We start from the raw sequence: 57,671 nt of genomic DNA, 5'->3' as shown, positions 1-57,671 counted from the left end.
CGTCGTGTGCGGTGCGCTCGCCCTGTGCCGAACCTATCAGTTCTCGTACGCGGTGCGCTGGTACGACGAGGCGTATCAGATCGCCGTCGCCGCATTGGTGGCGTTCGTGCCGCTATGGTTCCTCTTTCAATACGTCGCCGGACTTTCCGCGCTGACGGCGGTCGGCGTGATCGTCCTCGCCGCGATCTTCTTGTCGGTCGTTCACGCGACGCTGCACCTCGCGCGTCACGGTTCCGAGGACGTCGCCGAAGCGCAAGCGGCCTACGTCTCGCCGGAAGCGCAATGGCGAGTCGGGCACGGGCCGTATAAGGCGTGGAAGCGCGGTTTCGACGTCACGCTCGCGGCGGCCGGTCTCGTCGTTGCCTCGCCCCTGATGCTGTTGATCGCGGTCTGCATCGGGATCGAGTCGGGGTTCCCGATCCTATTCCGGCAGGAGCGCGTCGGCCGCAACGGCGCTACCTTCGTCATGTACAAGTTCCGAACGATGTGGCAAGACGCAGGTCAGCAGTGGGCGCGGCCGGGCGACCGCCGCATTACGAACATTGGTGCGATTTTGCGCAGAACGAGTCTCGACGAACTTCCGCAGCTCTTTAACGTCTTGGTCGGCGATATGTCGCTGGTCGGCCCGCGTCCGGAGATGCCCGCATTCGCCCGAGATTTCCGGCGAACCGTTCCACACTACGATAGCCGCCACATCGTCACGCCGGGATTGACCGGCTGGGCACAGGTTTACGCCAAGCGCAATCTCCAGCCCGACGACATGCCCAAGATCCTTCCGTACGATCTCTTCTATATCGAGCACGCATCGCCGGCGTTAGACGCGATCGTCATTATCAAGACCGCCGCGGAGTTTTTGTTGCATCGTGCAGTTTAGGGCAAGAGACCTCGTTCACGACGGTCTTTTCACGTTCGTCATCCAATCGCTGACCATTGTCGGGTCGCTCGCCGTGGGCGTTCTGACGGCGCGCGTTCTCGGGCCGGCGGGAAAGGGCGTTTATGCGATGCCGGTCGTGCAAGCCGGCCTCGTAGCCTCGTTGTTTTCCGGCCTCTCTTCGGCCGCGTCGTACTACCTTCTCAACGAGAAGGCCGGACGCCGAATCGTGGCACCTTTGACCGTCCTCACGCTATGTTTCGTCGCGATCAGCGCCGTGGCGGTCGCAATCATCGCGTGGCTCGGTAATGCCCTCTGGGCGGCACCGGCGGCGATCGCGTCGCTGCCGGCCGCGGCAGCCATCTTTGCCGTGCGCGGATACGTAACCGGAATCAAAAAGGTCCGGTACGTCAGCACGATCTCGGTGTCGACGGTACTAGCGACGCTCGCATTCACCGTCGCCGGCTTTCTGGCCATCTCGCACAGTCCCGCGATCGCGATCGTCGCTTGGGTGGCTTCGACGACGATCGTCGGGGCCGTCGCGTGGATCGCTATGCTCGTTCACTCCAGAACGTTGGAAAACGGGTCGCCGATTCGCCTTTCCGACTTCACGCGATTTTCGGTTAAGGGGGGTGCGACGGCTTTGGTGTCGCTCTTGAACTATCGCGCCGACCTCTACATCGTTGCGATCATGCTGCCGGTAGCCGACCTCGGACTGTACAGCGTCGCCACGTCGGCCCCGCAAGCGTTGCTCTTTCCCGCTCAAGTTGCGTCAATCGTAGCGTCACCGCACATCGGCGGCCTCGATAAACGCGCGGCCGCGAACTTGACGGCGCGCTGCGTGCGCCATAGCTTACTCGTTTCCGTCGTCATATGCATGGTAGTTTTTGCCATCGCTCCAATCGTCATTAAGCTATTCTACGGCGCACCGTTTCTGCCGCTCGTACCGTCCTTGCGCGTGATGCTCATCGGCGTCATAGCCTTGGCGGCCGCCGGACCGATTTCGAGCTACTATACGCTCAAACTCGCCAAGCCCGAGATTCCACTCGTCGTGGCCGGCATTTCGGCGGTTATATGCATCGCCGGAACCGTTATTTTGATACCGCATTTCGGAATCGTGGGAGCGGCGAGCGCGTCGAGCGGCGCGTACGTGATCACGCAGATCTTGAGTCTCTGGTATTTTCGGCGAGCGACCGGAATTGGGCTTCGATCGATGCTCGTTCCGACGGCCGTCGACCTTCGATCGTACGTAGAGATCGCTTTCGGTCTTTTCCGAGACTGCACGCGTTTGTTGCGACGCACCGCAGGGGTTAATGGGTAAGGATCGGTTGTGATGCACGTAAACGTCGCGCGCCGAAGCTTAGGACCGATTGCCGGCGGCCTTGCCGTTGCACTCGGCGGAGCGGTCGCCGCGCTCGCAGTGAGCGCATTGGCCGGAACGAAAACCGGGTTCGTTTTGGCTCTAATGGCGATCGGCGGACCGATCATCTTTTATTTGATCGTCGTCGCCCCGCTCATATTCCCGTTCGGAGTTTACGTAGGCCTCGTCCCGTTCGATAATCTGCTAAGCATCAACGCTTTTGGTACGCTCACGAAGGTTCTGGGCGGAGCGGCCGGCGCGGCGCTCATCTTCTATTTGCTGCGCACGAAGAAAGCGGTTCGACCGTCGCCCACGTTGCTGATTTGGGGCGCACTGTACGTGTGGGCGGCCATCACCGCCTTTTGGGCGTACGATCAGACCCTCGTGTTCACCGGGCTGCTCACGTCGACGCTTCTCGTCCTCCTGTACTTAGCTATCAGCATCTTTCCCGCCGATCAAAATGCTTTACGCTGCGTAACGCTGGCCATCATCATCGGCAGCGTGGCGGCTGCGATCTATGGAGCGTATCTCTTCCACAACGGCGTCAACATCTATTACGGCAGCCGACTGCGCATCACGAGCGACACCGGCGCGATCGACCCGAATCACTTTGCCGCGGCGATGCTTCTTCCGATCGCACTGTGCTTGTCGTCACTGCTGCATACGCGCAAGGGCCTCGTCGCCATCGCCAGCATCGCAGCTCTCGCACTCCTCTTCGTCGGCGTCGCACTGAGCGGGTCGCGGGGAGCGGTCGTGGCCATCTTATGCATGCTCGTCTACTTCCTCATACGCGATCGCGCGAAAGTGCGGCTGATTGCCATGGGGGTAGCGACCACCATCATGGCGGCACTATTCAGCGCTAACACCGACCTGTGGAATCGCTTCAGCACCGCGGTGTCGACGGGCGGAAACGGCCGTACGTCGATCTGGCGAGTGGGATTGCAGGCACTAAAATCCCATTGGCTCTTCGGTGCCGGCTATGGCAACTTCCCCAATGCGTACGATCACGCGTTTCTGCAGACGTCGCACCAACTGTGGGGAGCCGCGAACTGGCATCGGGCTTCGCACGATCTCCTCATCGGAACGTCCGTCGAGCTCGGCGTTATCGGTCTGGCTCTTCTGCTCGCGGGCTGGGCCGCGCAGTTCTTCATCTTGCGCGACATCACGCCGAGTGAGCCCGAGTATCCGTTGCGCGTCGCCGGGGAAGCGGCCGTCGTCGGAATCTTCATCGCCGCGCTCTTCTTGGACGTTATGTCGTTCAAATACGTCTGGCTCGCGTTCATGTTTATCGCCATCTTGCGTAACGTCCACCGTAATCGAATCCGAGGTTTGTCCCATGCGTGACGCCTTCTTGCCTTACTGCCGGCCCGACGTCGGCGACGCCGAGATCGAGGCGGTTGCGAGTTCGATGCGCAACGGCTGGCTTACGACCGGGCCCCAGACGGCGGCGTTCGAGCGGGCTTTTGCGCAGGCGAGCGGCGTCCCTTACGCCGTCGCGCTCAATAGTTGCACGGCGGGGATTCACGTCGTTCTCGCGGCGCTCGGCGTCGGTCCGGGCGACGAGGTCGTCATGCCCTCGCTCACCTTCGCTGCGGGGGCGCAATGCACACTGGAGCTTGGCGCTATTCCGGTCTTTTGCGACGTCGAAGCCGATACGTTTTCGGCAAGCGTTCGCACGATCGCGGCCGTCGTCACGCGGCGCACGAAGGTTATCGTCGCGATGCCCTACGGCGGACGGCCACAGAACGTATCGGAGATCGTCGCTTACGCGCGCGAGCGCGGAATCGCGATCATCGAAGACGCAGCGCACGCCGCCGGCATGCTCGATCGCGGCAAGTGGTCCGGCGTATTGAGCGACGCGGCGATTTATAGTTTTTATGCGACCAAGAACCTCGCTACCGGCGAAGGCGGCATGCTCGTCACCCACGACGAGGCGTTGGCCGATCGCGTGCGCCGGCTATCCCTGCACGGCATGAGCCGGGATGCGTGGAAGCGCTACACCGACCGCGGGTCTTGGCGCTACGACATCCTCGAGCCCGGCTACAAGTACAACATCAGCGACCTCGCTTCGAGCATCGGACTCGTCCAACTCGAGCGCCTGCCGGAAATGCAGGCGCGCCGCGACGCGATCGCTCGCCGCTATATGGAACGACTGTCCGGTCTTGCCGGCCTAGGATTCCAACGCGCGTGTGACGACCGTTCCGACCGCCACAGCTGGTGCATGTTCGCCGTTACCCTCGACCCGGAAGCGGGTATCGAGCGCGATACGTTCATCGACGCGATGCGGGAGCAAAATATCGGAACGAGCGTGCATTACATTCCGACGCACCTCTTCACGGCCTACCGCGACCTGCCGCGACGCGAACTGCCCAATACTGAAGTATTGGGAGCCCGCCTCGTTTCGTTGCCCTTGTATCCTACGATGACCGATCGCGACGTGGACGACGTCGTAGACGCCGTACACGCCGTTTACAGCCGAGAACTTAAACCAGTCCCATCTTGATCGCGTGCACCGCTGCCTGAGCGCGCGCGTAGATGTTCAGTTTCGAGAAGATCCGGCTGATGTGATTCTTAACCGTCTTCTCCGACAGGTTCAATCTCGCGCTGATTTCTTTGTTGGAGAGCCCCTCGGCGATCAAACGAATCACTTCGGTTTCCCGAACCGACAGTTCGTCGAGATCCGGACGGCCGTTGGACATGCTGCGTCGACGCAGCAATCCGCCGGCAACGCGCGGATCGACGTAGGTTTCGCCTGCCGCAACCATTTTCACGGCTCGCATGAGTTCGGCGGGCGTGATGTCCTTGATGATGTACCCTTCCGCTCCAGCGGCAAGGCAGCGCTGCATGATCTCGGGCTGCGGGCGCATCGAAAGCACGCATACGCGCGCCTGCGGTACGGATTCGCGACACAGTGTCAGCGCCTCGGTTAGCTCGACGGCGCTGCCGTCGAGATCGAGCAGAATGAGGTCCGGACGCGCTTTGGTCAGCGCGGGGGCTGAGACGCAGTCGGAGTCGCCCACGATTTGGACGTCCGGTTCCAGTGAAAAAACTTGACAAAGTGCTTTCCCAAAAAGCACCTGGCCTTCGATAACGTACAGCCGGATTACGTTGGTGACGGGTGCTATCACGAACGGCCCTTTCCTGGGGTGGGTTTGAGTGTCAGGTGTTACGAGGTGTGCGGGACGACCTAGTAACCACTCAATCCCCAAAAAATTGGGACTTTATAGCATCCGGCGGCAAAAAGACCGGTAGGCAACCGACGATAGTCCTATTCCAAAATTAGGACTATCTCGACCCGCCTAGGCCCTGTCCTAACGCTTACTCGCCTACCGCTCGAGCGTTAACAAATCGGCGTTGCGTTACTTTTTCGCGGGTCATAAATTTACACTGCGCGACCTCCGATTAATCCTTACATGAGATTGTGTAAGAAGAGTCTTAACTTTTCGTACTGCTGCGCTTGCCTACTGGGCATTTCACTACTCGCTGCGTGTAGTGGACACCAGAACGGCTCTGCGTTCGTTCCGTCTGGGAGCATAACGGCAAGCGCTCCAATGCGACACGTCGCCAAGCAGAATGCGACCGCCGGTTCGACGCTCGACGGACAGATCGTGGCGCTCATTACGGGCGGCTTCACGATTCAAATCGTGTCGGGCTGCGGAACGGATACGTCGAAACTGCACATCTATACGAACGCATCCACGACGATGAGCGGGCCGGCGCCGGCCGTCAAGCGTTACGCGGAAATAACGCCGGCGAGCGGAACCTGCAGGACGTCGCTAACGGCTGCCGCCGTCACAATCTCGATGACGATCCCGACCAACTCGACACCCGTTCCCTCTACACCCGCTCCTTCACCGACGTCGTCGCCGACGATAGCGCCGCCCACGCCGGCGCCAAGCGGATCGCCGATTCCATTACAGACGAGCAAGGTTACGCACGTCAGCACGATCGCTAGCCTTTTCACCGGCGGTTTCCTACTCAATCCCACGGGCAGCGCCGGCTACATGCACGTCTACACGAGTTCGTCGACGTCCTATACGACCGGCGCCCCGTCGGTCGGCCTGTACGTGCAAGCAACCGGAACCGGACCGAACACCGGCTTTACGGGCAGCTACGTGACGCTCTATACGAGCGCTCCCTCAAGCGTCACGGTTTCCGGCGCGGTCGTTGCCGCTACGCCCTATGGGTTCACACTTAATGCCGGCTCGAGCTATCCGGCGGTTCCGATCGTCATGAACGGTTTGACCGTGGTTGCGGGGGCCCAACTCACGGCCGGTTCGGTGGTTAAGGTCACCGGAATGGGCGACGCCGGCGCAGCGGTGGTCGCGCAGCAAGTCGTCGTGAGCGCGCCGGTAACGGCTGCAACGCCAACACCCGCGCCCATCGCGCAGAAGCACGTCTTGACCGGAGACTACCTCGGAGCACCCTATGGCACCACGGCGGTAGCGTGGTCGGCAGCGGCACCGTATCTCAACTGGGCTCAGGTGAACTCCCAGAACGCTACGGCCATTTCGGCCGCAGGCATCAAGACGCAGGCGTATTCCGATCCGAATACGACGTCGAATGCGGGCGACAATCTCTTCACGTCCGACGAATCGACCTTCGCCCACGACTGCAGCGGCAACCGAATCTCGTATCCCTACGACAATGTGACGATGTATCAAATGAACGTCGGTTCTGCGTCAATGCAGACGCTTTTTGCGAACTCGGTCGCGCACACGCAAGCGTTGGGACACTTTGACGCAGTGTTTGAAGATAACGCGGGACCCCTCGTGGGGCAGAACGTCCTTCCCTGTAACTACAGCGATGCCCAATGGCTGCAGTACGGGCTAGCGCTCAATCAAGTATCGCCGGCTCCCGTCATCTTCAACGGTCTCTCGAACCTCAACGGCCACGACGTTTCGCTGTCGTTGGGATTGCTTTCGTCGAGCAACACCATGGGCGGCAACTTCGAGCACTGCTACTCCGATACCGCGACGCCGAAGATGGGCGGCTGGCTCTGGCAAGCGACGGAGAACACCGAGATCGACGTCGCCGCTCGGAATAAGCTCTTTGAGTGCATGCTCCGTAACGCAACCGCCGCGTCGTCCTCGACCGACGCCAGAACCTACGCGCTGGCATCGTTTCTGCTGACGTACAATCCGGCCACGAGCATCCTGTGGGAAGAGTTCGCGACGCCGTCCGGCTTGCACGTGGAACCCGAGTCGCAGCTGGTCTTACTAGAACCGAAGGTGGCCGCGCCGGCCAGCGTCGCATCGCTGCAGCAAACGGGCGGCACTTACGGGCGCGAATACGGTCAGTGTTTCTATGCGGGTAAGTTCGTAGGCCCGTGTGCGGTGGTCGTGAATCCCGACGTCGCCTCGAGCCACCCGTTCCCGTACCCGCAATACACCCATACGCTGGTGCTCAGCGGCGGCGGCATCCTCGACGGAGGGACCGTGTCGATGACGGGGGGGCCGCCGCCGGTGTCGTTGCCGGCAAGCGAGGCGGCGATCGTCTTCCCGTAGCGCGGCGCGTTTCTTCTCGGGCCATGCGGGTAACAGCCATGCATGGCCCACCTCGCTTTTATCCTTGCGATCGTTGCGAGCATCTCGCAACGCCACGTCATGACCGGCGATTACTTTGGAGCCCCGTACGGCTCGACGTCGGTGTCGCCCGCGCAAGCAGCGCCGCACCTCACGTGGGCGCAAGTTTCGGTGCGCATCGCCAACGCCGTCGCTGCCGCCGGCATAAAAACACAGTCCTATATCGATCCCTCGTTGACGGTTGCGAATCGCGGCGATCAACTCTACACGCCGGACGAGTCGACGTTTGCGCACGATTGCCTCAACAACCGAATAGCGATTCCCTATGACGCGGTAACGGAATACGTCATGGCCTTGGACCAGCCCAGCATGCAGGCCGTCTTCGAACGCTGGCTGAGGCGAATAACGAGCGTCGCGCACTTCGACGCCGTTTTCGAGGACGACGACGATCTGCCGTCGGAGTATCTCCATTTTCGCTCGCTGCCGTGCCGGTACGACGATGCAGCCTGGATTGCGTCGCTCGAGGCCCTCAATCAGCACTCTCCCGTTCCCCTCATTATCAGTGGGCTCGACGCTGCATACCGGCCGAAAGCATCGCCCATAATCCGATTGGCTTCCAGCGACAAGACACTCGGCTTCAACTTCGAGCATTGCTACTCAAACGATGCGGCTCACCCCAAAACCACCGGGACCATTTGGCAGGCGACCGAGAATAGCGAGCTGCAAGTCACCGCCACGGGAAAGCTCTTTACGTGCATGGCTCGAGACCAAACCACGGCCGAGTCCGCGATCGATGCACGAACCTACCTTTATGCATCGTTTCTGCTGAGCTACGATCCCGCGACGAGCATCATTTGGGAGGAGTTCCAAACACCATCGCATTTTCGCGTCGAGCCTGAATCGCAGCTGGTCGCGCTTGCGCCCGTCGTGCGCGCTCCTTCCGATATTTCCGGCCTGCAAACGCCGGGCGGGACGTACGCGCGGCAATACGCGCGCTGTTACATTGCCGGAACCTACGTTGGAGCGTGCGTTGCGGTGGTGAATCCGACCGATGCGGCGCGGCCGTTCCCATTTCGCGACTACCGTCACACGCTGGTCTTGGCCGGAGGCGGTGTCCTCGACGGCGGCACGATCGCGGCGAACGGGCCGCCGCCCCCAAACGCTCTCGGGCCACGCGCCGCAGTTATCGCCTTTCGATAGCCGTCTGCGAGGTCACGACTGGTATCGGCCGCCAGGGTCCTCGCCGAGATAGTCCGGAGTGCGCGCGAGTCGTCTCGACGAGCCAAGCAGCGCTGTCCAGCCACACGCGCGCCCGCGCACGCACGTCGCGCAGCGCCGCTTCCCAGCGGTTCGCGGTCGCCGCAAACGCGTCCCGACCGGTCATCGCGGCATAGACGCGCAGCTGAGCGATATGTAACTGATGGTACGACATATGCGCGAGGTGACGCGTGTTGGCGTCGCGCACGGCCAGCTGGTAGTACGACCAGCCCGACGCGTCGTAGAGCGGTAGCCATTGAAGCAGCGTTTCGATCGAGCGTTCGTGAAGCGCGTGCAGCTCGGCGTCACCGGCTCCGAGGCGTAGAATGTCCCACAAGCCGAACGCCGCGAACAGATGCCCGTTGAGAATATGACAGGGCTGCGCGCTCGCGACCTCCTCGAAAAAAACGCTTCCCTCGCGAAGGAAGGCGGCGCCGCCGCCGGCGACGTCGAGTTTCAAGGGCTTGAGCGCGTTGATCGCGGCATCGCGATACGCGCTATCGCCCGTTGCGGTGTAGCCGCGAACGAGTGCCGACGCGGCGACGCCCTGGGCCATAGCCGAGAGATATCCGGGCGGCGCGAGGTACTCGGGAGCGGCGGAGGCGTACGTGTACGCACCGTCTTCGCGTTGAACGTCGCGAAGGTACCGAATCTGCGAAACGAACGCTTGCTCGCTGCCGGGAACGCTTCTCAACGAACGCTCGTGCGAATACAATGCGTACTGCGCGACCGTGACGGGGTTTCGTCCCTGAGCGGTGGTCACGACGCCGTCGGCGCCAAAGGAAACCTCCGGCCACGGACGATCGAGTTCCAATCCGCTTGGATAATAGATGTAGTACGGCTGCCCGGGATCGGCCGAAGGCATGCGATAGCGGCGCTTCATCGCCCAGTCCGTGGGAAAGAAACTGCGCAGCAAGCGCACCGGTCGCGGACGCACCGACAGGGGTGTCTTCATTCTCATCATCTTACCGCCGGCAGGCGAGCGGCCCGCATGGCCCAGCTTTCCTGAAGGCGTGGGCCTAGTGCCCTACCGCAACGGTGGCATGCGGGAGTTCCCCAGGTGTGCGTCCGGCGGTTACCGTGTGGATATGCTTCGGACTGTCTTCGTCGGTTACGAAAACCGCCTCAACCGGCTTGTAGCCCACTGGCTGGCTCAACGCACAGACCTTCAGGGATGCGTCTGGATCCCGACGACCACCCAGTGGAAAGGATCCAAACGCGGGCGGCGCGATTTCTTTGCCAAGCGAGTGCGCCGGCGCGGCTTGTTGCGCGCAGTCGACGAAGCGGCCTTCCACTTGCTTTATCATGCAACTGCAGGGCGGTCGCATAACAGCCGGGACGCCAACGCGCTCATCGACGAGTATTGGCGCCAGGTCGGGTTTCACAGTTGGGGGCCCTTCTTGAGCACCGCCAGCGTCAACGATCCGCGCGTGCTGCACTATCTCGACTTGCTCAAGCCCGACGTCATCTTTTCCCACTGCATCCACGAGTACTTCGGTAAGTCGCTCCGCGAGAAAGCAAGCCAGGGAGTTTTCTTGTGGCACGTCGGCGTCATGCCCGAATATAAAGGCTTGTATCCGCCGTTCTGGACGCTGTACAACGGCGATTACGGGAACTTCGGCTACACGCTCTTCCGTTTAAATGATCGAATCGACGAGGGCGAGATTTTTGCCCAGGGCCGCATCGCCAACGTCGACGTTAGACGCGACAACCATCACCTCATCGAACACAAGGCCATCCTCGCGAGCTTACCCGACGTGCAGCGCCTCATCAAAGAACTCGAAGCAGGCACGGCTCGACCGATCGATCGGCAGGGTGCAAAGACCGGCTACTATTCTTATCCCGGACTTACCGATTACGTAAAGCAACGCTTAACGGTCCGCCGCAACGGCGCTTCCCCGCCTCCTCAATTGGCAAGCGAACGCTCGTAAATTCGCCAAAATCTAGGCGCTTTTCGTAACTGAGCGAGCGCCGAAATGCGCGCACTCCAAGCAGCTTTAGTGCCCTCACGGCGGGGCCGAAGACTGTAAAATGCGCTTAACAAAATGCACGCTGACGGCCGTGCTTGCCGTCGGCCTCGCCTCATGTAGCGGAGGCGGTTCTCCGCTCAACCCTGCGACGCCGCAGTACCCTAACGCCCAGCAGCCGATTCTCAATCAAACTGCTACGCCAGCGCGCGGTACCATGCACCCCAACACCAGCTCCACGTACCTGACGCTCACCGGCGACATCACCGGATTGTTCACGGGAGGCTTCGTACTCGACACCGGATCGTCGCAGTGTTACAAACTCCACATCTACACCCATTCGAACACGACGATCAGCGGCGGAAAGCTTGCCGCCGGCGAAAACGCCAAAGTCTACGGTCAAGGTTCTTGCACCGCCCTATCGGCAACCACGATCACTATCGGTAGCGGCAGCAGTACCACGACCGTTCAAAAACATATTTTGACGGCAGACTACCTCGGTAGGCCGTACGGCACGACGTCGGTCTCGTGGACTTCGGCCGCTCCATACCTCACGTGGGCGCAGGCGGGTCCCACCTACGCAAACGCGATCCATGACGCCGGCATAAAGACCGAGTATTACGCCGATCCTAACGTCACGACAAGCGGCGCTCCAATGTTCACCGGCACCGAAGCGGCATTCGCACATAACTGCAGCGGATCGCGGCTCACCTATTCGTACGACGGGCATCAGATGTACATTATGAACATCGGCTCCTCGACGATGCAGTCGCTCTTCAGCACGTACACGGCCGGCGTTGCCGGGACGGCACACTACGACGCCGTCTTCGAAGACAATGCCGGACCTCTTGGGGGTCTGACGGGAGACCCGTGCGGCTACAACGACTCCACCTGGCTGACGTATGGACGTTCGCTCAATCAAGTGTCCCGCGTACCGGTGATCTTTAACGGCCTCTCGGCATTCCACAACGAAGGCATGTCGCTTTCCGTGGGATTACTCAGCTCTGCAAACACCATTGGAGGCAATCTCGAGCACTGCTACAGCGACAACGCCACACCGAAGATGCACACTTGGGTTTGGCAAGCAACGGAGAGCACCGAGCTCTACATAAGCAACTACGGCAAGATCTTCGAATGCATGCTTCGCAACAGCAATACCGCGAGCTCCTCGTACGACGCTCGGATCTACGCGCTCGCATCGTTCTTGCTCACGTATAACCCGGCGCACAGCGTTCTTTGGGAGGAGTTCGCCACGCCGTCGGGCCTGCGCGTGATGCCCGAAACCGAGCTCGTTCCGATGAATCCGACGATCTCACCGTCGAGCCTTTCGAGTCTCAAACTATCGTCCGGCACGTACGCTCGGCAATATGCGAAATGCTACCTGCGAGGATCGTACGTCGGCGCGTGCGCCGTCGTCGTCAACTCGGATACCGTTGCGCACTCGTTCCCGTACACGACGTATCATCACACGCTTACGCTTAGTGGAAACGGCGTACTCGACGGAGGGTCGGTCTACACCACCGGCGGGCCGCCGCCAACGACGCTCCCTGCCATGGAAGCACGGATCGTCTTCCCCTAAACGTCTGGAGCGACTCCAGGCAGTCACCTCGCTCGTCGCCGCCGGCGCTTTGCCGGCGGCGACTGCTTTTAGCCGGGCGCTCGCTAGCGCTTCGTACCGGTCTATACGGCCGTTCGGACCTGTCGCTGCGTCTCGGCGTTCCCTACAATGTACCGGCATGCGCGTGCTCGTCATCACCAAGGATTTTCCGGCCCCAGGGCAGCCGGTCGCGGGAATCTTCGTGCTCGCACAGATGCAGGCGTTGCAGCGCTTGGGGCACGAGATTCTCGTGACTCGGGTGGTGCCGCACGCGCCCGCATGGAGCGGCAAGTGGCGAGCGTATCGGGCGATTCCCGGCCGCTACGAAATCGAGGGCATTCCCGTCGAGACGATTCGCGCGTTTTTTCCGCCGCGAATGGTTGCTATGGAATACCTGCCCCTGCAAGTCCACTCGGCGTTGAGCGCGATCGTGAGCCGCTTCCGGCCGGACATCGTTCACGCGCACGCGCTCATCCCGTCCGGCCAAATCGCGATACGGCAAGGACTGCCGACCGTGCTCACGGCGCACGGCAGCGATGCCTACGACTGGCCGTGGCGGCGCGCAGGCTTGCGCCGGGCCGCGGCCGAGGGCGTCGCTGGAGCGGCCGTCGTGGTCGCTGTGAGCGAGTTCATTCGCGGCCACGTTCGCGCGCTTTTCGAGCGCGACGTCGACGTCATTTACAACGGCGCCGATGAAGCGTTGTTCGGATCTCTCGATCGGGGACGCGCGCGCGGCGAGCTCGGCCTCGATACCAACCGGCGGGTTATCGCTTTCGCGGGCCGCCCCGCGGCAAGCAAGGGCGCGTTCGATTTAATCGACGTTACGGCCCGATTGCACGATCACAATCCCGTTGTCTTGTTGGCGGGTCTGGACGCGTCGGATCGTGACGTCGCCTCGGCGATCGCATCGCGCGGCGTCGACGCGCGTCTGTGTGGAATGCTCGATCGCGCCGGAATCGCGCGGATGCACGCCGCCGCCGACGTGTTCTGCCTTCCCAGTTACCGCGAAGGGCTTCCATTGGCCGTCTGCGAGGCAATGCTGGCCGGAAAACCCGTCGTCGCGACCACGGTCGGAGGTATTCCCGAAATCGTTACGAGCGGCGTCCATGGCTATCTGCTGGCTCCCGGTGACCGCGATGGTCTGGAGCGGCACTTGCGGACGCTGCTTGCGGATCCGGCTCTCGTGGCGCGCATGGGTGCGCGCGCGCGCGACTTCGCGCTCGAACACCTCACATGGCAGGCGAACGCGCGCTCTTACGACGCGCTCTATAAAAGGGCGCTGCGAGAGGCCGTGTGACCGAAAAGCATCCTCTGCTCCGGCGACATTAGCGCTCGCCAGAATCCCAATCCGTAGGAAAGGTGCATGCACGGCAGCACCGCGCAAACGTTCGCGCCGGAAACAAGTCCCAGTTTGGGAACTGCCCCGGCAACGCCGACCAGCACGTAGCTGGCGTAGATCAGCGGCAGCACCGGCGCCAGAAAACGAATCGGCGTCGCGAGCAGTAAGACCGACAGCGCGAGGCCGGCGACGAGCGCGGGAGGCGCGAGAACCCGCAATGGAATGTCCTTGGGATGGAGCAGCTGCGTGAAGCGGCGCCAGTACCCGTAACAGAACATCTGGCGCGAAAGTCCGCGCAGCGAGCCGCGAACGGCATACCTCACCGCGATGGCGGGCGAAACGACGATTTTGGCTCCCGCCTCGCGCATCCGATAGCTGAACTCGGCGTCTTCGTCGAACGCGACGCGCTCGTCGAATCCGCCGAGCTTCTCCCACATATCGCGCCGGAAAAACATGCTGAACACCGAGTCGACTTCTTCCTCTTCCTGCGTGAAGCGGAAGCGCGCGTTGCCGATGCCGAGCGGCGAACTCATGCACCAGGCGATCGCCTTGCCCAGCGACCCCTCACCGTGCGCCATTTGTACGGGACCAACGGCGTCGGCACCGGTCCGTTCTATGGCTTCCAGACAACGCTGAAAATGGTGCCGGCCGTACACCGTGTGAGCGCTGATGAGCACGACGTATTCGCCTTGGGCGGCGCGACAGCCGATATTCCACGCGTACACTTGAAAGCGCCTCGGATTTTCGACCAGCTTGATTTTCGTCCCGAACTCCGGAAAGCTGCGCACCACGTCGACCGTGCGATCCCGGCTGTGCCCATCTACGACGACGATCTCGTAGTCGTCCACGCCGCGCTGCTGCAACAAGCCCGTCAGGCACTCGCCGATCGAGCGCTCTTCGTTGTATGTAGGAACTATTGCGGTCACTTTCACGCGATCATCCCCTTGTACAGTCCGAGCAGGTTGCGGGCTTCGTTGGCCCATTCATACCGTCCGAAGACCGCGTCGCGCCCGCGGGCGCCCATTTCGGCAGACTGTCCGGGATCCTCAAAGAGCCGCGTCATCGCAGCGGCTATCTCGCGGACGTTCGCGGGATCGACGAGAATGCCGCATCGGTGCTCCGTTACGATGTCGCGATACGCTTCCAGCGTACGCGACGCGATTACCGGCAACCCGGCCGCCATGTACTCGAAAAACTTCGTCGGCATCGCCTGATCGTGATTGGGGGCCGGCTGAAAGAGCAGCAATCCCATTCGTGCGCCGGCCAGAAGGGATGGAATCGTTGTGCGCGCTACGGTTCCCAAGTAGTCGACCCGGTTCCAACCCGCGATCGCCATCATCCGCGCGCGAAGTTCTTGGCTTTCAAATGGCCCGGCGAGAATGAGCCGCGCCCCGGTCGGAATGCAAGGATCGGCCATTGCGGCCACGGACTGCTCCACGCCACGCAGGACGGAGATGCTGCCGAGATAGAGCGCGCTCATGGGCCGAGCCGCAAACGGCGCCCGCTGCTCGTCGTTTACGAGATCCTCGAGGCGCGGATAGTTGCGCACGATGACGACGTTGGAGTGACGAAAGCCCGTCGCGATCGAAGGGGTCGCCGGAACGATCGCACTAAAGCAGCGCTCGGCCGCTTTGAGAATGAGCGCGGCGACGGCGCTGGCGATCGGCCGCAGCGGCGGAGGCACCCACGGCTTGGTCTCGATGTCGCGCGGTACGTCCTCGTGCACGTCAAAGACAACGCAAGCGCCTTGAAGGCGCAACGCTAGTCCGACGCCGATCAGCTCGGGATCGTGAAAATGATAGACGTCGGCGCGCTCCTGACGCGCGGCGCGATATACTGCGTAAATCGTGCGCGTGAACCGCCGCAGCCGATTGTTCGGACGGTCGATCTCGACGTGGCGGACGCCGGCGGGGAGCCGCTCCGGCTGCCCGGGTGCGACGAGTACGACTTCGTAGCCCTCGCTTGCTAGCGTCGCGCATTCTTTCTGCGCGATGCGCGTGTCATTGGGATCGTGCACCGAGGTCATATGCACGACCTTCGGGCGTCGCGAACCAACCATCCACCTTATCGTGACAGAGAATCGGGTCGCGCAGCGACCTCGGAAAGTCCCAACTAGCGCAGGCGAAACGGCCCCTGCGGCGACTAAGCAACCGGCTTAAACTGACGTTATGCCCGTCAGCAAGGATGTCCGGCTCGGCACCGGCGTGAAGATCCCGCATCCGGATCTGGTCAATCTCTACGGCTGCGCGGTCGGTGACGAAACCAAGGTCGGCGCATTCGTCGAGATTCAGAAAAATGCCGAGATCGGCGCGCGCTGCAAGATCTCTTCGCACTCGTTCGTCTGCGAAGGCGTGACCATCGAGGACGAGGTGTTTATCGGCCACGGCGTCGTTTTCACCAACGATCTCTATCCGCGTGCAACCGTTGGGGGCAAGCTGCAAACCGAAGCCGACTGGAAGTGCTTGGCCACCCGCGTGTGTCGCGGCGCTTCGATCGGAAGCGGTGCGACCATTTTGCCGAACGTCACCATCGGAGCGGGTGCGATTGTCGGCGCGGGATCCGTCGTCACGCGAGACGTTCCGGCCGGTGAGACGGTGGTGGGCGTCCCCGCGCGACCGATTCGCGTTCTCGCGAAATAGCGTGAAACGTCTTCTCCTTATCGCGTATCACTTTCCACCGGAGCCGGCGGCCGGCGCATTGCGTCCCAGTTATCTCGCCAAATACTTGCCCCGGTTCGGATGGGACGTGACGGTGCTGACCCACGCGTTACCGGACCGCCCCGCGTCGCCTGACGTCCTCGAGGCGCGAGTACTCGGGGAGCGCTTCGAACGCTCGGTGCGCGGGGCGCTCGACGGCACCGATGCGCAACCGGGCGCCGATCGCGTTTCGCCGCTGCGTCGACTTTTGCGATGGGTGAAAACGACGCTCTATTTTCCCGACCGGACGGCTGGATGGATGCCCGATGCGATCGTGCAAGGTTTACGGACGACGCGCTCGCGGCAGTACGATGCCGTGCTGAGCACCGCCATGCCGGCTAGCGTGCACGTCGTCGGTGCGACCGTTGCGGCGCTGCGCGGACTTCCGTGGATTGCCGATTACCGCGATCCTTGGACCGGAAATCAATATGCGGGATGGGGACCGCTGCAGCGCCGTCTACAGCGCGCGCTCGAACGGTTGCTGCTTCGCCGGGCAAACCGGATAACGACGATCTCGCCGCCGATCGCGGCCCTGCTCGGCTCGATTCACGGGCGCCACGTTAACGTCATACCGAACGGCGCCGATCCCGACGACTGGAGCGACCTCGAAGATTGCGTTCCCGAGCGCTTCAGCCTTTGCTACGCGGGATCGATGTACGACGGTCATCGAACGCCGCAACTCCTGTTCGAGGCGCTTGCGGCATTGCGCGCCGCCGGCGATCCGGCGGGCGATGCAACCGTTGATTGTTACGGCCCCAATAGCGACCACGTCCGCTCGCTCGCGCGGGATTACGGAATCGAATCGATCGTTGCCCAGCACGGTACCGTGCCCCGGCACGAAGCGCTTGCAGCGCAGCGCCGCGCATCGGATCTCCTCGTCTTGCTCAACATGGACGAATCGACGTCGCACGAGCTAGGGAGCAAAATCTTCGAGTATGCCGGGGCGGAGCGCCCCGTTATTGCTTTCGGTCCGAAGACCAGCGTCATGCGTGAATACTTGGCCCAGCGCGCGATGGGATGGTTTGCGAGCGACCTCGCGGAGGCTACTGCGGCGTTGCGCGAAGCGCAACGGCATTTTGCGTCCGGTCACCGGAAGCTGCAACTCGCGCCCGGCGCCGTGTTTACGGCGATGGATCTCGCCGAAGCGTTTGCGGAAACGCTCGACGCCGCAACTATGTCGCCCGCTTCATCGCGCGGTGGTCCGCAGTCTGCGCGGGCGTACCAGCGATCAACGCGTTAGCGATCGCTTCCGCGCTGCGGCCGTCGCCGTAGTGGGCCTTTTGTTTGGCCGGCATCAATCGACGAGCGCTGCGCGCGATCTTTGCGGGATCGCTGCCGGCAAGCACGTTCCAACCGTCTTCGAGCGTTTCGAGCCACTCCGTTTCTTCGCGCAGCGTGACGCACGGCGTGCGCAGCACGTAGGCTTCCTTCTGCATGCCGCCGGAATCCGTGAACACGACGCAGGCGCGAGAAAGAAGCGCGATGGTCTCGCCGTACGATAACGGCGCGCTCACAATGATGTTGTCGTTCTGACCGACGCCGCACGCGGCGGCAATGCCGCGCGTGCGCGGATGGACGGGGAAGACGATCGGCATGTCGACCGCGTGCAAACCATCGATGAGGCGGGCGAACGTTTGCGCGTCATCCGTATTCGACGCCCGGTGAATCGTCGCGACGCCGTACGCATAGGGGCTCACGCCGAAGCGCTCCAGAACGGGCGGATCTTTCGGCAACGTCTGAGCGACACGCGCGACCAGGTCAACCATGAGATCGCCGACCTCGACGACGCCGTCGACGATGCCCTCTGATGCGAGCTGTGCCCGCGCGCGCGCGTTGGGAACGAAGAGCCAGCTCGACACGTGATCGGCGACGACGCGATTGATCTCTTCGGGCATCGAACGGTTGAACGAGCGCAATCCCGCCTCGACGTGCGCGACCGGGATACCGAGTTTGGCTCCAACCAGCGCCGCGGCGAGCGTGCTGTTCGTATCGCCGTAGACGATGATGACGTCGGGACGCTCGGCGATTGCAACCGGTTCGATCCTACGCATCATCTCGCCCGTCTGCACGCCGTGACCGGCCGAGCCGACGCCGAGCTCGTACTTCGGCTTGGGGATGTTCAACTCGGTAAAGAACACGTCCGACATCTCGGCATCGTAGTGCTGACCGGTGTGAACGAGGACTTCATCGATACGGCGGGCGGCCAGTTCGGCGCTCAACACCGCCGCCTTCACGAACTGTGGACGCGCTCCGACGACGCTGACGACTTTCATGCCGGCACGCCCTGGCGCTTGACGCTCTTCTCCACCGCCGAAACGACGCGATCGACTTCCGTATCCCGCAGTTCGGGGAACATCGGCAGCGACAGCACCTCGCGCGCCGCCTCTTCCGCGTGCGGAAAGGCGCCTGCGCCCAGTCGCAAGCTTGCGTGAACTGCCTGTAAGTGCAACGGTACCGGATAGTATACCATCGTTTGCACGCCGCGTTCGCGCAAGTCGCGGGCAACGCGATCGCGTTGACCGTCGAGGATCCGAATCGTGAACTGATGGTAGACGTGGCGCACCGTTTGCTGCGGCCGGCTCAGCGGCAGTCCTATTGCGGGCAAGCGGCCCAGCTCCACGGTATACCAAGCCGCAACCGTGCGCCGGCGTTCGATCCATCCTTCCAGACACAGCAGCTTAACGCGAAGGATCGCGGCCTGAAGCTCGTCGAGGCGACTGTTGACCCCGAGCTCGTCGTGGTAGTATTTCACCGCGGCTCCGTGCGCGCGCAAGCGGCGCACGCGTTCGGCGAGCTGCTCGTCGGACGTGGTGACCATGCCGCCGTCGCCGCACGCCCCTAAGTTTTTTGACGGAAAAAAGCTAAATGCACCAATGGTGCCGAGGGCTCCGGTACGAACGCCGCCGGAAGTCGCGCCGATCGATTGCGCGCAATCTTCGATCACGGCCAGGTGATGCTTGGCGGCAATCGCGTTGATCTCGTCCATCGGCGCCGGCAAACCGTACAAGTGCACGGGGATGATGGCCTTCGTGCGCGGCGTGACCGCCGCCGCGATCGCGCGGGGATCGATGTTGAGCGTCGCGGGATCGATATCCACGAAGACCGGCGTCGCCCCGACCATACCGATCGCCTCGGTCGTCGCGATGAAGGTGAACGGCGTCGTAATGACTTCGTCGCCCGGACCGATGTCGAGTGCACGCAGCGCGAGATGCAGTGCGTCGGTCCCCGAGTTCAGTCCGACGGCGTGGGGCACGCCGATGTATCGCGCGATTTCCTCTTCGAGCGCCTTGACGTTGGGGCCGTTAATGAACGTGCCGGCATCCAGGACCGCGCCGATCGCGCGCTCCAGCTCCGGTCGCAGCTGACGATGCTGGCGGGTGAGGTCCAGAATCGGTATCATCGGCCGGTCCTCCGCAGGCGCCCGTGTTCCTCGACGTACATACGGCCGCATTGTTCGCAGCGCGCCGCGTCGTAGGCGACGGTCAGGCGAACGCCGCATTCGCACGCGTAACCGCGAATGCGAGCCGGGTTGCCGTAGACCAGCGCGTACGGCGGGACGTCGGTCGTTACGACCGAACCGGCGCCTACGAACGCGAACTCACCGATCGTGTGGCCGCAGACCACCGTACAGTTCGCGCCTAAGCTCGCCCCGCGACGAACCCGGGTCGGCGCAAAATCTTCGGGCCGGTTGCGCGGCGTGCCGCAGCGAGGCGTCGTGACGTTCGTGAACACCATGCTCGGTCCGCAGAACACGTCATCTTCGAGCTCCACGCCTTCGTAAACCGAGACGTTATTCTGAATCTTGACGCGATTACCGATGCGCGCCCGCGGGCCGATGACGACGTTTTGCCCGATCGTACACTCACGTCCGATCGAGCTTCCCGTCATGACGTGTGAAAAGTGCCAGATCTTGGTGCCGTCGCCGATTTCCACTGGTTCGTCGACGTAGGAACTTTCGTGTACGAAATAGGTTTTTTCGGCTACGCCGTCCATCGCGCTATCGTCTCCGTCGTTGCGGCAGGTGTCTCTGCATATTCGTGAATCATGGCGACCGTTCGAACGACCGCCAGCGCTTCGTCGCCGTGGCTGGGCGGCAGGCGCCCTCCGCGCACGGTACGGCAGAACGCTTCGAGCTCGATTTGCAGCGGCTCGCCGGCGGGAATCTCGATTTCGCGAGCCGGCTCGCGGTAGAGCTCCGCTTCGCCGCGAGCGTTCAAACGGTCGCCGCACGGCGTAAGCACGAGCTTCGATCCGTCGCTGCTTTCGCTGAACGCCAGCACGCCGGTCGAACCGAACACGTCTAAGCGCCACCCTTTGTCCGGATCGATCCACGCGACTTCGATGTGGGCGCTGCGCCCCGTCGAAAAGCGAAAGTCCGCGTAGGTGACGTCGGCAATGTGCGGGCGGATAAAGGCGCTCGCGTCGCAGCTGATCGCCGACGGTTCCTCGCCGAACACCTCGAGCATCACGGCGACGTCGTGCGGTGCGAAGCTCCACCACACGTCTTCGTACGAACGCAGCCTTCCCCAACTCAGACGCCGCGAACGCAAGTGCCGCACTTGGCCGATGCGCCCGTCGCCGATGAGCTTGAGCATCGTCCGAACGGCCGGATGGTACAGCAGAACGTGCCCGACGACCAGTTTGCACCCGGCATCCCGCGCCGCGTCGACCACGCGTTGGGCGTCGGCGACGCCGAGCGCGAGCGGCTTCTCGACGAAGACGTCGAGCCCCGCCTCGATGGCGCGCAGCGCAAGCTTCGCGTGCATCTGCGCCGGTGCGGCGATCGCGACGGCGTCGATCTTCGCCAGCGAGAGCATCGAGTCGAAATCGCAGAAGACTTTGACGCCGGAATACTTCGCCCGTATTTCTTCGAGCGGATGAAGGTCGCCGTCGCAAACGGCCGCGAGCACGCCCATCTTGGCGCAGCAACGCACGATGTTCATGCCCCATTTGCCGGCCCCAACGACGCCGACGCGCGGGCGCTTCCCGTTGGCATTCACAGCAGCACCAGGCTCTTCTGCACCTTGCCGTTGAGCTTCTGACGCACGTCTTTGGTCGCGTTACGCGTGTCGATGACGAGCTCGGCCTGCTCGAGAACGCGGCCGTAGTCGACCGTCGAATGGTCGGTGAGTATCACCACGCAGTCGGTGCGTTCCAGCACGTCCTTCGAGAGCGGGATCGAGTGCCACGCCTTACCTCGCTCGTCGGTAAAGCTTGGAACGTGCGGATCGTGGTAATCGATCCGGGCTCCGTCGCGCTGCAGGAGTTCCATGACCTTGAGCGCCGGCGACTCGCGGTAGTCGTCGATATCGCGTTTATACGCTACGCCGAGCGCCAGGATCGAGGCACCCTTGAGCGCCTTGCCGCGCTCGTTGAGCGCACGCAGAACCTTTTCCCGTACGAAGTACGGCATGCCGACGTTGATTTCTCCCGCCAGCTCGATGAAGCGTACGCGGAAGTCGTACTCGCGCGCCTTCCAGGCCAAATAGAAGGGGTCCAGGGGGATGCAGTGCCCGCCGACGCCCGGTCCGGGATCGAACCGCATGATTCCGAACGGTTTGGTCGCGGCAGCGTCGATGACTTCCCAGATGTCGATCCCGAGCCGGTCGCACAGAATCGCCATCTCGTTGACCATAGCGATGTTGACCGCGCGAAACGTATTCTCGAAGACCTTCGTCAGCTCGGCCACCTTGGGCGACGACACCGGCAGCACGTGCAAGATGGTTTGCTCGTAGAACGTGACACCCGCTTCGAGGCAGGCCTGAGTAACGCCGCCGACCACCTTGTTGGTGTTCTTGGTCGTATAGCGCGCGTTGCCCGGGTCGACGCGCTCCGGCGAAAAGCACAGGAAGAAATCCTCTCCGACTTTCAATCCCGAGCGTTCGAGAATCGGCCGCAGCACGTCGTTGGTCGTCCCGGGATACGTCGTGCTTTCCAGGCAGACGAGCTGGCCCGGGCGCAGCTGATGCGCGACCAACTCGGCCACGGCTTTAATGAACGAGATGTCGGGATCGAGATTTACGGTGAGCGGCGTCGGAACGCAGATGATCACGACGTCGCACTTCCCAATGCTCGAAAAGTCCGTCGTCGCGCTCAAACGGCCGGCGTCGACCATTCCGGCCAGTTCGCGATCGTTAACGTCGCGAATGTAGTTGAGACCCTGATTGACTTGATCCACGCGAATAGGATTGCGATCGTACCCTATCACCGTGAACCCGACCTTCGCTTTTTCGACGGCCAGCGGTAACCCGACGTAGCCGACACCGGCGACGCCGACGACCGCGCTGCGATCGAGGATCTTCTTCTTTAGACCGCTGAGCCGCAGCGGAACGGGTTCAACGAGTTGCACGCGATCTTTCCTTCACAGTGGGTTCGCTTTTGGTGATTGGCTCGATGACGTTGCGTTCGACTTTCGCCGTCGAATGGGGCGGAGTTAACTGCAGGTTGGCATCGGGCGTATATTCGGGAACGAACTGGCGCATCGTCTCGAGCGTTGCGCGCCAATCCGACGCGCGTATGGTGCGCTGCAGCTGAACCATCGCACGGCCCAGCTCGCTATAGTCGAGCCGGTCTTGTTTGGCAATGAAAAGCCGCTCGTGGCTGGTCCGCGAAAAATCTTCCCGGTTGGTCAAGATCTCCTCGAACAACTTCTCGCCGGGACGCATTGAGGTTTCGACGATGTCGATCTCCTGATATGGCGTAAAGCCCGACAAGCGAATGACCTGTTCGGCGAGATCCATGATCCGAATGGGGTCGCCCATGTCGAGCACGAACACCTCACCGTCGCGCCCGATCGACATTGCTTGCAGGACGAGCGACACGGCTTCCGGGATCGTCATGAAATACCGCCGCATGTCGCGGTGGGTAATCGTCACGGGTCCACCGGCCGCAACTTGCTGCTTGAAAACGGGGATGACGCTGCCGCGGCTGCCGAGCACGTTGCCGAAACGCACGGCGACGAACTCCGTCGCGCTGCCGCCGGCGAACGACTGCACGACCAGCTCGGACATACGCTTGGTCAGTCCCATCACGCTGCTCGGATTGACGGCCTTGTCGGTCGAGAGCAGCACGAATTTCGCGGCGCCGGTAGCGGCGGCGGCCAAGGCCACGGTCCGCGTGCCCATCACGTTATTACGAACCGCTTCGCAGATGTTCGCTTCGACGATGGGCACGTGCTTGTGGGCTGCGGCGTGAAAGACGATGCGCGGGTAGTAGCGTCCGAACGTCGACCGTATCGCCCAGGCGTCGGCGACGTCGGCCAAGATCATCTTCGTGCGGGTAAAGCCGTAGTTCAGCCGCAGCTCCTGCTCGATGGCGAAGAGGCTATTTTCGCCATGACCCAACAGCACGAGGAGCTTCGGCTCGAACGTCACGATTTGGCGGCACAGCTCGCTGCCGATCGAACCGCCGGCGCCGGTGACGAGCACGACTTGGTTTTCGAGATGGGGACGCAACGATGCGGTATCGACGACGACCGGATCGCGCGAAAGGACGTCCTCGAGCCGAATGTCGCGAATTCGCGAGATCGTCACGCGGTCATTGAGCAGATCGGCGGCGTTGGGGACGACCTTAACGGTCGGCGGCGCGCCGTTGGCGCCCTTGGAATCGCTGCAGAGCTGCTTGATGCGATTGATCGTCTGCAACGGAGCCGCGGGGATGGCGACGATGACCGAGTCGAGCTGCAGCTGTACGACGATTTTCGGAAGATCCTCGACGCCTCCCAGAATCTTCACTCCGTCGACGCGCTTGATCGCGATACCGTCGTCCACGCATCCCATCACCCGAATCGGAAGATCGCGGTCCTCTTGGATTTCCTTGATCAAGGTGAAAGCGGGCATGCCCACGCCGACCACCACGACCCGTTGAGCGTTCGGCCGGTGGGTGATGATCTTCGTGCGCACGAGCACGAGCCCGATTCGCAGAAACATCCGCATTGTAAAGGCCACCATCGCCGCGACGGCGACCAAGCGTCCCGATACGTGATGCAGCGGTGTAACGAGCAGCCAAATGCAGACGAATGCAACCAACGCCCCGGCCGTCGCTCCTAGGAGCAGCCGTAAAACGTCGTGGAAGTCGAACGTGCGCGCGCTCTCGTAGCGAAACTGTGCGTACGATCCGGTGATGAAGAGAACTAGACCGACGATGGCAAGCTGGCGCACCGTCGCCGAGTGAACGTCGGCAATCTCCGTAGCCAGCGCGACGGCTCCCAGTGAGAGCAAGAGGTCCGCCGCCAGCAATCCATAGCGTAATCCGGGTCGGATGCCGCGCGCGTGCGGTTCCGCTTTGATGCCGATCTTCATCTTCACCGATTCTATTAGCAAGCTCATGCAAACAACAGGACGGAGACGCACTGGGGCCGGGGTGCCATCGCACCCCGGCCCCTGGGCCTTCCGGGCCAGTTAGCGAAGTTGAGCGGACGGTTGACTAGTATTCCGTGTAGAACGTCACGGGCGGAAGGTTCGCGCCCTTGGTTACCGGCTTGCCGATTTCAATCCAGATCACTTCATGCGATTTGATCGAAATTGTGCCGAGCTTGCCGGCTTGCTTGACCTTCGTGTAGTGGCTGACCGTCGTCTCGCCCAGCGAGCTGGGGTTGCCGACGAAGACGTGTACCTCGCCCTTGAACGGGCCGAAGCTGGTGTGCGAATACTTCATGCCCCAGACGTCGAGCACGTTTTGGAGCGTGTACACGGTTGCACTGGGCGGCAGGCTATTGGGTGACTCAACGTGGACCATGCCGGACGCGTCGTGCGTGTGGATGTAGTAGAAGCACTTGGCGGTGCTGATGTATCCGTTTTGCTCGGGACCGGGGCCGTTGAGGCCGATCGCGTCCGGCACGGCAACCTGCCGGCCCTTATAGACGATGCCCAGATACACGTGAATGTGATAGTCGTTGAGATACTCTGTCGGGGCGCACGGGATCTTGTCGATCGTCTTGCCGCGACCGCCGGTCTTGGTGTCGCCGTCGTGCGGCTTGAACATGTCGTCGGCTCCGATAATCGCCCCCGGATAGAGGTTGACTGGACCCAACGAATTGGACGTAAATGCAGCGTCGCTTTGTCCCGGCGACATTTGCTGCGGAAGAATATTGGAGCCGGTTGCCGTGCTGCCGCCGTGACAGGCGGACAGCATCGTCGCCAAAACTGCGGTTAGGCAGACGGCGGGCCACCGACGAATCGACCCTCGCATACTATTCTCTCCTCGTGAAGAAGCAAGCTCGAAAGCATCGTACCGTCGCAGCGCCCGCCAGCGAAGATTCCACCCGGTCAATTGGCTAAGTCGAACGCCTCGCAGGCATTGGGACGCTTGGCCTACGTCAAAATCGGGGCCGACGCGGTAGGCTTCCCCTATGAACCCAGTCCGGCGCATTGGGACCCTTTGGCGCGCACTGAAAACGGCGCTGCGCTCCGCCACCGCGGATCAAGCGCAACGCGACGCCTTACCGGGCGTGCTTTTCGGCAGCAGCGTGCTGGTGCGCGGCGCCGATCGCATCACCGCGGGGAAGAACGTCTTTATCGATCATCGCGCGTACCTGAGTGCGTCGGCCGTCGGCGGATCGCGCGGATACATACACATCGGCGACGGCGTCGAGATCGGGCCGTATAGTGTATTATGGGGTGGCGGCGGGATCGAAATCGGCAACAACGTGCACATGGGTGCACACGTGCACGTGACGTCGCAGCAAGGACGCAAAGTGCCGTCCTCGCAAACCGATCCTGCCGTGCCGTTGACGATCGACTGTGCACCGGTGCGCATCGAAGACCACGTGCTGTTGTACTCGGGCGTCATCGTGGTTCCCGGAGTGACGATCGGACATCACGCGATCGTCGCTGCGGGCTCGGTCGTGACGGCCGACATTCCGCCCTACGCTACAGCCGCCGGAGCGCCTGCCCGCGTCGTTAGGCAGGACGCGATAGCCTAAGCAGCATCGCGCGCACGGCTCGTTCGATCCGAGCGATCGGCGCCCGGCGATACTCCCAGCGTGGGTCGGCATCGGGAACCGGAACGATCATCGTCGCGTTAGCTTCGAACAGCACGACGTTGCCGCCGGCGTCGATCGTGAAATCCGCCCCCGCGTAATCCAAGGCGAGCTCAGCCGCGACGCGCGCGAGCGCGTCGACCGCACGCCCGCCGAGCGCGCCGGACATGTCGCTGAGAAATCGCTCTTCTTCGGCACGCCGTTCGGCGTGATCGGCCATCGCCGCGGAGAAGTAGTGGACTTTCCAGTGCGGCGAAATCGCTAGGTGGAGCGGATAGAGATTTCCATCGATGAAGAGCACCCGGTATTTGCGCGCGTTGCCGTCGGCGCCGCGAACGTCGGCAAACTCGAGTGCCAGCAGCTCCTCGCCGGGAAGCCGCGAGGCGATTTCGCGCAGCTCCTCGCGCCGCTCGACGCGCTCGAAATGCTCGCCGGTGTGAAACCCCGCGGCGCGTAAGAGAAACGGGAGCCCGAATCCGTCGCCTTCGAGCCGGTCGACGGCGTCCGGCGCGAGCAACAGCGCTTTGGCATACGCCTGCGCGCGCGGAGCCACGATCCCTTCGACGTCGCGCAGACGCCGCGCAATGCGCACGCGACCCGTCTCTAATACTGCCTCCGGCGGGTTCACGACGAGCGCACCCGATCGCTCGACGATCGCAGCGGCGCGTTCGAGGGCGTCACCGGTTACGTCGGCATCGCCGATGGCGTTGAAAATCACGTCGTGCGCCGGCAGCGCGAGCGAGGGCCGATACGCATCCGCGACGAGTTTTGCGACTGCAAACGTCCGGTCGTCGAGAAACCGGTCCGTCGGGACGTTTCCGGGGCCCGCGCGAACGAGCAGCAGCACGCGGATGCCGCTGCCCTCGCCGCGATACGGAATCTCCACCAGCGGCGCCGCGCCGAAACCGATGTCGCGATGCACGGCCGCACTCGTGCGATCGCCCAGCGCTTCGAGCGCCAACGCCAAACCGCGGCGCGCTTCGACGTTTTGCGGATCGAGCGAAACCGCGATCTCGTAGTGCTCGCGCGCCTTTTCTTTCTCGCCGCCGCGCAGCAAGATCAAGGCGAGGTTTGCGTGCCCGACGGCTTCGCGCGGATGCTTGGCGACAACGGCGTTAAAGCAGGTGAACGCCTCTTGGCGAAGGCCGGCCTTGAAGAGCAGCATGCCCAAGTCGTTGAGTGCCCCGAAATGCGAAGCGTCGCGCTGCAAAATCTCGACGTAGGCGAGCCGCGCGTCGTCGGCGCGTCCGAGCCGGTCGAGCAGTTGCGCGCGCTCGAACATGATCGGAACCGAACCCGGGTGATTGCGCAACCGCTCCTGCACATCTTTGAGCGCGCGCTCGAGCAGCTTGCGCGGCCGCGTCACGCTAGTGGCGGACGCGAGTGACGACGGCGTCCTGCGACGGCACGACGACCGCATCGGGTACGTAGGTCGCCGGATCGTACCACATCGTAAATGCCAGCGGACCACCGAACGTTATTTGCGTATCCTGCGCGGGAACGCCGTCGGGCCGTTGCGGTTTTGCCGTCGTGTCGAGCGCGTAGTTCTCGCTCTTCCCGATGGACGGCGCAACCGCCAAGATCGGATCGTACTGCCATGCCTGCATTTGCGCTGGAAGTGCGAAGAGTCCGGCCATCAATCCGGGCTCGATGATGACCAGATGCCGCGCCGGCGGCTTCAGCGGAAACATCATCTGCACGCCGCCGGTGGTCGTGCCGACGAGCGTGGCCGACGTCTTGGCAACCGTGACCGTTACGACCGAGTGGAGGGCGCCGCTATCGTACGATCCGTTGTACACCGTTGGAACCAAATCGGCGCCGAGATTGAGCGTGACCGTACCGGCGACCTGGAGATCGTTGATCACACCGCTGGCATTCTCTTGAATCGTCGTGGTGTCGCCGGTCCGGCGAACGACCAAGGTCGACGTTCCGCTCTGCGCGCCCTGGTAGGTCGCCGTGTACGTATACGTTCCCGGCGCGAGCGCCGGCACGGCGCTCGAAAGCGCCGCCAAAAAGATCGTTGCGAGCATCGGTTACTGCTTCGCCGCCGTCGGCGGCGCGTACTGCGTGACGCGGACTAGCGGCTGCTCACCAACGGCACCGCGGCCCCCGCGCCCTCAGTTCGGAGTTGATAGCGCCGTCGCAAGAATACGGCGATCGCAGCCACGAGTACCGCAGCCTCGAAGAGGCGGGCGACGGGCTCCGAGTTCATGAGAAAGCCAAAAACGGAAAGCAGCGCGAGAAACGCCGGCACGAAGGGCGTGTCGTAGGCATAAGGTAAGCCCCAACCCAAGTACCACGGATACGGGAAGCTCGAGAGCGCTACGAAACTGAACGATAACGGTCCCGAGAATCGCGCACGCAAGACCGCGGCCGCAATCGCAACGATCGCGAGGATCGCCAGCGCGATGTGGATCGCGGCAAAGAGATGGCCGAGGGTAGATTGACTGGTGCTGTACGTCTGCGTGCCGTGAAAAAAGAGTTTCTCAAAATAGCGGCGGCCGCCGAAGAGCGATCCCGCCACGGCGACGGCGGCGAGGATCGCCAACTGCAGCCAGAGACGGTTACGCGCCGAACGCGCGCCCGAGAATGCCAGTGCTCCAATCAGAATGAAGGGCGCTTTGACGAGCGCAGCCGCACCTGCGACGACGGGGGCGACGAACGGAAGCGGAACTGCAATCGCCATAGCAGCCGCCACGAGCATAAGGGCGAGCCCGTCATTGTGCGCTTCCAACACGTAGAAGAAATACCAAAACGGATTGGCAATCGTAGCGGCGACAACCGCCGGCGGAGCTCGAAGGCGCACCACCGCCGCGAACATCAGCACCAGACTGAGCAGTCCGATGAATCGCATGACTAGCATGCAGCCGGCTAAGCTTTGAACCGGACCAGTAAGCGCTCGTGCGACCCACAGCCAGAGCGGCCCGTACGAACATGTGGGGAGAGCGGGCCACTCCCGCTTTATCTCCGAGAAACCCGGCGGCAGGACGTAATCCGGCGGCACGTTGTACGCGCTCGCGAATGTCGGCTGCTTCGCGTACGCGATATAAGCCAGCGCATCCCGGTGCGGATTGATAAAGGCGAACGACGTCGCGCCCATGATCAGGGCGCACGCGAGGATCGGCACCGCGGGAAGAGAGCTCAGCCGGCGGACGGCAACGTACAACCAATAGACGGCTCCCGTCAGCAGAGCGGCCGCGATACCAGCCGCAATTCGATATACGCCCGCATGCGGCATCGGCATACTGTAGTGCAACGCATGGGTAAATGACGCCGCCTCAGCTACGTAAAGTGCGGCTATTGAGGCGCAAGCGGCCCAAACGCTTTTCATCGTCACGAACCCCTATGAGACTTCTTTGCGAAAGCGCCCGATCGTCGCAAAATGCAGGGCTCGCAGTACCCCGGGCAACGCGCGCCAAATGAACCAAGGAATCGTCGTCCCGGGCCGCTCCGTAATATCCGCCACCCGGAAAAAATTAAAAAAGCGCTTTAACTGTTGAAAATTGCGCGTTCGGAAGCGAGCGTTCACCCAGAGTGCTTCGCCGCCCCAAGGCGTTTTTAAGGCGAACAGTAGATTGTCCGCACTGGTTTCCAGGTCCGCCTGCGCCGCGGATGCCGGGTCACTCCGGACGTTAAAGCCTTTGAAAGACAGCTCGACGACGAGGTCCAGATCGGTCACGTAAACGCGCGTCTTCAGAGGATAAGCCCGCAGCAGCGGTGCCATCTTACGCGAGATCCGTCCGTAGAACGCGTTAATCGAGCTCTCGATTTGTTCTCGCGTCACCGCAAGCGGTTCGTACGGCGCCCCTGCTTTGAGACGCTCCTCCCGTTCGTGAGCGTACGCTGCGATTGCCTGGGCGTTATCGCGGGGCTGACCGACGTTCCACGTGTCGCCGGGGAATAACACGATCGGTTGCGCGGACGTCTGTTCTCCGATCCGCTCGACGACCGTTTCTACACGATTCATCTGCTCGTTGAGGTACCAGTTTTCCGTATTTGCAAAGTAGACGTAGCTTGCAAAGGGAACCACGAAGCGCGGCCGGAGTCCCTGGATCTGTCTAACGAGATAGTCTAACCGCAAGCGTGCCGCGCCGCGCTGCAACTCGATTTCGTCGGGATTACCCACCCAGTTGGCGTACGAGAACTGTGAAAGAAGAACGTCCACCGCACCCACCGCGCGGCGGATCTTGGCAACGGTTCGCTCATCCTCGATTACGCAGTCGTTCACGTTCAAAAACACCGCGTCCGGCGTCTTATAAGCGAGCCACGAATCCTCGAGGATGGAATCGGTCATCACCGAGACGTGGTCGGATAATGCAATCCACCGCCGCTTTGGAAGCTCGCGCACCTGCGCGAACCCCAGTGCCTTGCAGGCAGCTACGACTCGCCTATCGCGGGTTTTCTGATACAGGAGCGTGATCTTAGCGCGCAGCTCCGGCGGAATCGCGCGCAAGTCGCGCGGACTGAAATGATCGGGATGCTGGTGCGATATCCAAATATGCGTGACTTGCTCGAAGTTGGCGGCGCCGCGCGGCGTAGGCACCAGGAGCGACCATCCCCGGTTGAACGCAGGACCTGTGAGCCAAGGGTCGGCCAACACGCAGACGTCACGAGCATCGAAGGCGAACGACGCGTGGTTTACCCATCGCAGCGTGGCCGAAGGCGCGCTATCGACCGGTGAGCCGGCTCGCGTCTCACCTGAGGTGTTTGCTATCTCGCTCGATCGAACACCGTGCATCGACCTAAGAGTACGCGCTTCGGCCTGGCCCTACCAAGGGGCCGGGCAGTCCGACGGCCCGGGCCTTTCGCCTCGATTTGCGCGCACCGGACGGCCGTGTGTCCCGCGCCGGCTCACCCCGCCGCAGGGCCGTACTGCGCGACCGCCTCGAGCAGCCGGTCGATCTCCGCGGCCGTGTTATAACCGTGCGGCGCGACACGAACTCCCGACGCGCGGTAGGTCGTAACGATCGCGGCGCGCTCTTGCAGCGCGCATCCCAGCTCCACGCTGTCGCAGCCGGGCATGCTAAACGTCACGATGCTCGACGAAATTCCGATGCCGCGCGGGCTCGCCACGCGCGCCCCCAAACGCTGCAAACCGGCGCAGAGCGCGTCGGTCAACTTCAGGACGTAAGGCGCGATCGCCGCCGTTCCGCCGCAACGTTCGATGAGCTCGATCGAACTCGCGAACGAAAGGGCGCCGAGATAGTTCGGAGTCCCGCCTTCGAAGCGCGAGGCGTCCGCAACGTACGGCTGGTCGAAGTTCGGAAAATCCCACATGTCGCGCATCGACCGCCAACCCGGCGCGGCCAGTTCCAGACGCTCGATCAGCGACTCGCGCACGTAGCAAAACGCTACGCCTTGCAATCCCAGCATCCACTTTGCGGCGCCGCAATAGAGCACGTCGACATCGGCGGCCGCGACGTCGACGCCGAATGCACCCAGAGCCTGCATCGCATCGACGCAAAGCAGCGCTCCGGATTCGTGCGCGATTTCCGCTAATGCCGGCAGGTCGTGACGGTAGCCGTCGGAGTAGGTCACCCACGAGATCGCGACCACGCGCGTCCTTTGCGTAATCTCTCGACGCAGAACGTCGGGCGTGAGGCGTTGATTTTGCGTCGGCAGTACGCGAACGTTGACGCCGCGCCGTCGCAGCGCGACCCATGGGATCGCGTTGGCCGGAAACTCGTTGTCGCAGACAATCACTTCATCGCCATCGCGCCAGTCTAGTCCGAGCGCTACGACGTTAGCGCCGTCGCTCGTATTACGCAGCACCGCGATCTCGCCGCTCTTCGCGCCGATGAACCGCGCGATGCGATCGCGAAACTCCGGCATGCGGGCCTCGTAACGTCCCGTTCCCATGACGCCGCCCGCTCCGTGCTCGCGAACGAAACCTTCGATCGCGGCAACCGACGATCGGGGCAGCACGCCGGTCGCGGCGTGATTCAGGTAGACGTAACGCTCGGTAACGGCAAATTCGTCGCGCGGGAGCGGCGTGCTCACTCCGCGCCGATCATGTCCTTCGTATGCCAGGCAATGTTACCGGCACGATCGCCCACGCGCTCGAGCGACGCGAGCACGAACAGATAGCGCGTACCCGGACGCACGATCTCGGGATCTTCGCGCATCTCTTGCTGCAGAAGCTTGATGCTGCGTTTGTAGAGTTTGTCGACTTCGTCGTCGCGGTCGATGACGTCGCTCGCGAGCTTGACGTCGCGCTCCGTGTACGCGCGCATCGCGTCGAGCAGCATCGCGTGCGCGACGCTGGCGATGCGGTCGATTTCGACTTTTTGCGGGCGCATGGGTTGATCGGAGAGCTTGATGGCGTTCTTGGCGATGTCGACCGCGTAATCGCCGACCCGCTCGAGATCGGTCGCGATTTCCAACATAGCCGCGATCTCGCGCAACTCGCCCGCGACCGGCTGCTGCCGCCAAATCAGCTCGATGCAGTGAGATTCCACACGGCGGCGCAGATCGTCGATCGCGTCGTCACCGGCGACGACTCGAGCGCCTGCAGAGGCGTCGCGATTATTGAGCGCCTCGACGGCTACGCGGATAGCGTCGCCAACGAGGGCACCAAGCCGGACGACGTCCAGCCGCGTTCCCTCCAGCGCCTCGTGATACGCCGTGCGCACGTGATCGTTATCCTCCTAGAGCGACGAGCGGCAGCCCCCAGTATAAGGCAAAGGTGGCTTCCCTGCAACGCAACGAATGCACCTGCGGCCTTTATAAAACCTTAAGGGCTTCCAGCATAGCTATTCTAAGGAGGAGGACTCGTGGCTGAGATCCGCACGGTCGGCGTTTGCGGCGCCGGACTGATGGGCAGCGGTATCGCGCAAACCTGCGCAAGCGCCGGCTTCAACGTGGTGCTGATGGAGGTAGCGCAAGAGCCGCTGACTCGCGGCATGGCGGGGATTGCGAAATCGCTCGACAAGTTCGTCGAAAAGGGAAAACTGTCGCAAGCCGATCGCGATGCAACGCTCGGGCGGCTGACGACGACGACGGAGGTCGCCGGGCTCGCGCAGTGCGATTTGATCGTCGAAGCGATTATCGAAAACGTGGAGGTCAAAACGAAGCTCTTCCGCGAGCTCGACGAGCTTCTCGCGCCGCACGCGATCATTTGCACGAATACCTCCAGCCTCTGCGTCGTCGAACTTGCCGCCAAGACGAAGCGGCCGAACCGCGTCGCGGGCCTGCATTTCTTCAATCCGGTTCCGATCATGAAACTGGTTGAGGTCGTAAAGACGATCGCGACGACTCAAGAGACGGTCGACACGCTGTTCGACTTTGCTAAGAAGCTGGGCAAGGAACCGATTCTCGCGCAAGATACGCCGGGCTTCGTCGTCAATCGCCTGCTGATTCCGTATTTGCTGTACGCGATTCGCGTGTACGAGCAAGGACTGGCCAGCAAAGAGGACATCGACAAAGGCATGCGGTTGGGATGCGGGTATCCCATGGGACCGTTCGAGCTGCTCGACTTCGTCGGTTTAGACACGACCTACTACATCGCCGAAATTATGTTCGACGAGTTCAAAGATCCGATGATGGCCGCGCCGCCGCTGCTCAAGCGCATGGTGTTAGCCGGCCGCTACGGACGTAAGAGCGGAAAGGGATTCTATGACTACGCCTAGCGGGCAGCGGACGTTCGAAAACATCCTCGTGACGGTCGAAGCGCCGGTAGCCATCGTAACGCTCAATCGGCCCAACGTGCTCAACGCGCTGCGCGGATCGCTGCTGGCCGAGCTCTCGGTGGCGCTGGTCGAGCTCGACGCGCATCCCGACGTGCGCGCCGTCGTCATCACCGGCGCCGGCGAAAAAGCGTTTGCGGCCGGCGCCGATATCTCCGAACTCAATGCGCTGGCGTCGGCGGGTGCCGGCGCCGATCAGGCGCGCATGGGTCAATCGCTCACCCGGCAGATCGAGCGCATGCGCAAACCGGTCGTCATGGCCGTCAACGGATTCGCACTCGGCGGCGGCTGCGAGCTCGCGATGGCCGGCGACATCATGATCGCATCCGAAAATGCGAAGTTCGGACAGCCCGAAGTGAACCTCGGTCTCATCCCCGGATACGGCGGCAGCCAGCGCACGACGCGCTTGGTCGGCAAAGGCATGGCCATGTACCTCTGCTTGACGGGCGAGATCATCGATGCAGCGGAAGCGCTGCGCATCGGCTTGGTGCAAAAGGTCGTCCCTCAGGCCGAACTATTGAACGAAGCCAAGCGCATCGCGTCGACGATCGCAGCGAAGGCGCCGCTCGCCATAGCCGCGTGCAAGCGCGCGATCAACAACGGCGCGCATCTCTCCATCGACGACGCGTTGGAACTCGAAGCGCTCGAGTTCGGTACGCTCGTGGATACCGAAGATATCAAAGAAGGCACCGGCGCCTTCCTCGAAAAGCGAAAGCCTACCTGGAAGGGACGGTAACGTCGACGACGCCGGCGATGGCGCGCGCCGTCGCCGGTTCCCCGATTTCGATCCATTTGCCGTCGGCGCGGGCCGACGCGCACGCGGCCTCCAAACAGCAGACGACGTCGTACCCGACCGCGCCTTCGACGCGCGACGTGGCTCCGTTGGCGATGCTTTCCCACGCGTCGTCGATCAGTTTACCGAGGGCTTCCCGCTCGTCGACGATCGGGATGCGCACCTCGCCGAGCCGGTAGCTCACCATCTGTTTGGTCAGCGTTTCGCTGCTGGGATTGAGCACGACGCCCTTGTCGTAAATCCGGACTTTTTCCGACGGATCGACGTCGTCCCACACGAGCATGCGTTCGCTCGCGGAAAGCATCATGCGCCGCACTTTCACGGGCGAGAGCCAGCTCAAGTGTACTTGTGCGACGCACGAACCGTATCGCAGCAGCATGAACGCAACGTCCCACACCTCGGGATTGACGCACGCGCGGGCTTGGCACGATACGGCCTCCGGCGCGCTTGCGAAAACGCGGTTGAGGATCGACACGTCGTGCGGACCGAGATCCCAGATCACGTTGGTCTGCTGAAACAGCCCGAGGTTCACGCGCTGGGATTCGGCGTAATACATTTCGCCGAGCGCACCCTCCGCGTTGAGCCGGTGCATCGCCTCGACGGCCCCGGTATAGAGGAACGTGTGATCCGTAAAGAGCTTCACGCCGCGGCGCGCGGCCGCATCGACGAGCCGCCGGGCGTCGGCGGAGTTTTCCGCCAGCGGCTTCTCGACTAAAACGTGCTTTCCGGCGGCGATCGCCCGGCCGGCCATCGTCGCGTGCATCGCCGGCGGCGTTGCGATCGCGATGAGATCGACCTCCGGGTCGCTCAATGCCGAGTCGAAATCGCACGAGCCGTACGCGCGCGGGTAGAGGCGCTGCATGCGCGCGAGGCGCTTTTCGTCGGCGTCGATGATCCAGCGGACGTTCCAGCGCTCCGACGCCGTGAAGTTGCGCAGCAGGTTGGGTCCCCAATAGCCCAGACCGACGATCGCCGCGTTGCGTTCGAACGCGCTCATGCGACGCTCGCGTGAGCCGAGGCCGGCGGCCGAGCGATCTCGGCCAGCGATCCCGCGACGTAGCGAATCTGCTCTCCGGTCAGCTCCGGAAACATCGGAAGCGACAGAATCGTCGCGGCCGCGCTTTCCGTAACGGGAAAACGTCCCGCACTCAAGCCGAGCTCGGCGTAGGCCGGCTGCAGATGGATCGGAATCGGATAATGGATTCCCGTTTGAATGCCGCGCTCGGACAGCCGGCGCTGCACGTTCTCGCGATCCTCGACCTGGGTGACGTACAAGTGATAGACGTGTCCCTGCGCGTCGAGGTTCTTCGGAGTGGGAAATCCGGCCGCAGCCAGCAGCGAATCGTAGAGCGCCGCGTGATCCCGGCGGCGCTCGTTCCATTCGTCGAGGTAGCGCAGCTTGACGTCGAGCACCGCGGCCTGCAGCGAATCGAGACGGCAGTTGTCACCCTTGATGAGATGTTCGTACTTCTTTGCCTGACCAAAGTCGCGCAAGAGCCGAAGACGATCGGTAAGGGCTTCGTCGTCGGTAACGATGGCGCCGCCGTCGCCGTACGCGCCTAAATTTTTTCCCGGATAAAAGCTGAAGCATCCCACGGTGCCGATGCTTCCCGCGCGCCGGGACTGCCAGACCGCACCGTGCGCTTGGCACGCGTCTTCGACCACGAACAGGCCATAACGGTCCGCAAGCTCGAGCACGGGTTTCATCGGTACGACTTGGCCGTAAAGGTGCACGGGGAGGATCGCGCGCGTACGCGGCGTGATCGCCGCTTCGACCGCTGCCGGATCGATGAGATACGCATCGTCGACGTCGACGAGGACCGGGGTCGCTCCGGCCGCCGACACGGCTATTGCCGACGCGATATACGTGTTGGCTGGGACGATGACTTCATCGCCTCGTCCGATCCCCAGCGCAATCAAAGCGAGTTTGAGCGCTGCCGTCCCCGACTCCACGCTCACGCAATAGCTGCTGCCGTTATACTCGGCAAAACGCTGCTCGAACGCCGTGACTTGGGGACCCAGCACAAACGAAGCGCGCTCGAGAACGTCGGCCATCGCGCCGCCAACCTCGTGACGGATCGAACCGTACTGCGCCTGCAGATCCACAAAAGGTACCTTCACGGCGGGTATCGTATCGGGCGGCGGCGTCGACTCACAGGCCCAATCGGGGTATACGTGCTGGGAATGAAGAGCCGGTTGATGCGCTGGGTTTCGATTTTGGGGCCCGGCCTGATTACCGGCGCAGCCGACGACGATCCGTCCGGGATTTCGACGTACTCGGTCGCGGGCGCAACGACCGGCTATTCGATGTTATGGCTCACCCTGGTCTCAACCCCGATGATGGCGGTGATTCAGGGCATGTGCGCTCGCATTTCTATGGTAACGGGCGAAGGCTTGGCCGCCGTAATGCGCAAGCGCCTCGCGACGCCGGTAGCGTACGCGCTCGGCGGGCTGGTGATCGTCGCCAACACGTTCAACGCCGGCGCGGATCTCGGGGGCATGGCCGATGCGGCGCACCTCGTGCTTCCGCTGCCGAGCGAGGCATGGGTCTTCTTCTTCGGCATCGCTTTGATCGCCGCGCAGCTCTGGCTGCCCTACGCGACGCTGGCTCGCGCGTTCAAGTGGCTGACGCTCTCGCTCTTTGCCTACGTCATCACCGCCTTCGTCGTGCACGCTTCGTGGCCCGACGTCCTGCGCGGTTTCCTGTTGCCGCACGTTCGCTTCGATTCCGGCTTTCTCTCCACGATGGTCGGCGTGCTGGGAACGACAATCACGCCCTACCTCTTCTTCTGGCAAGCATCGCTCATGGTCGAGGAAGACAAGGAAGCCGGCAATACGAAGTTGGCGCAACGCCGCGGCACCGACGAAGGGGCGGTGCGCGCCATGCACGCCGACGTCAACACGGGAATGATTTTCTCCAATGCCGTCGCGCTGTTCATCATCGTGACGACGGCCGCAACGCTCGGCGCGACCGGAAAGCATAACATTGCGACGGCGCAGCAGGCGGCCGAAGCGCTGCGGCCGTTGGCTGGTCGCTTCGCCGAGCTGCTCTTCGCGCTCGGAATGGTCGGAACGGGAGTCCTCGCGGTTCCCGTACTCGCCGGATCGTCGGCGTACGTCGCGGCCGAAACGTTTGGTTTCCGCGAGGGGCTCAGCGAACCCGTCGCGCGCGCGCCGCGCTTCTACGGCGTCATCGTCGCGGGCATCTTGCTGGGCATCGCGATGAATCTGTTGCGAGTCGATGCAATCAAGGCGCTCTTTTGGTCGGCGGTGCTCAACGGCATTACCGCGGTTCCGCTGATCGCGACGATCGTCTATCTTGCTTCCAACTCCGCGGTGGTTGGGCGTTGGAAAAGTTCGATGCTCGCGCGTGCGTGGGGATGGGCGACGGTTGCGCTAATGGGCGCCGCGACCGCCGGGATGTTCTACTTTACGATCAAGCCGGGCTAGCGCGTTGGACATCGCCAGTCCGATCGCCGGATTGAGACCTTCCCACGTCGCACGAATCCGGCCGGCGGGATCGACGACGACGACGGTCGGAAAGCCGTGCACCGCAAAAAACGCCTGCGCGCTTTCGTGCGGATCGAGGGCGACGCCGCGCAGATCGTATTTCCGCGCGAACGCGGACGCAACCGGCGTCGGCTCGCCGACGTCGACGGGCACGACCAAGGCGCGCTGATTCGACTTGGCCCACTGCTCGATGAGCGGCAACTCGATCTTACACGGCTCGCACCAGCTTGCGTAGAAATCGAGGAACAGGACGTGACCGCGCGCGTCGGTGACGCGAAACGTTCCGCCGTCGAGCCGCGCGTAGTTTGCGTGCGGCGCGGGAAAGGCGCGCGCCGGATCGAGATTTCGCGGGGCGATCAGCACCTTCCACAGGATGAAGCCGATCGCCGCGACCGCAAGGACGTCCAGGACACGCGCGGCCGCGCGCGCGCCGAACCGTTTAATCGACGGTAAAGACCGCTGCAATACCTTGACCGCCCCCAATGCACGCCGACGCGACGCCGTAACCGCCGCCGCGCTGCGTGAGGTCGTGAATCGTCGTTAGTGCGAGTCGCGCTCCCGACGCGCCGAGCGGATGGCCGAGCGAGATCGCGCCGCCGTGAGGATTCAGACGCACGTTTCCATTAGTGCCCATCTCGCGCAGACATGCGAGCACCTGCGGCGCAAATGCTTCGTTGATCTCCATCACGGCGAGGTCTTTTTCCGCAATTCCGGCGCGCTGCAGGGCTCGCGGAATCGAATAGGCCGGTCCGATGCCCATGATCGACGGGTCGACGCCGACGACGCTGCCGCTGACGAGACGTCCGCTCCACTTGACGCCGTCGGCCTTGGCCTGTTTGACCGTGGTCAGGACCAGTGCCGCCGCACCGTCGGTTATTCCGCTCGCGTTCCCCGGCGTCACGACGCCGTCTTTGGCGAAGCGCGCCGGTAGCCGTCCGAGCTTCTCCATGTTGAGTCCGGCGCGCGGACCCTCGTCCTTGTCGACGCTTACCTTCGTGCCTTTGGGACCGGGAACCTCAACCGGAACGATCTCGCCGGCAAAATAGCCTTGGGCTTGCGATTCGAGCGCGCGCTCTTGGCTCGCCAGCGCGAACTCGTCGCACGCTTCACGAGCAATCGAATACTTCTTCGCCAGGTTCTCCGCGGTGATCGCCATGGGTGTGTTGCCGTACGAGTCCGTGAGCGCTTCCCAGAGCGAGTCTTCGAACTGCACGTTTGCGCCGAACGCGAACCCTTTGCGCGCGCCGCGCACGACGTGCGGCGATTGGCTCATGTTTTCGGTGCCGCCGGCCAGCGCGTACGTCGACTGTCCCAAGCGCAGCGTCTGCGCCGCCGAGAGAATCGCTTGCAAGCCGGAGCCGCAGAGGCGGTTGAGCGTGAGCGCGGGCACGTCGACGGGAACGCCCGCTCGCAAACCGACGTGACGGGCCAGATATATGGCGTCGGAGCTCGATTGAATGACGTTGCCGAAGACGACGTCGTCGATGCGTTCCTTAGGGACGCCGCTGCGCTCGATCGCGGCTTCGGCCGCGGCCACGGCCAGGTCGGTGGCCGTAAGCTCGGAGAGGGTGCCCATCAGATTGCCGAAGGGCGTGCGGGCACCGGCGACGATGACGACGTCGCTATCGTTGATTGGCGTACTCATAGCGGGCCTCCCTATTCGGCCGGGGCAGGCACCGTGCCTGGCCCCGCTTAAATCGGCCGGGCTATGCCCATGAACCGCCCCGCTGCCCTCACCCTGGACGCCCGCTCGCTCTCTCCGGCGAGCAAGACCGATCAGATCGTTGAGTCCTTCGACAAGCTCCAGATCGGGACGGCCCTCGAAATCAACGAGGAGACCGACCCTCGCGCGCTGCGCAACGAGATGACGCAGCTGCGCGCCGGACGCTTCTCTTGGGACGCGCGCAACCTCGGCAGTAATCGCTGGACGATTCGTCTCGAGCGGATCGACGAAAACGCCGACGGCGAGACCTTTCTGGCAAACGTACCGCAGTTCACGTCGGCACGGGCGAACACGATCAAAGAGCTTGCCGGGCAGATGAGCGAGCGCAACTACAAGTCGGGCGACACCATCTTCGACGAAGGCGAAGTGTGGCCGTATCTCGGCATCGTCAAGACGGGCAAGGTCATCTACACGCTGCTCTCGCCCGACGGCAAGACGCACACCATCGGCGAGCGGCTGACGCACGACACGCTCAACGAGAGCGGCACCTTCGACGGCGGCGGCGCGACCACGCGTGCCGAAGCGCTGACCGACGCGACGGTCGTCACGCTGCCCAGCGAGGCGGTCATTCACGCCGCGCGCAACGACGCCGAGCTCGCGCTGGGATTCCTGATCGCGTCGTCGCAGGCGCGTCGCCGTTCGATCGACACGATCGCGGATCTTGCATTCGCGCACGTGCTGCAGCGCGTCGCGAAGTTCTTGCTCGGCTACGCGCGCGCGTCGGTCGGCATGACGCGCGGACTCCCGGGTGTCGAGAACCTGTCGCAAGCGCAAATCGCAGCCGCCGCGGGCACCGTCCGCGATATGGCGGCGCGCGCGCTGCTGCGATTGAAGAACGCTGGCGCGGTCGAACTCGATCGCGGACGCGTCAAAGCGATCGACCGCGCACGCCTAGAGGCCTTCGCGCATAACGTTCAGGCCCCACCGGTTTAGCGTCTAGATTCGATACAGGTCGGCGGTGAGGTTCGGGTCGATGAGCGTCGGATGGACGCGCGGGCCCGAGCACACGATCTGGTCGCGGCCGATCTCGAGCTTCACGCGAGCGGTTTCACCCATCTGCACGTCGTCGACCGCGCATCCCTCGACCTTACCGGGTACGCGCGCCATGACGATGTACCGGCCCGGCTCGAGCGTAATGTCGGTGAAGTAACCGCGGCGATCGGTCTTGATCGTCATGATGCGGTTCGGACCGTTGTCGAGATACGGCGTCTTGTAATAGACGATCGTGGCGTGCGCGATCGGCTTGCCGGTTGAGAGATCGACGACTTGTCCTTGGAGACCGCCGTTGGTCGTCGTGTCGGCGAGCGCCGGCGCAACGAGCAAGGTCATAAGAGTGAGCAAGGTAGCGAACTGTCTCATGCCCACTCCTATACCCAGAGTACGACCCTCCGTCATCCTGAGTTTTACGAAGGGCGCTATGCCTTGACCGACTCCAACGCTTCGGTTTCGTCGGCCGCGTTTTGCAAGTCGAAAGCCGCACGCTTGCTTTTTGCCGCCGCATCCGCGAGCTGCGTCGACGGCGTGGCGGCCGCCGCTTGCGGCTGACGCGTCAGCGTGTCCCGCCCTTTGCGCACGGCGCCGAGCGCGCCTGACAAACGACCTTCCATCTCGCCGAGCACCTGCGCGGCGTAGTGGTCCGCGCCTTCGCGAACTTTGCGCGCGCGCTCTTCGGCTTCGCGCAGCACGATCTCGGCAGTCGTCCGGGCACGCTGCACGATCTCGTTTTGATCGACCAGCTCTTCGTGCTTGGTGGCCGCTTCTTCGACGATCGCTTGCGCTTTCTCGGCGGCGGCACGCATCACGCGGTCTTGGTCCTTTGCGATGATCTTCGCGCGCCCGACTTCCTCGGGCAGCGAAGCGCGGATCTTCTCGACGAACTCGAGCAGCCGTTCTTCGGAGAGCACGCGATAACCGGCGGGCAGCCACGTGCCTTCGTGTACGTAGCTCTCGAGTTTATCTAGGACTCGATAGACCGACATTTCTACCTCCGTTACGATTGAGACTCGGAAAGAGTTGAGCGTTTGTCCGTCATGACCTTGAGCACGGGCTCCGGAACGAGCGTGGCGACGTCGCCGCCGAGAAAAAAGACCTCTTTGACCAGGCTCGAGCTGACGAAGGAATACTTCGCATCCGACATCAGGAAGAGCGTGTCGACGCCGGATAGCTCCCGGTTCATCAGCGCGGTCGACATCTCGCTCTCGAAATCGGACACCACGCGCAGTCCCTTGACGATCACGTCGGCTTGAGCGGCCTTCAAATAGTCCGCGAGAAGGCCCCGAAAGTGTTCGACGCGCGCCTGCGGCACGTGCGTGATGCACTGCTTGAGCATGGCGATGCGTTCGTCCAAGGTGAACATGGGGCTGCGTTTTTGAGGGTTGACGACGATGGCGACGATGAGTTGGCCGAAGCACTTTGCCGCGCGTTCGATGACGTCAAGGTGGCCGTTGGTAGGCGGATCGAACGACCCCGGATAGATCGCGCGCGTCGTACGCGCGGCTCTACCGTTGGTCAAATCCCATTCCTATGCCGATGACGGCGCCATAAACGCAAGGGCGACATCGCCATACACTTCTTCGCGCTCCGAGCGATACCCCGGTATGTCCGGAAGAATTCGCTTTGCCGCGTGCTCGTATACCACGAGCGCGTCGGGTGCCAGCACGTTGCGTTCGCGCAGCAGGCGGAAAAGTTGGAGCGGCACGTCGTCGGCATACGGCGGGTCGAGATACACGATATCGAACGGGCCTTCGAGACGATAGAGCGCGCGTTCGGCGGGCGCGGCAAAAATACTCACAACCTTATCCACAGCCATGTCGCGCGCGGCTTCTTCGATCGCGTGCGCCGTTTCGCGATGCGCCTCAACGCACACGACGCGCGACGCGCCTCGCGACGCCGCCTCGAACCCGATCGCGCCCGTGCCCGCAAAGAGGTCGAGGAAGCGCGCTCCCTCGATTCGCGGCGCGAGAATCGAAAAAAGCGACTCTTTGACGCGGCCGGGCGTCGGCCGGACGTTGAGTCCCTTGGGCGAGCGAAGCTTGCGGCTGTTCAGCGAGCCGCCCGTGATCTTGGGAGCCATGACCCTGTTTAAAACTCCTGCGGTGCGAGGGGCTCGACCACCGGCTTGAGCCACGTGTCGTCGTCAAGCCATTCGTAGCGAATCGTCGAGAGCGGAACCGTACCGTACGACAGCAACCGGTCGTTGAATCGGCGGAGCGTGAACGCCGATCCTTCCCGGTCGCGGACCAATCCCGAGAGCGCTTCGATCTGCGTCTTCCCCACCAGGTAATCTATCAACTGCCCAGGCCCCATCGCCGCTCGGGTGGATTCCCCGTAGGCGGTCGCCTTGTCGATTCCGGCTGTCTCTTGAAAGTACGCAATGGCCTGCGGCAAGGTAAAGGTCCCGGTCGCCAGACCCACGTCGACGCCGATCCGCGTCGCCCGGTAGCGCATCAGCGCGATCACTTGCTTGCGCGCCGAGGGATTGTCGTCGTACAGCCCCGTGCGCAGCAGCATCTCCTCGCCGAAGAGCGCCCAACCTTCGGCAAAGACGCTATCTTGGTGCACGTGCCGGATGTAGTCGGGGTTGTGGTACGCGTACGTAAACTGCATGAAGTGTCCCGGAATACCCTCGTGTCCGAGCAGCGGAAGCACCGACTCGCGCGCCTGCTGCGCGAAGAACAGCGTGTTGTGCGGATTGTATTCCGGCACGAAATAGAAGCCCTCGGGATCCTTGTCGAACATGCCGGGCGGATTCATGAAGCCGCCGGTGTTGACGGCTTCGAGGGCCTTAGGCAACGGAACGATGTGGAACGGCCCGATGTAGGGCGGCACGTCGACGATTTGATGCGTCTTCAAGAACGACGTGAGCTGCGTCATCGACTTTTCGAAGTACGCGAGAAACTGCGCCGTCGAGGTAAACGCCGGCTGCCGCACGGTCGGACCGCGGACGTACCGGTCGCGATTCTCTTCCCAAACGGCCAGCGCGCGGTCGCGCGGCAAATCGAGCCGGCCGATCGCGGCGACTTCATCCGAATCGAACGGCAGCAGCAGCACGCGCCGCAGGAAGAAGTTGTATTGATCCTTTCCGACCGAGTAGCCGCCCTCGTGGAACGAGTTCTTGTTCGAGTCGAGCCACTTTCCATACGCGTGAAGCGCGGTCAGCGCGGTCTTCTGCGCGGCGCGAAGGTCGGCGCGCGTTTGCGGCGAGACGTCGTGCGCGAGGGCGTCGAGGCTCGTCGTGTAGAGCGCGTCGCCTTGGGCGATGTCTTCGGATGCCGCGACCGCGAACTCCCTAACGGTGTCGGTGAGATTCGCCTTGCTTTGTTCGAGTACGCCCGGACACGCGCGTAAGCGCGCGATCGCGTCGTGCACGCGAACCTCGTCGCTCGCAAACGGTTTTTTGATCAACGAAAAGATACCGTTACTGCATTCGCCTTCGTAAATGCTCGGGTTGCGCTCGAGCCCGCGAAGGACCGTACGACCCCACCAATCGGCTTCTAAATCGGACCGCACGAGCAGGTAGTCGACAAAGTCGTGGCGGCTTGCGCCGGCGGACGGCTGCAGCTGCGCGAGCTCGTCGCGAAACGCGTGCAACTGCTGCATCTCCGCGGTTTGGGCTTGCGGCGAAAAGTCGGAAAGTTTCGTATCGTACGTGTGGATGCCGGCATCGGTCGCGCCGGTGGGGCTCGCTTTTAGCGACCATTCGGTGTAGCGGCGCTCGAGGGCTTGAAGTTTGGCGTCGTAATCGCTCGGCGCGGGCGACGCCACGGCGATCAGCAAAGCTAATGCATGGACCATGTCGGCAATACCTCGAGCAGTTCGTCGAGCGAGTGAATGGTATACGGCGGCGGCAGCAGTTCCGGCGGGAACGGTTTCTTCTCCCAGTCGAACCAGACGGCGTGAAGACCGGCCGAACGGGAGCCGTCGACGTCGCTGTACGGATCGTCGCCGACGAACCACGTGTTCTGCGGACGCGTTCCGAGTGCGCTCAGCAGCACTTCGAACGCGCGGGCGCCGGGTTTTTGTTGACCGATGTCGGCGCTGGCGAGCACCGGGCCTTCGAACCCCGCACGCTGCGCCTTGCGAACCTGCAGCGGATTCCAGCCGTTGCTCAGCACCGCGACGGCGATCCCGCGCTCCTTCAACGCGGCCAGCATGCGCTTCACGCCCGGGATCGGAATCACGAAATCGTCGACCATCTCCACGGCCATCGTGCGAAAGCTCTCGACGTACGAGGCTTTTGGTTCGACTCCCCGGTCGCGCGCGAAGCGCGTGACCGCGTCTTCGATCGATGCCGGCCCTTTACGCTGCCACGCGAGCAGCTCGTCGATTCGGGCGATCTCGTCGTCGAGGTTAGCGGGAACGCGTCCCGTGTCACGTTCGATCTCCTCGAGGAGCCGAAGGAACGCGACGCGCTCGAGCTTATTGTCGATCGCGAGCGTGTGATCGAGGTCGAAACCGATACCGGCTACGGCGTTACGATCCATGCCGCGCCGTTCGACGCTTCGCTAAATCGACCATTCCCAGACGTTCCAAATCGGCGTGATGCTATGCGACGGCCGGTAGCCCCGCAAATCCGAGTTGATGACGTCGATCTGCATTTCGTACCATAAGACGATAAACGGCAACCGGTCCGCGACGATGCGCTGAATCGTTGCGTACGCCGCTCGCCGGTGCTGGGGATCGCTCGATTCGAGTGCCGCGCGCTCGGCCGCGTCCAGTTGCGGATCGCAAAAATGGTAGATGTTCCAGCCGGCCGGCGGCGCCATCGAACACATCAGTAGAACCGAGTCGTCCGGATCGGCTCCGTTGCTCCAGTTCTCGATGACCGCGTCGAACTTGCCCGACTGCTCGATGCCGCCTTGAGCGAGCGTTGCGTACAGCTCGCCGGAGGGAAAGTTTTTGATCGCCGCGTCGACGCCGACTTTCGCCCATTGCGCCTGTATCAGCGCCTCGGCCGCGGCGATCGTCGTGGATCCCGTGAAGCTGACCAAGGTCAGATGCAGCGGCCGCGCGATGCGCGCCTCCCCGAGTAGTGCGTTCGCGCGCGCGGGGTCGTAAGGGTAGCGCTTCACGCCGGAGGCGTACACGTTGGAAAACGGGGCGTGATTGCTCCATCCTTCGAACGCGACCCCGTGCATGACTTTATCGATGAGGGCTCTGCGGTCGATCGCATACGCCAGGGCCCGGCGAACGCGCACGTCGGCGAGTGCCGGATTAGCGGCGTTGAGCCCGACGTCGGCCAGCCGGTCGCGCGGCGTGAGCACCACCTTTGTGCCGGGGATCCCGCGCAGCGAAGCGATCAGCGTCTCCGACGCGCGGAAATAAAAGTCGATCTGATGCGTCTCGAGCATGGTCAGCATCGTGTTGTCGCTGGGAACGAAGAGAAACTCGATGCGCCGCAGCTTGGGCGGACCGCGCCAATATCCGTCGTTAGCAACCATCACCAAGCGCTGTCCCTTTTCGTACGAAACGATGCGAAACGGACCCGTTCCGACGGGCCGGCTATTGTAGTCGGCGTGATTGAAGTCGGGAAGCCGCCCGAGCAGATGTTCCGGCAGCACGATCGACGGCGGATTCGACGGACCGAAAAACTGCGTGACGAACGGCGCGAAGCGGTGCTTGAGATGCACGACCAATGTTGCATCGTCGCGCCTATCGATGCGCGCAACGACGTCGTACGTATGACGGCTCACCACGAGGTTGCGCGGATTCATGATCGCTTTCCACGTAAAAACGACGTCCCGCGACGTGAACGCAACGCCGTCTTGCCACTTCACACCGCGCCGCAGATGATAGACGATCCTGAGACCGTCGCGGCTGATGCCGCCGTTGGCGAGCGTCGGTACCGCGGTCGCCAGCTCGGGGACGAGTGCGTTGCGATCGTTCCAGCGAAACAGAAACGCGCCCCAAAAAGCCGCAATCGCTTCGTCGACGTCTTGGGTACCGAGCAGGCTGTTGAGATTTTCGGGATCTTGGCGCGTCGCGATGCGCAACGTGCCGGGCACCGTCCAGGAATTATGCGCGCCGCCGCTCGTTACGCGCGTGCATCCGGTTGCGAGGACCGCCGCGCACGCCGTAACGGCGAGCGCGGCCCTCGTTATCCCATTATTTTGGCCCAGGGCCGGTGACGACGCGCACGAAGCCGTCCGGTCGCACGTATTTCACCATCGCCGCTTCGATTTGGGCGGGCGTCGTCGCCAACTCCGCGCGAGCGTCGATCATGTTCTGATCCAGCGGAAGCCCGCGCGTTGCGTAGTTGAGCAACTGACGCGACACGCCGCCGTAGCTGCCTTCACGAATGGGAATATCGCCCATGAGCAGCGCCTTCGAGCGCAATAGACGATCGCTTTCGATCGGCTGCGCCTGGAGCTGTTTGAGCACGGCAACGACTTGCGCTTGCGCGGGTACGATGTTTTGCGGATCGCAGGCGTATGAGACCGAGAACGCGGATCGCACTTTGCCGGCGTTGAGACCGCTGGATACGGAGTAAGCATAGCCGTGCACCTCGCGCAAATCGTGGTACAGCAGCGACGAATAGAATCCGCCGGTCAGCACGGCGTTTGCAACTTGCATCGGGGCCCAATCCGGATCCGTTCGGAGCACGCCGACCGTTTCTGCGAGTTCGACCGACGATTGAACTCGTCCGGTTGCCGGAACGGTCACGGCACTCGGCGCGTTAAGCGGAACCGGCGGCGGATACACGTTGGGTTTGGGGCCGCTCGCCGTCCAACCGCCGAAGTACTTTTCGATCGCCGCTTTAGCGGCTTCGGGAGTTGTATCGCCGATAACGACGATCGTCGTCAGATCGGGGCGATACGCCGACGCGTACCAGTCCTTGACGTCTTGCAGCGTCACGCCGGCAGCCGTTTCCGGCGTAGCGAATCGCTGAAGCGGGTCTCCGAGCGGATATAGCGCTTTGTTCATCGCCACTTCGGCCAGATGATCGGGCGACGTCACCTCGCCGCGCAATCCTCCGACGGTCTGCTGTTGGACGATCGCGAACGCTCGTGGATCGAAGGCCGGATGCAGTTCCTCGTCGGCAAGCAGAGCCACCCCGCGATCGAAGTCCGGCGACAGCACCTGCAAGTCGAAGCTCGTCCCAGCGTTCGTCGACGCGGCGATCTTGTCGAGCTCGGTTTGGAACGCTACGCGACCGTAGGTGGTCGTACCGAAAGGGAACAACGCGCTGGTGATGTCCGCAACACCCTCTTTACCCGCCGGAGTCTGCACCTGCTCGTTGTTTTCGATCTCACCCGTAACGACGACCGTATGCGTGACGTGTTCGGGTTGAACGATCAAGCGAATGCCGTTGGCGAGCGTCGTGTCGGTGGGCGACAGCGTCTGCTGCGGCACTTGCAGTTTATCGAGGACCGCTTGTGCCCAGGACGGCAGCGGCTCGTGCTTGCTGGGCGGGATCGAGTTGTTCTCCTTGGCCATCTCCGAACTGCCCGAACTCATCGCGCCGGAGTTTTTCGGAACCGCATAGGCCGCGACCACGGTGGAGGGGTTCATGTACGTCCGCAAGACTCGGTTGACGTCGGCCGCCGTCACCGCTCTAAAATGTGCGATCATGTCGTCGGGCGAGCTCAAGCCCTGCACGGCGACCGCCTCGCTCCATTCGTCGGCAAGCCCCTGAATCGAGTTCGCATTGAACTCCAGCTGCGAGATTTCGCGCAACTTCGCAGCTTCTACTAAATCCGCCGGCACGCCGTTGCGACGGTACGCGTCGAAAATCGCTCGCACGTCGCGATCGGTTGAATCGGGCGGCGTCCCTACGGGAACCGCCGCAAACGCAATTCCAACGGCCGTCTTCGGAAAGGTCTGCACGAAGAACTGAGTGCCGAGGGCTTTACCGGTGTACGCCATCGCGCCAAATTCGCTGCGCTGACTGGAAAGAACGTCGCTGAGAATTTGCGACGCCGCATAATCGGGACTATCGTACCCTGGGAAGCGATATCCCAGCAGGATGCCGGTAAACGGTTGATCCGACACATCGTGATAGACGGTGCCGGGACGCAGCGGCCGCAAACGCACCGGTGCGCGTGCCGGCAGCTTAGCGGAGGGAATGTCGCCGAAGAGCGCCTTGACGCTGGCGATCGTCGCCTGCGGATCCACGTCGCCGGCGATGACGTAGACGGCGTTATTGGGATGGTACCACGTGCGATAGAACTTCAGCAGTTGCGTGCTGTTGACGTTTTTTGCGAATCCCTCGACCGTTCCCAAACCATTCTTCGCGTACGGCGTGCCGCCGATGAGCCGGTCTTGCATCTTCACGAAGAGCCGGTAGAAGGCGTTGCTGTTATCCTGCGTCACCTCTTGCGTGATCGGGCCGCGCTCCTGATTCCATTGATCCTGGGCCATGAGCAGGCCGCTCGCGCGCGAGCGTTCCACCCGCAGAGCGACGTCGAGATACTGCGACGGAACGGTAAAGAAGTATTGCGTCACCGTGCTCTGCGTGTCCGCATCGAAGTCGCCGCCGGTAACGCTCATGATATCGTTGAGCAGCGATCCCGACATCGTCTGGCTGCCGCGAAACATCATGTGCTCGGTGGCGTGGGCTAGACCGTCGACCCACTGTTCGTCGGACCCCACTTTATAATTGAGCATCGTGGTAACGACCGGCGCGAGCGTGTCCCGTACGACGATGACCTGCAGGCCGTTGGCCAGCGTGGCGCGCGTGGCGGTGGTTTCGGCTCGTGCGGGAAGGTTGCCGAGACCTAAAAAAACCGCGGCGAGCGCGGAGAAAAAGACCGTGGACGCAGAGCTGAAATAACGCATGGGCCGCCCTATTCTAGGACGATACCAGCAAAGCCCGCGTGCTCGGCTGACGTTCGAGCAGCGCCCGTAGTCCGGCGTGTTCGGGGTGCGTGAGTTCCGGATCGCGGCTCACGATCGTTTCAGCTTCTCCTCTCGCGGCGCGGTAGACGTCGATGTCGCGCACCAAATCGCCGAACCGCAGCTCGTTACCGCCGGATTGCGCCGTGCCCGCGAACTCGCCGGGACCCCGAATCCGTAGATCGTCTTCGGCGATCGCAAAACCGTCGGTCGAGCGCGTGAGAATTTCTAGCCTCTCCGTCTCTTCGGCGGAATCCGGATACACCAGAAGGCAATACGACTTCGCGGCACCGCGTCCGACGCGTCCGCGCAACTGGTGCAGCTGCGCCAAGCCGTAATGCTGCGCGTCACGCACGACCATGACGCTCGCGTTGGGGACGTCGACGCCGACCTCGATGACCGTCGTCGAGACGAGAACGTCGAGCTCGCCGCGTACGAAGCGCTGCATGACGTCGTCCTTTTCGCGGCTCGATAGCCGGCCGTGCAGCAGCCCCAAGCGCAACGCCGGAAAGACGTCGCTGCGCAGCCGTTCGAACTCGGTGACGGCGCTGGTCAGCTCGGTCTCGCCTTCCTCGATCGCGGGAGCGACGATGTACGCCTGATGGCCCAGCTCGACGTTGCGCGAAACGAAGTCGTAGACGCGAGCGAGGCGGCTTTCGCGCACGGCAAACGTCTCGATCGGCGTGCGCCCCGGCGGCAGTTCGTCGATGATCGACAGATCGAGGTCGGCGTAGACCGACTGCGCCAGCGTCCGCGGAATCGGCGTGGCGGTCATGTGCAGCGTGTGCGGCGACGTTCCCTTGGCGCGCAGCCGCGCGCGCTGCTCGACGCCGAAACGATGCTGCTCGTCGATGATCGCCAAACCGAGACGATCGAAATCGACGCCCTCGGTTAATAACGCGTGCGTTCCCACCGCCACCGACGCCTGGCCGCTGGCGAGTTTCTCGACGGCGGCCGTGCGCGAGCGTGCGCTCTGACTGCCGAACACGGCTTCGAGCGCAATCCCGAACGGCAGCAGCAGCGGCGCGAGTTTCGACGCGTGCTGCGCTGCGAGAATCTCGGTGGGCGCCATCAGCGCCGATTGCATGCCGTTGCGCGCGGCGAGCAGCACCGCGGCGGCCGCGACGAGCGTCTTGCCGCTTCCGACGTCACCTTGGAGCAGCCGGTTCATCGGCACGTCGCGCGTCATGTCGTCCCAGATCTCGGCAATCGCCCGGCGCTGCGCGCCCGTTAGCGGAAACGGAAGTCCGCTCTGAAACTCGTCGAGGAGATTGGCCGGAACGCGCAGCGCGCGGGCGCGGTGATCGCGCTCGCGATCGGCACGACGCAGCTGCGCCGCCGCCGCGAGCGTAAGAAACTCGGCAAAAATGAAACGCTCGCGCGCGCGCTGCGCTTCGTCGGGGTCCTTCGGCGCGTGCACGCTCCGGTAGGCGTCGCGCAGGTTGGGATATTTCCGCCGCCGCGCGATGGCCGAAGGCAGCGGGTCGTCCGGCGCCAGCTCGAGCAGCTGCGGAAGGTTCTTCTTCACCACGGCCGCGATTTTACGCGTCGCGAGTTCCTTGCTCGCGCGATAAACCGGAATCATCTCGCCGCGATAGCTTTCGCCCGGACCGAGCTGCGCGTACTGCGTGACGTTGACCGACGCACCCGCAAACGACCGATCCACGCGCCCGCGCACGAACAGGCGCATCCCTTCGTGAAAGCGTCCGTACACGTAGCGGTTGCGTCCGATCCACTTCGCCCCGAACGGCGTTCCGGCATCGTCGACCAGGCGAACTTCGACGATTTCCATACCGCGCACGCGGCGCTCTTTCACGCCCGTGACGGTTCCGACCGCGTTTTCTTCGCCGCCGTTTTGGCCGAGCAGCGCCGCCGGCGTCGGAAAGCGCAGATCGTCGTATCGGAACGGCAAATACTCGAGCAGCGCCTGCGCCGTACCGATGCCGAGATCGCGAAACAGCGGCGCCGTCTTCGCGCCGACGCCCGAGAGCCGGCCGATATCGCTCACAGATCGAGTTCCATCTCTCTGCCCGTAACGAAACCCAGCATCTCGTAGAGCGGCTGTCCTTGGCTGCTCGTACGCAAACGAGCCATCACGCAGCCGCGCCGGCGCATCCACTCGAGGCCCGCGAGCATGAGTTCCTTGGCGATGCCGCGGCGGCGCAACGACGGAACGACGTACACCGAGTTCACCCAGCCGCGCGGCGTGCCGAACGCTTTCGCGCGATATTCGTCGAGCACCGAAAACGCCGCCATGCCGACGGTCTCGCCGTCGCGATCGGCGTAAAAGAGCTGTGCGTCGCCGCCGGCCTGCTTATCGTGAAAAAACTGCACGAAACCGTCGCGCCATCCGGGATGCTCGGCATCCCAATCGCCGTCCATCTCGCGCGCCATCATGGCGCGCAGCTCGGCCGCAACGCCGATCTCGGCCAGCCCCGCCGGACGAATGACGACGCCGTCCATCATCGAGCGCCGGCCAGCAGCGCGTCGTAGGCGCTGCGGACGTGCGGGACGGCGACGTCCAAGCGTGTGGCCAGCTCGAGCACCGCGCCCAAAATCGGCTCGAGCTCGAGCGGACGGCCGCGTTCGTAGTCTTGCAGCATGGAGGTCTTCACGTCGGCGAGCCGCGCGGCGTAAGCGATGCGCGCGTCGATGTCGACGTCGGCGACCACGCCCAGCGCTTGCCCGACGTGCAGTGCTTCGGTCATGAGCGCGCGCACGTCTGCGCGCGCGCCGGCGTCGGCGAGCATCGGAGCGATCGTCATGCGCCGCAACACGCTGACGGCATTGAGCCCGGCGTTATTGACCAGCTTGAGCCATACGGTGGCGCGAACGTTCGCGTCGGCTTCGGGCGAAAGTCCCGCGGCGGTAAACAGCTCCACGAGCCTCGCGCTGCGCACGTTGCTGCCGCCGTTGGGCGGCCCGAGCACGTATCGAGTCCCGCCGCTTTGCACGATCCTTCCGGGTGACGCGAGGTGTCCCGAAACGTGGACGACGCCGGCGACTACTTGCTCGTCGGGAAAGAGACGCGCGATGCGCCCGCCTGGATCGACGCTGGCTAGCGGTTCGTCGCGGACGTACCAAAACGGCAATCCGTTCTGTAAGGTGACGATCGTCGTATCGGTTTGGGAAAACGGTTCGAGCTGCGGGAGCAGTTCGGACCATTGATGCGCTTTGAACGTGAGCAGCAGCGCGTCGAAGTCGCCGAGTTCGCGCAGATCGGCCGCCGCATCGACGGGCGCGTGGAGCGTACCGAAATCGCTGTCGACGACAAGGCCGTCGCGCTGGATCGCAGTCAGATGCTCGCCGCGCGCGACCACCGCTACGTCAACGCCCGACCGGTCGAGCGCCGCGGCGATGAACCCGCCGATCGCTCCGGCGCCCACGACGGCTACGCGCATGGGCTTTCCGAAGAGAGTTTGGAGGCGACGGGCAGATTTGAACTGCCGAATGGGGCTTTTGCAGAGCCCTGCCTTACCACTTGGCTACGTCGCCCTGGAGCGGGTAGTGGGAATCGAACCCACGCATCAACCTTGGGAAGGTCGCAGGCTACCATTACATCATACCCGCGCGCGGATTCGTCAGTACCACCGCCCTTGAAAGAAACCCTTGAGCAGGCGGAGGTTTCACCGCCTCCCCTACCCTTCCCGGCTTGGGTAGAGATGACCGGTGCAGCCAGATCGGCAAGTCGCGACCGAGGAACGCCCTGCCCCCGAGGAAACGCCCATGCGCTTCCTATGGGAGAGCTTTCGCGCACTGCTGCCGACCCTCGCGATCGACGTGGGCGGAACGACGATCGTGTACTACGCACTGGCGCGGTTCTACCCGAGCACCAGCATCTGGCCGATCCTGGGCGCATCGCTCGTCCCGACCGTTTCCAACGTCGTCAACTTAGTACGCCGCAAAACCGTCGACATCGTCGGATTGCTGATTTTGCTCGGCATGATGGGCGGCCTCATTCCGGCGCTGTTCGGTGGAACGCAACGGCTGCTGCTCATCCGGGAGTCGTTCGTGAGCGGCCTGTTGGGACTCGTGCTGCTCGTCTCGCCGTTTCTGATGCGGCGACCCATCGGCTATTACGTGATTCGCGAGGTCCTCACGGCAAACGACGCGCTTCCCGAAGAACATTTTGAGGTGCTTTGGCGCACCGCGTACTTTCGGCACGGCATAAGAGTCGTGACGCTCGCGTGGGGCGTGGTGCTGCTCGGCGAGCTCGTTCTGCGCGCCTTCATGGCGCTCACCATGAACGTGGGCCTGGTGGTCTCGGTCTCGCCGGTCATCTACACGACGCTCATGCTGCTGGCCGGCGTCGCGACCGCGATTTGGCTCAGCGGAGCGATTTCGCGCGCTCTGCGCTAATATAGGGACGTATGACCTGGATCTATGCCCTTCCGGCGTGGCTCTTCTTTGTCGTCGTTTTGGTCGCGCTGACCGTCGCTTCGGCCGCCGGCCTGTTCGTGTTCCAGCGCGTCGTTCCACAGAACGACGAGCTCGCGCACAACGACGTGGCCGGCCCGATCATCGGCACGATCGGAACGATCCTCGCCGTCGTTCTCTCGTTCTTGCTGATCGGCAACTGGCAAGAGTACGATGGGGCGGCCGCAACCGTCGCGCAGGAAGCCTCCTCCGTCGGCGACCTCTACCATTCGGCGGCGTACTTTCCGCCGGCGACCGCGACGCAGCTGCGGTCGGCGTGCCGGACCTACGTCGACGTCGTCATCGGCACGGAATGGCCCGCGATGCGCCGCGGCCAAAGCAGTCCGCAAGCGCTGCAAGCCGCGCTGCACATTCTGGAGATCGTGGCGCGGTACGAACCGAAAACCGCCGCGCAGCAAGCGCTTCAGCAGAGCGATCTGGCGCTCGCAAACGCGATCATGGACGGGCGCCGCACGCGCCTCTTCGATAACGAAGAAGGCATCCCGATGCTCTTTTGGGCCGGAAACTTCTTCATCGCCGCGATCACGATCGTGTTCTGCTATCTGTTTCGCGTGCGTAAGCGCTGGCTTCACGTGTTCATGACCACCGGACTCATGGCGGTGATCGCGACGCTCTTCGTCGTCACCGCCGAGTTCGACTATCCGTTCCGCGGCGACGGACAGATCCAACCGTTTCCGTTCACGCAGCTGCGGACCATCATGGCCGCCGACTTACTGGATCATACTCACGGAACGCGCTAGCACGATGGCAACGGTGACTAGCGAGATGAGCGCTTCGAGCATCATCAGCGACTTGGCCCAGAGGCTGAGCGGCATGACGTCGGCCGGGCTAAACGCGGTCGAATTGGTGAACGCGACGTAGAGATAGTCGAAGAACTGCGGCTTCCACGTCGGGTTGACGCATGGCAAACACGGCTGGCCCTGCATGGCCATCCCCATCTGCGGAAACAGAAAATCGGCGTTCTTGAACTCCGTCGCCGCGTTGGCGTGCGCGCGTGCGTCCGGGCCGTCGCCGTCGAGCTCCCAGAACCACAGCCCGAAAACCAAGATGTTCGTGAACCAGATCTGCAGGCCGTGCCGAAGCAGCGTTGCGGCCGACTGCAGTTCGGCGGTGCGCGACGGATGAAAGAATCCGTTGATGAGCATGACCACCGATGCGATATTGAAAAAGTTGACGATCGCGATCAGCAGAATTCCCCAAAAACGCATGCGGCGCGTTTCGCGATGCCGCCGCGGCGCCAGAATCGACAGTGGTATAAGAATAGCGAGAACGGCGAGCGGTGCCGCCCAGACGGGACCGACGGTGAGCTTCGGCGGCAGGGTAATGTAGAGGATGAGTGCGGCAATGACGGCAAGGGACGCGTGCCAGCGCGGTTCGTGCTCGACGTAGGTCTTTTGTCCGCTCTCCATGAACGCGAGGTTCGCCCGGTTTCACGTCGATTACTTTATGCGGAGGTAATGGTGATGGGTAAGATGGTCGACTTCACACGTCCCGATGGTGCGAAAGCACCCGGTTATCTCGCCGAGCCCGAACGTGCCGACGGCGCGCCCGGCGTCGTGATGTTCGAAGAGTGGTGGGGCCTCAACGATCAGATTAAAGAAACGGCCGACCGTTTAGCGCAACACGGTTTTCGCGTGCTCGTACCCGATCTGTATCGCGGTCGCGTCGCGGAAAGCCGCGAAGAGGCGGGCCATCTGATGGGCGGCCTGAACTTCGGCGATGCCGCGACCGAAGATGCGCGCGGCGCGGCGCGTTACCTACGCGATCTGGGCGCGAAAAAAATCGGCATTACCGGGTTTTGCATGGGCGGAGCGCTCGCCATGCTCGCCTCGATGAACGATCCGGAGTTCGACGCGGCAGTCGTGTGGTACGGGTATCCGCCGCCCGAAGCCGGCGACCCGTCGAAAATCGGCATCCCGCTGCAAGGGCACTGGGCCAAACACGACGAGTTCTTCACGATCGAAGGCGTCGACGAGCTCGAACGCAAGCTGCAGGCCAAAGGCGCGCCGTACGAGTTTTATCGCTACGACGCCAAGCACGCGTTTTACAATCCGGGCGGCATCGGCAACCATCACCCCGAGCACGCCGAAACGGCCTGGCGCCGCAGCGTCGGATTCTTTGAAAAGAACTTGGCGTAGCTTATTTCTGTTCGAACTTCTTGCCGGCGTTTACCGGGGCCACGCGCATCGCGCCTTGAGAGAGGCCCCATTTCTTGATCAGACGATCGTAGGTTCCGTCCGCCACCACGGACACTAGCGCCTGCTGGAGCTGCGTCAGCAGCGCGGTATTCTGCTTGGCGACCGCGATGCCGTAGGGAACGACGTCGAACTGCCGCCCGACGACCTCGTAGCCTTTGGCGGCACCGGCCGAGCGAGCGCGCCAAACGCCGACGGGATAATCCGCAACGTACGCCGGCGCTTTCCCTGAGGCAAATGCGGCGAACGCGTCGTCGTCGGTTTTATACGTCAGCACTTTAACGCCGCCGAGTCCGACGGCTTTGCATTTGTCCGATTGCTTTTCGAGATCGGTTTCGTACGAGGTGCCGCTTTCGACCGTTACGCTGTACCCGCAGAGTCCGTCGATGCCGAAGACGTGCAGCGGATTACCCTGCTGAACCATCAAACCGCCGCCGGCCAGGAAATAGTCGAGAAAGTTGACGAGTTTTTCGCGCGCGCTGTTATCGGAGATCGCCGACATCGCCGCTTCGTACTGTCCGCGCTGCACGGCTTTGAGCAAATCGTCGAACTGATGGTTGGTCACCGCCGGTTGACGTCCCATCTTCGCGGACATCGCGTTGAGCAAGTCGATGTCGAACCCGAGCGGCTGCTTCGAGTTCCCTTGGAAATATTCAAACGGCGCGCCCGAAACGTCCGAGCCCACGGACAACGTTGCGGCCGGCGCGCCGGCGACGAGCGACAATGGGGCGACGAAAATGGCACACAACAGCCCGGCGACGATAAGGCGAAAGCGCATCCTGCGGTTTTTATCGGTCCGCGGTGAGGCTGCCTGCTTTCCACCGAGGGGGTGGTGCCAAGGGCGAGAATCGAACTCGCGACACCGCACTTTTCAGGCGCGTGCTCTACCAACTGAGCTACCTT

The 57,671-nt window shown here is 62.9% G+C and carries 53 protein-coding genes and 3 tRNA genes (2 of these 56 only partly in view); 19 read left to right on the top strand and 37 right to left on the bottom strand.

Annotated features, from left to right (window positions below):
* The 4 genes in view from VGG89_02315 to VGG89_02300 are tightly spaced (at most 12 nt apart) and all read left to right on the top strand, a layout consistent with a single transcriptional unit that may run on beyond the window.
* On the top strand, window positions 1–874 hold the 3' portion of the coding sequence (locus VGG89_02315) for a sugar transferase (GenBank protein ID HEY1975362.1). It extends 182 nt beyond the left edge of the window; only the last 874 of its 1,056 coding nucleotides appear in the window; its start codon lies off the left edge, out of view; it ends in the stop codon at window positions 872–874.
* The gene (locus VGG89_02310) at window positions 864–2,192 is read left to right on the top strand and encodes a polysaccharide biosynthesis C-terminal domain-containing protein (protein ID HEY1975361.1); all 1,329 of its coding nucleotides are present in this window, start codon (window positions 864–866) and stop codon (window positions 2,190–2,192) included. Before VGG89_02315 ends, VGG89_02310 begins: the two co-directional genes overlap by 11 nt.
* Before the next feature lie 12 nt (window positions 2,193–2,204).
* Window positions 2,205–3,575 carry an O-antigen ligase family protein gene (locus tag VGG89_02305; GenBank protein HEY1975360.1) on the top strand — a complete coding sequence of 457 codons (1,371 nt, stop codon included), beginning with the start codon at window positions 2,205–2,207 and terminating at the stop codon, window positions 3,573–3,575.
* Window positions 3,568–4,734 carry a DegT/DnrJ/EryC1/StrS aminotransferase family protein gene (locus tag VGG89_02300; GenBank protein HEY1975359.1) on the top strand — a complete coding sequence of 389 codons (1,167 nt, stop codon included), beginning with the start codon at window positions 3,568–3,570 and terminating at the stop codon, window positions 4,732–4,734. Before VGG89_02305 ends, VGG89_02300 begins: the two co-directional genes overlap by 8 nt.
* On the opposite strand, the gene VGG89_02295 is transcribed toward VGG89_02300, so the two are convergent.
* The gene (locus tag VGG89_02295) at window positions 4,715–5,359 is read right to left on the bottom strand and encodes a response regulator transcription factor (protein HEY1975358.1); all 645 of its coding nucleotides are present in this window, start codon (window positions 5,357–5,359) and stop codon (window positions 4,715–4,717) included. The genes VGG89_02300 and VGG89_02295 overlap by 20 nt on opposite strands.
* A gap of 423 nt (window positions 5,360–5,782) precedes the next feature.
* Here VGG89_02295 and VGG89_02290 point away from each other — a divergent pair, with 423 nt between their 5' ends.
* Together VGG89_02290 and VGG89_02285 are read left to right on the top strand one after the other, a co-directional pair.
* Window positions 5,783–7,738, top strand: a complete 1,956-nt coding sequence (locus VGG89_02290; protein ID HEY1975357.1) for a putative glycoside hydrolase — start codon at window positions 5,783–5,785, stop codon at window positions 7,736–7,738.
* Between the two features lie 42 nt (window positions 7,739–7,780).
* Window positions 7,781–8,956, top strand: a complete 1,176-nt coding sequence (locus VGG89_02285; GenBank protein HEY1975356.1) for a hypothetical protein — start codon at window positions 7,781–7,783, stop codon at window positions 8,954–8,956.
* On the opposite strand, the gene VGG89_02280 is transcribed toward VGG89_02285, so the two are convergent.
* A complete protein-coding gene (locus VGG89_02280) occupies window positions 8,940–9,968 on the bottom strand; it encodes a D-glucuronyl C5-epimerase family protein (protein HEY1975355.1) in 1,029 nt (342 codons plus the stop codon). The two genes, VGG89_02285 and VGG89_02280, sit on opposite strands and share 17 nt — an antisense overlap.
* Before the next feature lie 133 nt (window positions 9,969–10,101).
* Between VGG89_02280 and VGG89_02275 the strand changes: the two genes are divergently transcribed.
* From VGG89_02275 to VGG89_02265, 3 genes are all read left to right on the top strand, one after another.
* Window positions 10,102–10,944 carry a formyltransferase family protein gene (locus VGG89_02275; GenBank protein HEY1975354.1) on the top strand — a complete coding sequence of 281 codons (843 nt, stop codon included), beginning with the start codon at window positions 10,102–10,104 and terminating at the stop codon, window positions 10,942–10,944.
* A 100-nt stretch (window positions 10,945–11,044) separates the two neighbouring features.
* The gene (locus VGG89_02270; protein HEY1975353.1) at window positions 11,045–12,559 is read left to right on the top strand and encodes a hypothetical protein; all 1,515 of its coding nucleotides are present in this window, start codon (window positions 11,045–11,047) and stop codon (window positions 12,557–12,559) included.
* A gap of 157 nt (window positions 12,560–12,716) precedes the next feature.
* The gene (locus tag VGG89_02265; GenBank protein ID HEY1975352.1) at window positions 12,717–13,874 is read left to right on the top strand and encodes a glycosyltransferase family 4 protein; all 1,158 of its coding nucleotides are present in this window, start codon (window positions 12,717–12,719) and stop codon (window positions 13,872–13,874) included.
* Here the strand turns inward: VGG89_02265 and VGG89_02260 are convergent.
* Window positions 13,844–14,848 (bottom strand): glycosyltransferase family 2 protein, encoded by a 1,005-nt coding sequence (locus VGG89_02260; protein ID HEY1975351.1) that lies wholly within the window; start codon window positions 14,846–14,848, stop codon window positions 13,844–13,846. The two genes, VGG89_02265 and VGG89_02260, sit on opposite strands and share 31 nt — an antisense overlap.
* Window positions 14,845–15,942: a glycosyltransferase family 4 protein gene (locus VGG89_02255; protein HEY1975350.1), complete on the bottom strand. Its 1,098-nt coding sequence runs from the start codon at window positions 15,940–15,942 to the stop codon at window positions 14,845–14,847. The genes VGG89_02260 and VGG89_02255 overlap by 4 nt, the downstream gene beginning before the upstream one ends.
* A 142-nt stretch (window positions 15,943–16,084) precedes the next feature.
* On the opposite strand from VGG89_02255, the gene VGG89_02250 reads away from it, so the two are divergent.
* Window positions 16,085–16,555, top strand: a complete 471-nt coding sequence (locus VGG89_02250) for an acyltransferase (GenBank protein ID HEY1975349.1) — start codon at window positions 16,085–16,087, stop codon at window positions 16,553–16,555.
* Window position 16,556: 1 nt separating this feature from the next.
* Complete coding sequence (locus VGG89_02245; protein ID HEY1975348.1) at window positions 16,557–17,852, top strand: glycosyltransferase; 1,296 nt, start codon at window positions 16,557–16,559, stop codon at window positions 17,850–17,852.
* Here the strand turns inward: VGG89_02245 and wecB are convergent.
* From wecB to VGG89_02210, 7 genes are all read right to left on the bottom strand, one after another.
* Window positions 17,785–18,885 carry a UDP-N-acetylglucosamine 2-epimerase (non-hydrolyzing) gene (wecB, locus tag VGG89_02240; protein ID HEY1975347.1) on the bottom strand — a complete coding sequence of 367 codons (1,101 nt, stop codon included), beginning with the start codon at window positions 18,883–18,885 and terminating at the stop codon, window positions 17,785–17,787. The genes VGG89_02245 and wecB overlap by 68 nt on opposite strands.
* Window positions 18,882–20,012 (bottom strand): DegT/DnrJ/EryC1/StrS family aminotransferase, encoded by a 1,131-nt coding sequence (locus VGG89_02235; GenBank protein HEY1975346.1) that lies wholly within the window; start codon window positions 20,010–20,012, stop codon window positions 18,882–18,884. The genes wecB and VGG89_02235 overlap by 4 nt, the downstream gene beginning before the upstream one ends.
* Window positions 20,009–20,605, bottom strand: coding sequence for an acyltransferase (locus VGG89_02230; GenBank protein ID HEY1975345.1), 597 nt, complete (start codon window positions 20,603–20,605; stop codon window positions 20,009–20,011). Before VGG89_02230 ends, VGG89_02235 begins: the two co-directional genes overlap by 4 nt.
* Complete coding sequence (locus VGG89_02225) at window positions 20,593–21,612, bottom strand: Gfo/Idh/MocA family oxidoreductase (protein HEY1975344.1); 1,020 nt, start codon at window positions 21,610–21,612, stop codon at window positions 20,593–20,595. Before VGG89_02225 ends, VGG89_02230 begins: the two co-directional genes overlap by 13 nt.
* Window positions 21,609–22,961: a nucleotide sugar dehydrogenase gene (locus tag VGG89_02220; protein ID HEY1975343.1), complete on the bottom strand. Its 1,353-nt coding sequence runs from the start codon at window positions 22,959–22,961 to the stop codon at window positions 21,609–21,611. Before VGG89_02220 ends, VGG89_02225 begins: the two co-directional genes overlap by 4 nt.
* A complete protein-coding gene (locus tag VGG89_02215; GenBank protein ID HEY1975342.1) occupies window positions 22,948–24,939 on the bottom strand; it encodes a nucleoside-diphosphate sugar epimerase/dehydratase in 1,992 nt (663 codons plus the stop codon). Before VGG89_02215 ends, VGG89_02220 begins: the two co-directional genes overlap by 14 nt.
* Window positions 24,940–25,036: 97 nt before the next feature.
* Window positions 25,037–25,801 carry a hypothetical protein gene (locus VGG89_02210; protein ID HEY1975341.1) on the bottom strand — a complete coding sequence of 255 codons (765 nt, stop codon included), beginning with the start codon at window positions 25,799–25,801 and terminating at the stop codon, window positions 25,037–25,039.
* 160 nt (window positions 25,802–25,961) lie between these two features.
* On the opposite strand from VGG89_02210, the gene VGG89_02205 reads away from it, so the two are divergent.
* Window positions 25,962–26,534 carry an acyltransferase gene (locus tag VGG89_02205; GenBank protein HEY1975340.1) on the top strand — a complete coding sequence of 191 codons (573 nt, stop codon included), beginning with the start codon at window positions 25,962–25,964 and terminating at the stop codon, window positions 26,532–26,534.
* On the opposite strand, the gene VGG89_02200 is transcribed toward VGG89_02205, so the two are convergent.
* The 6 genes from VGG89_02200 to phoU all read right to left on the bottom strand — a co-directional run bounded on the left by VGG89_02200 (window position 26,512) and on the right by phoU (window position 33,223).
* Complete coding sequence (locus tag VGG89_02200) at window positions 26,512–27,957, bottom strand: tetratricopeptide repeat protein (GenBank protein ID HEY1975339.1); 1,446 nt, start codon at window positions 27,955–27,957, stop codon at window positions 26,512–26,514. The genes VGG89_02205 and VGG89_02200 overlap by 23 nt on opposite strands.
* 1 nt (window position 27,958) lies before the next feature.
* Entirely contained in the window at window positions 27,959–28,621 is a 663-nt protein-coding gene (locus tag VGG89_02195) for a hypothetical protein (GenBank protein HEY1975338.1), read from the bottom strand.
* A gap of 47 nt (window positions 28,622–28,668) precedes the next feature.
* Window positions 28,669–29,835: a hypothetical protein gene (locus VGG89_02190; GenBank protein HEY1975337.1), complete on the bottom strand. Its 1,167-nt coding sequence runs from the start codon at window positions 29,833–29,835 to the stop codon at window positions 28,669–28,671.
* Between the two features lie 99 nt (window positions 29,836–29,934).
* A complete protein-coding gene (locus tag VGG89_02185) occupies window positions 29,935–31,329 on the bottom strand; it encodes an MBL fold metallo-hydrolase (GenBank protein ID HEY1975336.1) in 1,395 nt (464 codons plus the stop codon).
* A 113-nt stretch (window positions 31,330–31,442) separates the two neighbouring features.
* Window positions 31,443–32,591, bottom strand: a complete 1,149-nt coding sequence (locus VGG89_02180) for an aminotransferase class V-fold PLP-dependent enzyme (protein HEY1975335.1) — start codon at window positions 32,589–32,591, stop codon at window positions 31,443–31,445.
* Window positions 32,588–33,223, bottom strand: coding sequence for a phosphate signaling complex protein PhoU (phoU, locus tag VGG89_02175; protein HEY1975334.1), 636 nt, complete (start codon window positions 33,221–33,223; stop codon window positions 32,588–32,590). Before phoU ends, VGG89_02180 begins: the two co-directional genes overlap by 4 nt.
* 141 nt (window positions 33,224–33,364) lie before the next feature.
* Here phoU and VGG89_02170 point away from each other — a divergent pair, with 141 nt between their 5' ends.
* Entirely contained in the window at window positions 33,365–34,219 is an 855-nt protein-coding gene (locus VGG89_02170) for a 3-hydroxybutyryl-CoA dehydrogenase (protein ID HEY1975333.1), read from the top strand.
* Complete coding sequence (locus VGG89_02165; protein ID HEY1975332.1) at window positions 34,206–35,012, top strand: enoyl-CoA hydratase-related protein; 807 nt, start codon at window positions 34,206–34,208, stop codon at window positions 35,010–35,012. The genes VGG89_02170 and VGG89_02165 overlap by 14 nt, the downstream gene beginning before the upstream one ends.
* On the opposite strand, the gene VGG89_02160 is transcribed toward VGG89_02165, so the two are convergent.
* Both VGG89_02160 and VGG89_02155 read right to left on the bottom strand, forming a co-directional pair.
* Window positions 34,993–36,066 carry a Gfo/Idh/MocA family oxidoreductase gene (locus VGG89_02160; protein HEY1975331.1) on the bottom strand — a complete coding sequence of 358 codons (1,074 nt, stop codon included), beginning with the start codon at window positions 36,064–36,066 and terminating at the stop codon, window positions 34,993–34,995. The two genes, VGG89_02165 and VGG89_02160, sit on opposite strands and share 20 nt — an antisense overlap.
* The gene (locus VGG89_02155) at window positions 36,063–37,190 is read right to left on the bottom strand and encodes a DegT/DnrJ/EryC1/StrS family aminotransferase (GenBank protein HEY1975330.1); all 1,128 of its coding nucleotides are present in this window, start codon (window positions 37,188–37,190) and stop codon (window positions 36,063–36,065) included. The genes VGG89_02160 and VGG89_02155 overlap by 4 nt, the downstream gene beginning before the upstream one ends.
* Before the next feature lie 63 nt (window positions 37,191–37,253).
* On the opposite strand from VGG89_02155, the gene VGG89_02150 reads away from it, so the two are divergent.
* Complete coding sequence (locus VGG89_02150; protein ID HEY1975329.1) at window positions 37,254–38,519, top strand: divalent metal cation transporter; 1,266 nt, start codon at window positions 37,254–37,256, stop codon at window positions 38,517–38,519.
* On the opposite strand, the gene VGG89_02145 is transcribed toward VGG89_02150, so the two are convergent.
* Together VGG89_02145 and VGG89_02140 are read right to left on the bottom strand one after the other, a co-directional pair.
* The gene (locus VGG89_02145; GenBank protein ID HEY1975328.1) at window positions 38,466–39,044 is read right to left on the bottom strand and encodes a TlpA disulfide reductase family protein; all 579 of its coding nucleotides are present in this window, start codon (window positions 39,042–39,044) and stop codon (window positions 38,466–38,468) included. The genes VGG89_02150 and VGG89_02145 overlap by 54 nt on opposite strands.
* Window positions 39,019–40,224 (bottom strand): acetyl-CoA C-acyltransferase, encoded by a 1,206-nt coding sequence (locus VGG89_02140; protein ID HEY1975327.1) that lies wholly within the window; start codon window positions 40,222–40,224, stop codon window positions 39,019–39,021. Before VGG89_02140 ends, VGG89_02145 begins: the two co-directional genes overlap by 26 nt.
* A gap of 63 nt (window positions 40,225–40,287) precedes the next feature.
* On the opposite strand from VGG89_02140, the gene VGG89_02135 reads away from it, so the two are divergent.
* Window positions 40,288–41,235 (top strand): DUF2249 domain-containing protein, encoded by a 948-nt coding sequence (locus VGG89_02135; protein HEY1975326.1) that lies wholly within the window; start codon window positions 40,288–40,290, stop codon window positions 41,233–41,235.
* Between the two features lie 3 nt (window positions 41,236–41,238).
* Here the strand turns inward: VGG89_02135 and VGG89_02130 are convergent, their stop codons facing one another.
* The 13 genes from VGG89_02130 to VGG89_02070 all read right to left on the bottom strand — a co-directional run bounded on the left by VGG89_02130 (window position 41,239) and on the right by VGG89_02070 (window position 53,706).
* A complete protein-coding gene (locus VGG89_02130; GenBank protein HEY1975325.1) occupies window positions 41,239–41,661 on the bottom strand; it encodes a carboxypeptidase-like regulatory domain-containing protein in 423 nt (140 codons plus the stop codon).
* Window positions 41,662–41,717: 56 nt separating this feature from the next.
* Window positions 41,718–42,281: a hypothetical protein gene (locus VGG89_02125; GenBank protein ID HEY1975324.1), complete on the bottom strand. Its 564-nt coding sequence runs from the start codon at window positions 42,279–42,281 to the stop codon at window positions 41,718–41,720.
* A gap of 11 nt (window positions 42,282–42,292) precedes the next feature.
* Window positions 42,293–42,814, bottom strand: coding sequence for a pantetheine-phosphate adenylyltransferase (coaD, locus tag VGG89_02120; GenBank protein ID HEY1975323.1), 522 nt, complete (start codon window positions 42,812–42,814; stop codon window positions 42,293–42,295).
* A 9-nt stretch (window positions 42,815–42,823) separates the two neighbouring features.
* Window positions 42,824–43,375: a 16S rRNA (guanine(966)-N(2))-methyltransferase RsmD gene (rsmD, locus tag VGG89_02115; protein HEY1975322.1), complete on the bottom strand. Its 552-nt coding sequence runs from the start codon at window positions 43,373–43,375 to the stop codon at window positions 42,824–42,826.
* A gap of 8 nt (window positions 43,376–43,383) precedes the next feature.
* Window positions 43,384–45,096 (bottom strand): DUF885 domain-containing protein, encoded by a 1,713-nt coding sequence (locus tag VGG89_02110; GenBank protein HEY1975321.1) that lies wholly within the window; start codon window positions 45,094–45,096, stop codon window positions 43,384–43,386.
* Complete coding sequence (locus VGG89_02105) at window positions 45,081–45,785, bottom strand: HAD family hydrolase (GenBank protein HEY1975320.1); 705 nt, start codon at window positions 45,783–45,785, stop codon at window positions 45,081–45,083. Before VGG89_02105 ends, VGG89_02110 begins: the two co-directional genes overlap by 16 nt.
* A 21-nt stretch (window positions 45,786–45,806) precedes the next feature.
* Complete coding sequence (locus VGG89_02100; protein HEY1975319.1) at window positions 45,807–47,306, bottom strand: peptide ABC transporter substrate-binding protein; 1,500 nt, start codon at window positions 47,304–47,306, stop codon at window positions 45,807–45,809.
* A 100-nt stretch (window positions 47,307–47,406) separates the two neighbouring features.
* Complete coding sequence (locus tag VGG89_02095; protein ID HEY1975318.1) at window positions 47,407–50,079, bottom strand: pitrilysin family protein; 2,673 nt, start codon at window positions 50,077–50,079, stop codon at window positions 47,407–47,409.
* A gap of 13 nt (window positions 50,080–50,092) precedes the next feature.
* Window positions 50,093–52,144, bottom strand: a complete 2,052-nt coding sequence (recG, locus tag VGG89_02090; GenBank protein HEY1975317.1) for an ATP-dependent DNA helicase RecG — start codon at window positions 52,142–52,144, stop codon at window positions 50,093–50,095.
* Window positions 52,141–52,602, bottom strand: a complete 462-nt coding sequence (locus tag VGG89_02085) for a GNAT family N-acetyltransferase (protein HEY1975316.1) — start codon at window positions 52,600–52,602, stop codon at window positions 52,141–52,143. The genes recG and VGG89_02085 overlap by 4 nt, the downstream gene beginning before the upstream one ends.
* Entirely contained in the window at window positions 52,599–53,537 is a 939-nt protein-coding gene (locus VGG89_02080) for a 2-dehydropantoate 2-reductase (GenBank protein HEY1975315.1), read from the bottom strand. The genes VGG89_02085 and VGG89_02080 overlap by 4 nt, the downstream gene beginning before the upstream one ends.
* Window positions 53,538–53,556: 19 nt before the next feature.
* A tRNA-Cys gene (locus tag VGG89_02075) sits at window positions 53,557–53,631 on the bottom strand.
* Between the two features lies 1 nt (window position 53,632).
* Window positions 53,633–53,706: transfer RNA gene (locus VGG89_02070), tRNA-Gly, on the bottom strand.
* A 99-nt stretch (window positions 53,707–53,805) separates the two neighbouring features.
* Between VGG89_02070 and VGG89_02065 the strand changes: the two genes are divergently transcribed.
* Together VGG89_02065 and VGG89_02060 are read left to right on the top strand one after the other, a co-directional pair.
* Window positions 53,806–54,495, top strand: coding sequence for a VC0807 family protein (locus VGG89_02065; protein ID HEY1975314.1), 690 nt, complete (start codon window positions 53,806–53,808; stop codon window positions 54,493–54,495).
* Window positions 54,496–54,506: 11 nt separating this feature from the next.
* A complete protein-coding gene (locus VGG89_02060; GenBank protein HEY1975313.1) occupies window positions 54,507–55,313 on the top strand; it encodes a hypothetical protein in 807 nt (268 codons plus the stop codon).
* Here the strand turns inward: VGG89_02060 and VGG89_02055 are convergent.
* The gene (locus VGG89_02055) at window positions 55,284–55,982 is read right to left on the bottom strand and encodes a hypothetical protein (protein HEY1975312.1); all 699 of its coding nucleotides are present in this window, start codon (window positions 55,980–55,982) and stop codon (window positions 55,284–55,286) included. The two genes, VGG89_02060 and VGG89_02055, sit on opposite strands and share 30 nt — an antisense overlap.
* A gap of 54 nt (window positions 55,983–56,036) precedes the next feature.
* Between VGG89_02055 and VGG89_02050 the strand changes: the two genes are divergently transcribed.
* Complete coding sequence (locus VGG89_02050) at window positions 56,037–56,711, top strand: dienelactone hydrolase family protein (protein ID HEY1975311.1); 675 nt, start codon at window positions 56,037–56,039, stop codon at window positions 56,709–56,711.
* 1 nt (window position 56,712) lies between these two features.
* Here the strand turns inward: VGG89_02050 and VGG89_02045 are convergent, their stop codons facing one another.
* On the bottom strand, window positions 56,713–57,546 hold the full coding sequence (locus tag VGG89_02045; protein HEY1975310.1) for an ABC transporter substrate-binding protein: 834 nt from the start codon (window positions 57,544–57,546) through the stop codon (window positions 56,713–56,715).
* 52 nt (window positions 57,547–57,598) lie between these two features.
* Window positions 57,599–57,671, bottom strand: a tRNA-Phe gene (locus VGG89_02040) (it continues 3 nt past the right edge of the window).

This window comes from Candidatus Baltobacteraceae bacterium (genome assembly GCA_036488875.1).
GTDB lineage: Bacteria > Vulcanimicrobiota > Vulcanimicrobiia > Vulcanimicrobiales > Vulcanimicrobiaceae > JAFAHZ01.
This window is presented reverse-complemented; position numbering and strand designations above follow the sequence as displayed.

Coding starts and splice junctions, on each gene's coding strand:
- VGG89_02190 (HEY1975337.1), bottom strand. CDS start 29,835: ATGCCGATGCCGCATGCGGGCGTATATCGAATTGCGGCTGGTATCGCG.
- VGG89_02215 (HEY1975342.1), bottom strand. CDS start 24,939: ATGAGCTTGCTAATAGAATCGGTGAAGATGAAGATCGGCATCAAAGCG.
- VGG89_02110 (HEY1975321.1), bottom strand. CDS start 45,096: ATGGTCCATGCATTAGCTTTGCTGATCGCCGTGGCGTCGCCCGCGCCG.
- VGG89_02305 (HEY1975360.1), top strand. CDS start 2,205: ATGCACGTAAACGTCGCGCGCCGAAGCTTAGGACCGATTGCCGGCGGC.
- VGG89_02150 (HEY1975329.1), top strand. CDS start 37,254: ATGAAGAGCCGGTTGATGCGCTGGGTTTCGATTTTGGGGCCCGGCCTG.
- VGG89_02280 (HEY1975355.1), bottom strand. CDS start 9,968: ATGAAGACACCCCTGTCGGTGCGTCCGCGACCGGTGCGCTTGCTGCGC.
- VGG89_02205 (HEY1975340.1), top strand. CDS start 25,962: ATGAACCCAGTCCGGCGCATTGGGACCCTTTGGCGCGCACTGAAAACG.
- VGG89_02095 (HEY1975318.1), bottom strand. CDS start 50,079: ATGCGTTATTTCAGCTCTGCGTCCACGGTCTTTTTCTCCGCGCTCGCC.
- VGG89_02275 (HEY1975354.1), top strand. CDS start 10,102: ATGCTTCGGACTGTCTTCGTCGGTTACGAAAACCGCCTCAACCGGCTT.
- VGG89_02060 (HEY1975313.1), top strand. CDS start 54,507: ATGACCTGGATCTATGCCCTTCCGGCGTGGCTCTTCTTTGTCGTCGTT.
- VGG89_02135 (HEY1975326.1), top strand. CDS start 40,288: ATGCCCATGAACCGCCCCGCTGCCCTCACCCTGGACGCCCGCTCGCTC.
- VGG89_02045 (HEY1975310.1), bottom strand. CDS start 57,546: ATGCGCTTTCGCCTTATCGTCGCCGGGCTGTTGTGTGCCATTTTCGTC.
- VGG89_02255 (HEY1975350.1), bottom strand. CDS start 15,942: ATGACCTCGGTGCACGATCCCAATGACACGCGCATCGCGCAGAAAGAA.
- VGG89_02265 (HEY1975352.1), top strand. CDS start 12,717: ATGCGCGTGCTCGTCATCACCAAGGATTTTCCGGCCCCAGGGCAGCCG.
- VGG89_02055 (HEY1975312.1), bottom strand. CDS start 55,982: ATGGAGAGCGGACAAAAGACCTACGTCGAGCACGAACCGCGCTGGCAC.
- VGG89_02230 (HEY1975345.1), bottom strand. CDS start 20,605: ATGGACGGCGTAGCCGAAAAAACCTATTTCGTACACGAAAGTTCCTAC.
- wecB (HEY1975347.1), bottom strand. CDS start 18,885: ATGAAAGTCGTCAGCGTCGTCGGAGCGCGTCCACAGTTCGTGAAGGCG.
- VGG89_02195 (HEY1975338.1), bottom strand. CDS start 28,621: ATGCTCGCAACGATCTTTTTGGCGGCGCTTTCGAGCGCCGTGCCGGCG.
- VGG89_02270 (HEY1975353.1), top strand. CDS start 11,045: ATGCGCTTAACAAAATGCACGCTGACGGCCGTGCTTGCCGTCGGCCTC.
- VGG89_02285 (HEY1975356.1), top strand. CDS start 7,781: ATGGCCCACCTCGCTTTTATCCTTGCGATCGTTGCGAGCATCTCGCAA.
- VGG89_02250 (HEY1975349.1), top strand. CDS start 16,085: ATGCCCGTCAGCAAGGATGTCCGGCTCGGCACCGGCGTGAAGATCCCG.
- VGG89_02125 (HEY1975324.1), bottom strand. CDS start 42,281: ATGTCGGTCTATCGAGTCCTAGATAAACTCGAGAGCTACGTACACGAA.
- VGG89_02080 (HEY1975315.1), bottom strand. CDS start 53,537: ATGCGCGTAGCCGTCGTGGGCGCCGGAGCGATCGGCGGGTTCATCGCC.
- VGG89_02105 (HEY1975320.1), bottom strand. CDS start 45,785: ATGGATCGTAACGCCGTAGCCGGTATCGGTTTCGACCTCGATCACACG.
- VGG89_02165 (HEY1975332.1), top strand. CDS start 34,206: ATGACTACGCCTAGCGGGCAGCGGACGTTCGAAAACATCCTCGTGACG.
- VGG89_02085 (HEY1975316.1), bottom strand. CDS start 52,602: ATGATGGACGGCGTCGTCATTCGTCCGGCGGGGCTGGCCGAGATCGGC.
- VGG89_02185 (HEY1975336.1), bottom strand. CDS start 31,329: ATGCACGGTGTTCGATCGAGCGAGATAGCAAACACCTCAGGTGAGACG.
- VGG89_02210 (HEY1975341.1), bottom strand. CDS start 25,801: ATGCGAGGGTCGATTCGTCGGTGGCCCGCCGTCTGCCTAACCGCAGTT.
- VGG89_02300 (HEY1975359.1), top strand. CDS start 3,568: ATGCGTGACGCCTTCTTGCCTTACTGCCGGCCCGACGTCGGCGACGCC.
- VGG89_02130 (HEY1975325.1), bottom strand. CDS start 41,661: ATGAGACAGTTCGCTACCTTGCTCACTCTTATGACCTTGCTCGTTGCG.
- VGG89_02160 (HEY1975331.1), bottom strand. CDS start 36,066: ATGAGCGCGTTCGAACGCAACGCGGCGATCGTCGGTCTGGGCTATTGG.
- VGG89_02140 (HEY1975327.1), bottom strand. CDS start 40,224: ATGAGTACGCCAATCAACGATAGCGACGTCGTCATCGTCGCCGGTGCC.
- rsmD (HEY1975322.1), bottom strand. CDS start 43,375: ATGGCTCCCAAGATCACGGGCGGCTCGCTGAACAGCCGCAAGCTTCGC.
- VGG89_02290 (HEY1975357.1), top strand. CDS start 5,783: ATGCGACACGTCGCCAAGCAGAATGCGACCGCCGGTTCGACGCTCGAC.
- VGG89_02050 (HEY1975311.1), top strand. CDS start 56,037: ATGGGTAAGATGGTCGACTTCACACGTCCCGATGGTGCGAAAGCACCC.
- VGG89_02235 (HEY1975346.1), bottom strand. CDS start 20,012: ATGATACCGATTCTGGACCTCACCCGCCAGCATCGTCAGCTGCGACCG.